Origin of the sequence: Natrarchaeobius versutus (assembly GCF_041205745.1) — an archaeon.
GTDB classification, from domain to species: domain Archaea; phylum Halobacteriota; class Halobacteria; order Halobacteriales; family Natrialbaceae; genus Natrarchaeobius; species Natrarchaeobius versutus.
Genome location: NZ_JBGFCC010000001.1, coordinates 337,989 through 393,133 on the forward strand (window position 1 = coordinate 337,989; position 55,145 = coordinate 393,133).

The window sequence follows — 55,145 nt, forward strand, 5'->3', positions numbered from 1 at the left end:
CTGACAGACTGCCACTTTTGATGTCTCACGACGACTAATACGGGTATCTCATCAATATCTAATAATTTGCTCATCGCAAGCCTGTTGTGAGCAGTGTTATTAAATATTAACTCTCCATTCCTTCCAATATTTATACTAATTGGCCAAGGCTTTGCAAAGACAGGTTCACCATCCTCCTTCTCTTCAAGTTCGTATTGTGTTTGAAAGCCGTGCTCCTGTATATCTGCATATAACGACTTTTTATTATGTATTTGACGTTCGAGGTATTCATCATCTTTTCTACTTATCCCCCTAAGCCTATATTGCCACATATATTCTGTTTCTTCTAACGGGTCACCTTGTTCGTAGTGCTGATATAAACCACTGTACACTCTGTCAAATTTGTATGGCTTTTTATACAAGTCCCAATCTCCAGACAGTATTATACCCGCAAAAATAAATGGGTTAAAGCGTCCTTTTTCCATTTTATGTAAAGGCATCTTTGATGGTGTATAGAACCCGCGAGTATACTCGCTATCTATTAGAAGGTAATTAATATCGTTCGGACTAATATGTGTATATGCATTCGGATTTTTAATTTGGGAGTGTTTTATTTTCACGAAACGTCGGTATATATTTCGGTATAAAAAATCAGTGCGATGGAGCCGTCGATAGAGAAATGGTGGACCCTCCAATAAAAGTGATTTAACACCATCTTCTCTCGCTTTATTGATAGCCTTTGAGGTGAGTCCGGCCATTCGTTGGTGTAAACATATCTTTCGAACATCATATTTGTTTTCAATTCTACCTGTATCGTTTCACATATAGTAGCCACTGCACGTCATTGCACACCCGATCGCCAAACAGTTCGGCGATCAGTGTGTACATCGTTGCAGTTGTTACTATAGTGTCCTCGAAAAGTCTTGGAGTTGCTCCGATACGCCCTTCGTATGGTCAACTCCCCAGACGTCGCTCCGTATGAGCTACGCACTTCGTCCCACTTTCGACGCCTTCTGCTCGAAGCACAGAGATACTCATCCACCAACTGCTCGTCGCCGTTACACCAGCAGTAAAGCTATGAGACAAGAGCCATGTCTGGCTCTGACGGAGACGTGTAGCCTTGTTAGGGCTTGCCACAGTCGAAGCACGGCCTCATCCACATCTCCATACTCGACGTATGCCTCGATAGTCCGACGGGCTTGTGTCGGCGTTACGTCTGGCGGTTCACGGGCATACTCTTGGTCGCTCAGAGGCATCTGTGCGCCCGTAGAGCCGTTGCTGTTGGCTTCGGCAGTACTCTTCTTGCACTACTCGGACGACTGTTGGACGACTCTCGACTGTCTCAAGGCCGTTGAAGACGTCCCCTGTCAGCACGACGTAACGGCTCTCGTATATTGTTTGAGTGGAGTGAAGATGGACTCGCGGGGAATTCCGTCAGCGCTCGAGTGCGTGGTTCCCACACAGTGATCTTTCCTGGTTCATGTCGTCTCCGATTTTCCCGGTCTGTGCCGTCTCCGACTTCGGGCCGATCCCCGATGCGTGTCGTCACTCGGCCTACGCTGGCCACGCCGGAGAATCCACTGATCCGAAAGAAAGTTTTACCGAAGTCGAAGACTTCGTTATCGAGTTAGACAATCTTAATAGGCGAACGCGACAATTGCCGGGTGATGACTCGATCAAACCAGGACTGGTGGCCGAATCGGTTGAGCGTTTCGATGCTCGATCAGAACGTCCGCCCGTCCGACCCGATGGACGAGGACTTCGACTACGCCGAGGAGTTCGAGAAACTCGACCTCGACGAAGTGAAGGCCGACATCGAGGACGTCATGACGACCTCCCAGGACTGGTGGCCGGCCGATTACGGCCACTACGGGCCGCTTTTCATCCGGATGGCGTGGCACAGCGCCGGAACGTATCGAACCAGCGACGGTCGCGGCGGCGCCGCCGGCGGTCGACAGCGCTTTGCGCCGCTGAACAGCTGGCCGGACAACGCGAACCTCGATAAGGCACGCCGGCTCCTGTGGCCCGTCAAGCAAAAGTACGGCCGCAAACTCTCGTGGGCCGATCTGATGGTGCTGTCCGGAAACGTCGCTCTCGAGTCGATGGGGTTCGAGACGTTCGGCTTCGCCGGCGGACGCGAGGACGACTACCAGCCCGACGACGCCGTCGACTGGGGGCCCGAAGACGAGTGGGAAGCGTCCGACCGGTTCGCCGAAGGGGGCGAACTCGAAGGAACCCTCGCCGCCACTGTCATGGGTCTGATCTACGTCAATCCGGAAGGCCCGGACGGCGAGCCGGACCCGGAGAAGTCCGCAGAACGGATCAGAGAGTCGTTCGGCCTGATGGCGATGGAAGACGAGGAGACGGCCGCACTCATCGCCGGCGGCCACACGTTCGGGAAGGTTCACGGTGCTTCCGACCCGGACGACCACGTCGGACCGGAGCCAGAGGCGGCCCCGATCGACAAACAGGGGCTGGGCTGGGAGAGCAGCCACGGCTCCGGGAAGGGGGCCGACACGATCACCAGCGGGATCGAGGGCCCGTGGAACGCCACGCCGATCCAGTGGGACATGGGCTACGTCGACAACCTGCTCGAGTACAAGTGGTGGCCCCAGAAGGGCCCCGGCGGCGCCTGGCAGTGGACCACCCAAAACGGCGAACTCGACGAGGCGGCTCCGGGCGCGGAGGATCCCTCGGAAAAGGAAGACGTGATGATGCTGACGACGGACATCGCGCTCAAGCGCGATCCCGACTACCGGGAGATCCTAGAGCGCTTCCAGGAGAACCCCCGGGAGTTCCAGGAGGCGTTCGCGAAGGCCTGGTACAAGCTGATCCACCGCGATATGGGCCCGTCGGAACGGTTCCTCGGTCCGGAAGTGCCGGACGAAGAGATGCTCTGGCAGGACCCGATCCCCGACGCCGACTACGACCTAATCGGCGATGCCGAGATCGACGAGCTCAAAGCGGAGATCCTCGCCTCGGAGCTATCGATCTCCCAGCTCGTCAAAACCGCCTGGGCGTCGGCGTCGACCTACCGCGATAGCGACAAACGCGGCGGCGCCAACGGCGCGCGAATCCGCCTCGAGCCCCAGAAGAGCTGGGAAGTCAACGAGCCCGACGAACTCGCGACGGTGCTCTCGATCTACGAGGAGATCCAGGAGGAGTTCAACGGCTCGCGATCCGACGACGTGCGCGTCTCGCTCGCCGACCTCATCGTACTCGGCGGCAACGCGGCCGTCGAAGAGGCCGCGGCCGAGGCGGGCTACGATGTCGCGGTTCCGTTCGAGCCGGGCCGCACCGACGCATCCCAGGAACAGACCGACGTCGACTCCTTCGAGGCGCTCAAACCCGAAGCCGACGGCTTCCGTAACTACTACAGCGACGAGGCCGACCGTTCCCAGGAGGAACTGCTCGTCGACAAAGCCGATCTCCTGAACCTGACGGTGCCCGAGATGACGGTTCTGGTCGGCGGAATGCGCGCGCTGAACGCGACCTACCAGGACTCCGAACTCGGCGTCCTCACCGACCGCCCGGAGACGCTGAGCAACGACTTCTTCGTGAACCTCCTCGACATGGACTACGAGTGGGAGACGTCCGAGGAGTCCCAGGACATCATGGGATGGGAAGCGCCCGCCGACTCCGAAAACGGCGAGATCTTCGAACTGCGAAACCGGGAGACCGGCGAACTCGAGTGGACGGCCACCCGTGCGGATCTCATCTTCGGTTCGAACTCCCGGCTTCGAGCCGCGGCGGACGTCTACGCCTCCGACGACGCCGAGGAGAAGTTCGTTCGCAACTTCGTCGACGTCTGGACGGACGTGATGACGCTCGATCGCTTCGACCTCGAGTAATCGGGCGTCGAGCGCACGACGACGTTCACTACTTCGGTTGGTCGTCGACCGACGACCCATCCCGATTCGAACAGTAGCGGCCCTTACTCGCTCCTGAAGACGATCTTGTTCCCGTCGATCGTTTTTATCCGTACGTTTTCGATCGGGTTCGCCGCCGTGTGTCGAGACCGGATGGCGCCTCGTTCATCGTATCTGATTACGCGGGTCGCGGCGGTGCGTAAACCGCTTTTTCTCCGGCTCCGCTTTCACCGGCTCCGACGGCGTCTCCATCGTTAGTCTGACTCGTATTCGGCCCAGATGTATCGCGTCGCGACGCTGCGATACGGTCGCCAGACCTCGGCGATTTCGCGCATCTCCTCGCGGGTCAACTCTTCACCGTCGGCGTACAGTTGCTCGATCCCGCGGCGGACAGCGAGATCACCCAGCGGGAGGATATCAGGGCGCTCGAGGACGAACAACAGGTACATCCGGGCGGTCCACGCGCCGATGCCTTTGATCTCGGTCAGCAGGTCGACCACCTCCTCGTTGGTGTGGTCGGCCAACCCTGCCCGCGAGTAGTCGTACTCCTGAAACGCTCGCGCGGCGTTTCGCGTGTACTCGACCTTCTGTCGCGAGAGACCCGCGTCGCGCAGTACGTCGTCGTCCGCTGTGAGGACACGCTCGGGCGTGATCTCGTGCTCGAGGGCGTCGAAGAACCGCTCGCGGACGGCTGCGGCGCTCGCCGTCGAGAGTTGCTGGTTGATGATCGAAATGCAGAGTCGTTCGAATTCGTCCCAGTTGGGTTCGACGTAAGGCTCGTGTCGCTCGAGGAGTGTCGCCATCACGGGATCGCTCCGGAGCACGGATTCTGCCTCGTCTAGCATCTGGGTGAAGGGAAGGGACTCGAGGGGTCAAAGCCCTCTCGGTCTCGGTCTCAGCCGCAGTTGTCACTCGAGGTGGTGGTAGTGGAGTTCGTATCCTTCCTCGAGTGCCGCTTTAACGGGGGCGCTCGGTTCGTCGACCTCGCGACGGTCGATCGCGAACTGCCCCTCGTCGGCCGATACGAGAAGGGAGACACGCCAGTCCGAACCGGTCTCGGGGTAGTCGGTTCGGTGATGTGCCCCTCTGGATTCGGTTCGGGCCAAGGCCGTTCGAAGCGTCGCTTCGGCGACGGTGAGGCTAAACGAGAGGTCGACGGCGTACTCGAACGATCGCGAGGGAATCCCGCCGTCGACGCGCAGGTCGCGCGTTCGATCGCGGAGCACCTCGAGTTCCTCGAGCCCAGCCCTGAGCCCTGACTCGTCACGAAGAATGCCGGCGTGGTGCCACAGCAACTCGCCGAGCTCCGCGAGTAGCGTCGTCGGCGACACGTCTCCGTCGGCAGCCGCAAGCGACTCGAGTGCCTGAAACTCTCGCTCGGCGAGGGCTCGTTGCTCGTCAGTCACCGACGGGGAGCCGTCCGACGTGCCGACTTCGGTTGCGACGTGGTCACCGACGAGTTTGCCGATTGCGACGGTTTCGGCGAGCGAGTTGCCGCCGAGTCTGTTCGCACCGTGGACGCCAGAAACGGCTTCTCCGACGGCGTAGAGGCCACATACGCCGGTTTCACCGGTGTGGAAATCGATGTCGATGCCACCCATCGTGTAGTGTGCGGTCGGTGCGACCTCGATCGGCTCTTTGGTGATATCGACGCCGAGGGACGTGAAGCGCTCGACCATCCGCGGCAACCGCTCTCGAATGTAGTCGCCGTCGCGATGCGAGATGTCGAGATAGACGCTGCCGTTCTCGGTGCCACGTCCCGCGTCGATCTCCCGGGCGATCGCCCGTGCGACGACGTCTCGCGCGTCGAGTTCCATCTGCTCCGGCGAGTATCGCTCCATGAACCGCTCGTTCTCGGTGTTGTAGAGTCGTCCGCCCTCGCCCCGCACGGCCTCGGTGACGAGTCGTCCGTCCCACTGCTCGCCGTACCGTTCGCCGACCATGCCGGTCGGGTGGAACTGGACGAATTCGAGGTCGAGCAGTCGGGAACCGGTTTCCAGCGCCAGCGCCTGTGCGTCGCCGTTGTTCTCGTCGTCTCGCGAAGAGTGTCGATCGTAGAGCGCGGAGAAGCCGCCGGCTGCGAGAACGACGTGGTTCGAGCGGAAGAGGAGTCCGCGGCCCGACTCCATGTCGAAGCCGGCAGCACCGAAGACGCGCCGACCGTCCGAGAGCAACCGCGTGATCATCACGTTTTCGCGGTGGGGGATCTCGAGTTCGCGTGCTCGATCGATCAGGGTCTCGAGCATCGCCTCACCGGTCCGATCGCCGACGAAGCAGGTCCGACGGTACGACTGCGCGCCGAAGTACCGCTGGTTGATCGCCCCGTCGTCAGCCCGGTCGAACGGCATTCCCCACTCCTCGAGTTCGCGGATCCGATCCGGCATCTCTCTGGCGGTCAGTTCGACCGCTTCGGGGTCGTTCAGATGGTGCCCCTCGTTCAACGTGTCCGCGGCGTGAATCGTCCAGTCGTCTTCCTCGTCGAGGGAGCCGAGTGCGGCGTTGATCCCGCCGGCCGCCCAGGTCGTGTGTGCGTCGCCGTGATCGCGCTTTCCGATCACCAGCGGCTCGAGGCCGGCCTCGGCGAGGCTGATGGCAACGCGAGCACCCGCCGCTCCGGCGCCGATGACGAGTACCGGCGTCGTGACGACGTCGTACTCGAGACCCTCGCCGTCCGACGACGACCGGCGCTCTGGTTCAATTCGGTTTGCGACGCCGGAACCGCCGGCTGCGCCGCCGGAGCTCCCACGCGCAACACCGGTCGGTTCGCGGTCGTCAGCGGGCATTTCTGTCATACATATGATGTTGGGGGCGAGCACACTTACCGACCGTCCCAAACGATGCAATTCGGCGGGTAGCATGCCTTTGACGTGTGTTTGGAGGGCTTTAATCTCCGGGCAACTGTTTACCCGACTCGAGCGCGTAACCACTACCGACGGATGCAACCGGTCGTCCACCTCGTCGTCGGCTACATCTGTTATGCGGCCTACGCGCGCTGGCGTCTCGACGGCCCGCCGGCCGACGCCCCGGCGCTCGCAGCCATCGGCGGCGCGGCACTGCCGGATCTGATCGACCAGTCGCTGGCCGCCGCCGGGATCACCGGGGTAACCCGAACGATCGGCCACTCGCTGCTGTTCGTCGTCCCGCTCGTCGCCGTCGTCTGGCTCTACACCCGCGCTCGAGACCGCGAACTGCTCGGCGTCGCCTTCGCGATCGGAATCCTCTCGCACATCGCGACCGACATGCCGTGGCACGTGCTCGCCGGCGACTACGACGAACTCGGCTTCCTTCTCTGGCCGATCACGCCGATGCCGGAGTACAGTGGCGTGAAGGAACTCGGGACCGTCGCCGGCGTCGAGATCACGACGTTGTGGCTCGAGGCCGTCATCTTCGTCGCCGGCATCGCGCTCTGGTGGCAGGACGGGCGGCCGGGACTCGAGGCGGTGTGGCAATTTGTCCGGGGCTAGCTGGTGTTAGCGGACGAGTGCGGAGTCGTCGGGCGTCTCGGGTTCGACGTTTGCGAGCCGCATCGCGTTACCGGTCACGCCGAGGCTCATCCCCATGTCGCCGATGACGACCGCGTGGATCACCGTGACGATACCGAACGGTGCACCGGCGGCGAGGACAGCCTTCACGGCGAGACTCGCCCAGATGCTCTGGCGGATGACGCCGTTTGCCTTCTCCGAGAGTTCGTAGAGGTAGGGCAGGCGGGTGAGATCGTCGCCCATCAGCGCCACGTCGGCCGTCTCGAGGGCAGTATCCGTTCCTGCCGCCCCCATCGCGATACCGACAGTTGCAGTCGCCAGAGCGGGTGCGTCGTTGATCCCGTCCCCGACCATCGCGACGTTTGCCCCACCCGCCTCACCGAACTCGTCCGGCGTTCGCCGAATCCACTCGAGTTTCTCGTTGGGGAGCAACTCGGCGTGATACTCGTCGATGCCGACTTCGTCCGCGATCGCGCGGGCGGTTCCCTCGTTGTCGCCGGTCAACATGACGACGTGGACGCCCCGTTCTTTCAGGCGCGAAACTGCCCACTTGGCTTCCGGACGGACGCGATCCGCGACGGCGACGACGCCGAGGGGTCCGTCTTCGGTCCCGACGACGACGACCGTTTTCCCCTCGGCCTCGAGATCCGGCACGAGATCCTCGAGGACATCGAGACAGCCCTCACGATCACACCGGGGCTGGGGCGTCGTCTCGTAGCCCATCGTCTTACGGGTCGCTTCGCTCACGGATCGCTCGCGCTCTCCGTTCGCATCGAGGTCTTCGCTCCGCTCAGACCTCGCACCGCTCCCCGCGCGACTGTCCGAGGCGCTTTGCGCCTCGCTCGCCACGCCACCGTCGGTCGTCGCGTGGACGTGCTCGAGATCGGCGAGGCCGTCGAACAGATCCGGCTTCCCGACGTAGTGGGTGTCGCCGTCGACCTCTGCACGGACGCCCTTTCCGGTCAGGGCCTCGAAGTTGGATACGTCGGGCTCGTTCTCGGCCGATGCGACGCCTTCTTCGTCCGCGTAGCCGACGATCGCCTGCCCGATCGGGTGTTCGCTTCGTCGCTCCGCGGCCGCCGCGCGCCGGAGGACGTCAGCCTCGTCTGCCCCCTCGAGCGGAATCACGTCGGTCACCGAGAGATCGCCGGTCGTCAGCGTCCCCGTCTTGTCCACCGCGATGACGTCGCTGTCGCCGACCGCCTCGAGGTGTTTGCCGCCCTTGATCAGGACGCCGTTCCGGGCGGCGCTGGTGATCCCGGAGACGACGCTGACGGGCGTCGAAATGACCAGCGCGCAGGGACAAGAGATCACGAGCAACGTCAGGCCGACGATAAACCAGTAGCTCCAGGACGCGCCGAAGACGAGCGGCGGCAGGACCGCAGCCGCAACCGCGATGACGACGACGATCGGCGTGTAGATGCTGGCGAAGCGGTCGATGAACTGCTCGCGGTCGCTCTTCTCGCGTTCGGCGTCCTCGACCAGTCGGATGATGCGTGCAAGCGTCGAGTCGTTCGCCGGGCTCTCGACGTCGATCTCGAGGTAGCCCGACTCGGCGATCGTCCCCGCGTAGACCTCGTCGCCCGCTGTCTTGTCCTCGGGAACGCTCTCGCCGGTGATCGGCGATTGATCGACCGCGCTCTCGCCCTCGAGGACGGTGCCGTCGGCAGGGATCTTCTCGCCGGGACGGACGACGACGGTGTCGCCGACCGCGAGTTCGTCGGCCGGAACCGTCTCTTCGCTCCCGTCCCCGTGGCGGACGGTCGCAGTCTCCGGGGATAGCTCCATCAACTCCCGCAGCGAGTCCCGGGCGCGGTCCATCGAGAACCGCTCTAGGAGTTCGGCGACCGAGAACAACACGGCGAGCATCGCCCCCTCAAAGGGGTGGTGGGCAACGACGCTCGCGATGATTCCCAGGGTCATCAGGAAGTCGATGTCGAGACTCCGGTTGCGCACGGAGTAGTAGCCGTTCCGCAGAATCGGCGTACCGGCGACGACCACGGCCGCGACGAACAGGAGGTGTGACAGTTCGTACGTCCGATCGACGGGCCCCGTGGCGATCAACGCCAGCGTCGGATCGACAGACGGAAAGACGAACTCGAGGATCATCCCGGCGGCGACGAACGTGGCACCGATCGCCGTCCCGACGGCGCGGCGGCTCTTCCAGACGGCCTGCGTCTCGGAGAGGGGATCACTGTCGTCACCGATCGCAGCCGCCTCGTACCCAGCCGACTCGATCGCCGCGGTGACGTCCTCGAGATCGGCGTCGTCCGTCGTCGAAACCGTTACCCGACCCGATGCCGGGCGCGTCTCGACCATCGCGATGCCGTCGACGCCCTCGAGCGCGTTCTCGACCTTCGACGCACAGGAGGCACAGTCCATGTCGGGAACCGATAGCGTCAGTTCCGTCTCCGTGGACTCGACGGCGTAGCCGGCGGCCCGAACGCGTTCGCGGATCGCTTCGACGCCCGTGACCGTCGTATCGTACTCGACGACGAGCCGACCACTCGTCACTCGCGCGTCGGTATCGTCGATTCCGTCCAGGGTTTCGACGCTGTTAGTCACCTTGCCCGCACAGGAGGGACAATCCATCTCGGGAACCCGCAGTTCGAGCGTCCGGCTCGAGTCCGGCGGCCTCTCGGGGGTGGACTCGTTCATCACCTCCTCGTAAGCGGCGATCCGGGATACGAGTTGTTTGGCGTGCGCCAAACAGAGCGTTGCAGTGGGCCGAGTTAGGGTCGCACAGTCAACTGCTCGAGTGAATCGTCCGCCTCGACGAACGACGTCGCGAGGGCCGACTCGGCACGACGGAGCCGGTAGGAGAGTGTCGAGCGCGGGATACCGAGTTCGTCCGCGAGCTCGGAGAGTTCGACCCCTCGCGGGGTCTGGTAGTAACCGCGTTCGACCGCCGCGTGCAGCGCTTCCCGCTGTTCGTCAGGGAGTCCGTTTTCGTGATCGGTATCGGCGTCGTTGCGCGCCGGATCGAGTTCCGTCAGCCGAAGCATCTCCATTCCCGTACACTCACCGACTTCGTCGCCGAGTGCGCCGAAAAAGTCGTGAATCGGTGCGTCGTTTCCCAGTACGATCCGCCATCGGTACCGCCGTCCCTCGCGGTACGTTTCGAACAGCAATCCGTCGCCCAGGTGCTCGAGGGCGACGTGAGGAACCGACGTACAGACCTCGGTTCGCTCCCAGTAGGTGTAGACCACGAGCGTCTCGTTCGACCGGTCGAGAACCTGAACCTCACAGTCCGCGCCACAGTCGTCTTTGACCAGGCAGTCGGCGAAGTAGTCGGCCGTTTCGTAGGCTCGCTCGAGCGCCTCGAGCGCCTCGTCGGACCCGTTCGCGTGATCGACTCGCCAGAGACTGTCCGCGCTGACGTGACACGACAACGATCGTATCGACGTCGCCGGATACTCGGCGAGTACGTCGGCGACCGGGTTCGTTCCCGACTCGTACTCGAGGGCGAAGACGAACTCTCTCATACTTACAGAGAGGTGCTCGCACGTCATATGAATTGCTCGTCGAGATCGATCCGTTTCGCTCGCTCTCCGAACAGCTTTGTCAGTGCAAAATAACGGGGGAGTATGGCCGACACGGGAACCGTCGAAGGGATCTATACGACACCGGACTCCGGCGAACGAATGCAAGAGATCGATACCGTCGAAGCGATCGCCGGACAGGGGCTTCGCGGCGATCGGTACTTCCGTGAACGAGGGCTCTACGATCGCCGCGACGACCTTCCCGAAGGAACCGACGTGACGCTCATCGAGGCCGAAGCGCTCGAGGCCGCGAGCCGCGACGATGAGACGGAGATACGACCGGAGGATACCAGGCGAAACCTTCTGACTCGAGGCGTTCCGTTGAACCACCTCGTCGACCGCGAGTTCCAGGTCGGGGAGACGACGCTCGTCGGCGTTCGCCTCTGTGAACCGTGCAGTTACATGGAATCGCTCGCACGAACGGAGGGTGCCGTCAGCGCACTGGTTCACCGCGGCGGACTGAACGCCAACGTCGTCGACTCCGGAACGATCTCGACCGGCGATGCGATCGACTACTGAACGGAATCGATAGGAACAACTGCAACGGGTTACACACTGATCGCCGATCACTCTAGCGATCAGGTGTGCAACGACGGACGGTGGCTACTGCAGTGATCAGGTGTGCAACGACGGACGGTGGCTACTGCAGTGATCAGGTGTGCAACGACGGACGGTGGCTACTGCAGTGATCAGGTGTGCAACGACGGACAGTGGCTACTGCAGTGATCAGGTGTGCAACGACGGACAGTGGCTACCGTAATCGACGCACACAACCCGGAATACGGCACGACCCGATCCCAGCACCGACAGCTGTCCCTGGTTCGAACGGGGATCGATTTCGCGTTGACGCCGTCTACTCCGTTACGGTCTCCTCGCCCGAGTTTTCGTCTTCGACGTGTCGTCGTTGAACGTCTTTGCTCATCTCGAGGAGGTCGCGATAGACGGCCCGGACGAGATCCGGATCGACTCCTTCCGACGTGGCATCGTCTGCGACACGGTCTAACACGACCGATTCCTGTTCTGGAACTTCGACAGGAAGTCCCTCCCTGGCTTTGATCCTCCCGATCTCGTCTGCGATCGCCATTCGCTCGTCGATCAACTCGAGTATCTCCTCATCGACGGGAGCCAGTTCGGAGTCCGCGTCCGTCCGTTCCGTCTCCGAAGCACCGACGTCCATACAGCCGGCGATGCTCACCGCGCCCGTAACGAGTAGCGCACGACGGAGTACGCCCCAGCGCTCTTTCGAATTCTCGCCGCTCATTCGCTCCCCTGACCGGCTTCGTCGAGTCGTTCGAAAATCCTGCTGACGTCGTCGACTGCGAGTCCCCGGTCACGCGCCCCGTCACGAACACGCTCGTCTACGGTCGATCGATCCACGCTGGATTGCGATTGTCTCTCCACGCGACGACCGATTGCCTCGACGAGCTGGCGATCGATCGCCTCGAGCTCTTCCCGAAATTCTGAAAGTGGCATCACCGTATTTTTCGAGAAATGTAATATAAGTGCTATGGAATTGCTATAAAACTAGTAATAGTGGGATCTCCACTCGACTCAGATTGGTGCTTATATATTTGGCCCAGAGGTGCCGCTCTAGGTGTCGAACCCACAATATGGGGTCAACCCACGACGTGCGTTCGGTGCAAACTCTGGGTTATCTCATCGATATTATTAAGTACTTACATTGGTGTTGTCAGATATGGTTAATTGGAGATTAACGGACCTGTTTGGAGCGTTAGCGTGGATTCTCGGTTTCGTGGGGCTCGTCCTCGTCGTTCTCGCGTTTCTCGATCAGGCGGACCCTACCGTCGCGGCAAGCCCGTTCCAGGGCGCGTTCGTGATGGGACTCGCCTTCGCCGCGGTCCGGGTTGCCGAAGCGTACGTCGAGAAGACGGCCGCAAACTCGAAGTGACGAACACGCGGTCAAACCCCCGCGGTGATGGACGGTAAACCAGTACAACCCACTGTGAGCCGTCCAGTCGCGACGTCCCGGTACACCCATTTGGAGTCTAGTAACAACTGAAACGGTTTACACACCGGTCGCCAGACGGATCGACGATCGGATGCGCATTGACGTTCAGTAGCTACTAGAGGCTCGAGCGGATGTGTTCGGCAACCGTCAGAACAAGCGCCCACACCGACTGTGTGGGCCTCACGGGCCCATTTGCTTTCGTGCCGCCAAAATCGATCCCTCTCCACAGAGTCCTCGGCGTCGAACCCTCTCCGAATCTTTCGTACGGGGTCGCCTCGAGCGTATGAGCTTCCCTCGAGATGCAAAAGTAAACGGAGTGGACTCGCCGGGCGGGCAACTGAAATCCTCCGTCATGGCCGACCGCGGTACAGCGGAGGTGTCGGCGCGTGAATTGCCGACATTCGTCCAGTGGTCAAACGCTGGACAAAAACTCTGTCGATAACTGCTCGAAAGAGTTCCTCTCTGAGTTCGTCCCCGCTAGTCGTCTGTACAACGTCGACAGCGGGGTCTCCATCGTTCACCCTGCTCATCACGCGACGGACGAGCAAGTTCGCCGTGCGCTCGAGAATCGAGGTGAGTCGGTGTGACCGGTTACTGTGGAACCGGGTCGACTTGCGCGTCTACTCGACACGAGTGTAGAAAAGGGGCGACTGCATTGGTTGGGAGCGGCCCGATTCACCGAAGCGCTTGGAATTGGTTCGACCCACAGGAACATCGCTCAGTTCCAATAGGGCGAATACTGCCGTCCAAGAGTTCTTTCGCTGCATATGCCGAGCCACAGCGATTACACACGCCCACAACGCGGTTGTGGTCGCGCAAGGCAATCACCCCGCCCGGTGTTGTGCATGGAGGCAACTTCAACCCCTGTGAGAACTCACGTGTAAGTCGTCCAAAAAAGACGTTCATTCGAGCGAGAGGATCGCGGGCGCCCGGCACTTCGAGACGACGGATTAGAATTAAAGGGGGTGTCATCCGAGCGCCTTACAACGGGAGCGACCACGAGTGGTCGCAGTTCGTACATTGGAAACTCGCGAACGTCCCATCCTCGCGCACGTACGTCTCGAGCAGTTCCCCCCACCCATCGTCACACTCCGAGCATCGTGCATTCATGCCCAACCGGCCTTACGAGCCTATTCGTTTCAATTCTATTCCCGGATATTTGGGTATTAAGAACAGTCCACGACTCACGTGGATCCAGCGTCGGTCGTCTCACACACGGTCTGTTCCTGAAGACGGTGATTCTCGATGAGCCGTCTCGTCGAGTCCGACGAGTGCGAACGCTGTGACGTGTCGGTTCCGGCGACGCGCCGCCTCTGCCCTGAGTGTGCTCGAGAGGTTCGCCGAGCCCGAGGTGGTCCGCTGTGAGTTCGCGCATCTCGGCCCTCGAGAGTCCGAAGGCGAGCGGCGACGCGCTCGAGGCGCACCTGATTCAGTCGATCGAAGAGATCGAGTACGTCGGTGACCGGACGGCGACTTGGCACGACGCACGGACGACGACGCTTCTCGAGCCGACGACGTCGTTGCCGTTCTACGGGATTGTTCTCGTCGAGCCGGACGTCCCGATCGAGATCAAGGGCTGTCAGATCGAGACGAGCAACGGGAGCAGGTCGACGCGTGGGCGGTTCTACGTCAAGCGCGACGCACACGACCGGTTGCTCGAGGCCGGCGGGATGTACCTGCTCGTCGTCTACTTACCCCGGCCGGGGCTTCCCCAGGTCGCTCGAGCGATCGTGCCGGCGTCGCTGGTCGACGAGTTGCTCACCGATCGGTGGTACGAGGTCGGCGGGAAGCGCTCGGAGAACGAGGTCGCGAAACTCGCCTGGTCGCACGTAATCAATCCGGCGGGTGTCGATCCGGCGGAAACGGTGGGTGGTCAGCATGTCTGAGCGCGATACTGACCGCGTAGAGTGCTGGAACTGCGGTTCGGAACGATTCACATTCGAAGCGTGCCCAGAGTGTGGGAAGTTCGGAGGCGATCGCGATGTCTGAGCGCGCTACTGAGTACTCCGGTCCCCTCTGTGCGTTCCCGTACTACGGTGGGAAGACCGCCTACGCAAGCAAGATTGCCGAGCGGATGCCCGCCCACCGGCGCTACGTCGAAGCGTTCGGCGGCGGTGCGAGTGTGCTGCTGAACAAGCCGCAGTCAGAGATCGAGGTGTTCAACGACGCCGACGAGAACCTCGTACGGTTCTTCCGAGTGCTTCGCCACCGAGAGGACGAACTGCGTGAGTGGCTTGATTCCTGTCCGTACGCCCGTTTGGAGCACGAGAAGTGGGCGACCCAGTTCTACGGAGCAGGAGAGGTTCCCGACAACCTGGACGATGTGACCCGGGCCGGTCGGTGGTTCGTGCTTCGACACACGCAGTACGGCGCGATCACCAAGTCACGAAGCGGCTTCTCGACGCCGTACGAGCGCAACGAGGCACGCTCGCTTCGACAGAACGTCGACCGGCTGGATTTGGTCCGAGAGCGATTCGCCGATGTCATTGTCGAGTGCGATGACTACGCAGCGCTGGTCAACCGCTACGACGGACCGGAGGCGTTCTGGTACTTTGACCCGCCGTACGTCGGGAATGAACACGAATACCCCGGTGAGTTCTCCCACAAGGAGTTCGTCACGACGGTCGCCAAGCTCGAGGGCGACTGGCTGATCTCCTACCGGGAGCTACCCGATGGCCTTCGCGATCTCGCAGAGACTGTCGACGAGTTCAGCGCGACCGACCGGGCCGACGGCGTCAAAAAGGCGACCGAGCGTCTGGTGATGAGCTACGATCCCAACCAGGTCCCGACACTCACAGAGACAGAACAGCGGACTTTATTCGCCGCTACGGTCGGAGGCACCGACTCCACACTACATGCAGGTAGTGACCGCGAGGAGGGCGATTCTCGATGACCGTTCACACGACCTACTTCGGCGGGTTGAACTCGAGTTACGAACCAGCCGAGAAAGACGCCGTGTTCGGTGTGGTCCGCTTCCCGCAGGATTTCGTGGCTCGACTCACGGACCGGAACATCCCGGCTGTCGCGCCACCTGCGGAGCTACTCGAGGCGTACAAGACCGTTGAGGACGCCGCCGAGGAGAACGGTGAGCCGAACCCTGCCGCGATCGCGTGGGATTCGGTCGATTATGAACGTCGGTATCTCGCTCACCTCGAGCAAGCAGGACCGCGGACAGTCGTTGACGAACTGACCGAACGCGCTCGAGAGCGGGACATCTGGCTCGTCTGCTGGGAGAAAGACGCTCGCTGGTGTCACCGACGGTTGCTCGCGAACGCCGTCGTCGCCGAACTCGATGACGTTGAGGTCGTTCACCACCCCGATCCATCGACGATTCCGGTCGACGAGAATGACGACGAAGCCGGGGCAACGCTCGCGGACTTCGCCGCAGGAGGGACATGATGGCGGACTTGACCGCCTTCGGCCTCGAGCCGCAGGACCCGGATAGTGACGACGAGGATACGAATGACGATCCGGATTCGGTCTGGGCCGAGTGCGTCGACTGCGGGTACGTCGGCTACGAGGTGAAGTGCCGCGGTGAGGATGGCATTCCGCTCTGTCCCGACTGCTTCGCCGACTGGGAGGGATTGCGATGACCCAGGTTGCGACGACGCCCCACGAGGTTGAAGGGCGCTGGAAGTGGCCCGACTGGGGCCGCGGTCCGTACGACGCACTCTCCTCGATCATGCTCGGCCCGCCGTTCGAGGGCTACCTTGAGTTGAACGTGGAGGTCGACGGCGAACCGTGGGTCGTGAAGGTCACGTACAGCAAGTCCGGATTCGCTCCCCGTTTATCGGATGGGATCAACGCCGAACGGCTGTACGAGTGGGACCTGGTTGGGCGCGGTCCCGGCGAGAAGAAAGCGTCGTACAACATTTCGCCGCGGTTCCCGAACATGTGCCATTGGGAAACCGGTGAGCCGCTGCAACTGCCTTGGGAGAACCAAGTCGGAGAGGTCGAAGGAGTCGACGTCGAGTTCCACACCAGTAACATCGAGCCCGAGCGTGCTCTCGAGTTGTTGCCGGAGTTCTACGCCGCCGTTTTCGCGGAGGCTAACGAGCGAGTGCATCGCGAGTATTTCCGGACCGAGCCCCATGAGGCGAGCCGAATGTGGGCGTACGAGCGCTACGTCCGGATCACGCGCAACTGGGCTCGGAAACTCTCCTCCGCCGGCGTTCTGCAGAAGGTGACGCACTTCCTCTCCGACCAGGAGGGAGTCAAAGCCGAACTACACATCAACAACAAGGAGGTGACGAATCACCAGAACCGGCTTTTTCTCGATCCAGCGTCAGTCAAGGAACTGTTTCCGAGCCACACCTACGGACGGAAGCTCGAGATCTACCAGCTCAAAGACCCGGATGCAGTCTCGAAGGATCACCCGTCGTATCACCCGAAAGTCGAGGTTCTGGTGAACAAGAAGATGAACGACCGCAAGGCGTGGGCGTGGACCGATCGCCACGCGGTCACCGAGCAAATCGAGGAGACGCTGCTGAACGCGCTTCACTGGGAAGATATCCCCCTCTCACCAGACGGAAACGACGTCTACGTTCCTGACGACCACTTCGACGCCGTTGCGCGTGAGAAGCCGGTCGAACTCTACGAGGATCCGACGCCTCGGCTCGAGGCGAAGACGGATCACCTGCTGATAACGACGCTCCGCGACATGGGCGACACGGCTCGCGACGTCACAGAGACGGTCGCGACCGACGGCGGAGCGACGGTCGACGATCTCGCAAAGGAGCTGGGGAAGCATCCCGCGACGATCTACCGCGCGATCGAGGACCTCGACAAAATTCTCGAGCTGGACCAGGGCGACGTCTCGTTCCGCGTTCGGAAGTACCGTGACGAACTCCGTGCGCTCGTCGAGTCCGCCGAGTACGCCCTCGAGAACTTTGCGGACCGGATTCAGCACGTGATGGGACTCGCCGATCATATCGCTGAGTGCTCACCATTTCAGAAGTGGCTCGCGGAGAACGGCGCAGAGATCGACTTCGGCGAAGACGGCGAACCGAAGCGCGTTCGAATCGATACGATCCTCTCCCAACTGAAGTACAGTAGCTTCGAGAACGTCCAGACGATTGCCGCCGAAGCCCTCGAGAAGTGGCGGAAGTCGGGTAACGACCCGGCGCTACTTCGAGGGGCACACCTGACCTGGAGGACGCCAGGCGGCGGAACCGAGACCGGATACGTCGGCGCTGTCGCCGATCGCTGAACCAGCCTCGGTAGTGGCAACACTATTTCGAACCTTCTTTTCGGCAAGTCAGATTGTACTGTAGCCGTTACTGTTCAACTCTGGTTGTAGTTCGCTCCTTGAGGTGAGGGTCGCCGGGCCGATCGCACCGCAACCGCAACGGGGTCGATTCGCGCTGCGCGCGAACGCCCCCTTGGGGGGTGTCGCCAAGGCGACAGTGCCAAAAATTACAGTTTCCCACTCCTGACTCCGTACACGAACTCCAAGTGATCCACGGGAAACAAGGGTTCTTGCGGATCATTTTCCAGGGGTGAAATATATCACGACACACTTGTTGACTATCTGTATGAACACAGCAGAACATATTAATGGAAATTTGAAGTTTGAGGATGACCCCGATACACAAGAGTTTCTAGATTGCTTCCTACCTGCTCTTGAAGAACAGTATTCATATGAACGTCTCAAGAGTCTTTCAGTGAGTCAGTTAGAATCAGAAATGGATAGCGTCAACAACGATATAGAGGTGTTGCGCTGGCGATGGGAAAAAGACCGAAAAACCTGGAAATCCGTTCTTGGATTTATAGGACAGGAGGTCAATCTTCCTAGAAGTGTCGAGATAGATATCCCTACTATTAATCAGATGCACCAAATCAACTGGACAATTACACGGATTGAACGAAATTTTAATAGATCGATGAGGGAAGCAAAAGATAGAGAGTCAAAAGGATTGTTTTCCAGAATTAAACGAATATCCATCGGCTCTGATCAATATGGTAGTGTTGAAGTGAGTCTTTCAGAGCAAAAGATAACCGTACCACAAACATCGTATGACGAGAAAATTTAGATGAAGAAGTGCCTGATAGACCTGTCTGATGCCCCTAAGGGGGCAGGGTAACTTGCGGTGCGCAGAGCGCGCTGCGCTCGCAATAATCCGGATCGGGCAATAGAAGACGCCATAGCAGCCCTACCTCAACAGTAGAGTGTAGCGGAACCTGGGGAACACAGAAAGAAGACTGGGCCTTGAACCTTGCAGCCGAGATCGCGGGTCAACATGGTCCTACAATTTCAGACGTGATTCACCAGCTCGAGATGGGTGGCCAGCCACGAGGAAGGAGGTTCCGATGAACTTGGTTTAATAGAATAGTCAAGAAAACGCTGATATAGATCCCCCAACATCTTTAGCGCAATGTCAGATAATCGCCGAATGACTACCGACCGCTTTTATGGCGGTGTTCAGGGACGACTTCAGAACCTCCAAGAGATGTTATCACATATCCACAATACGAATCCACCTAAAGATGACCTCGTGACATGGGTCATCGACAATACGGCAGCAGAGAGTGAAGACGCAGTGAAAATGCATCTCAGTTTCATTGAGGCTTTGAATCTGGTTCGTCAGGACCGAGACATCTACCACCTGGATAGCTACGGTCACCAATATCAGGAGAGTTCTGAAGCAGAGGTTCTCTATAACGCACTCACTTCCGGGGTCAAAGGTTTTCAGACTCTTCTGTGTGAACTAGACAAAGGACCAATGACGGATGAGGAAATCATGAATCTCCTCGTTTCTTCTTATGATGAATGCCAGATGACGACGCCGGGACCCGCTTTGCGCCATCGCGAGTGGCTTCAGGCCATTGAGTACGTAGATCGTAAGAACGGTGTCAACCGGATTACTGATAAGGGTCGTTCTGCCCTTGCAAAAGGGACAGATCAGCAGCAAATCGAAGAATTACAGGAGCAGTTACGCAGGTCAGATATGCGTTGTGTTCCACCCGGTGCTCAGCGGCTGTCTGAATGTGTTTATCCTGCTGTTCAATCTGCATATCCTCATCTCTGTAACGACAACTATCGTTGCGAGGAAGCCCATGAAGGGGGGAAAGACGCCCCAGAATGGAAACATGCAGTTCGGAATGTGCAAAAACAGCTAGCCGACGATGATCAGAGTCGAGTTCGACGTCATGATGAACATGGTGTGTGGATGTTCGCTCCCAGGTTTAAGCCAGGCAAGCAGTACCGCCGAACAGCCCTCCATGAGAAATATGATGGGATGGAACAAAGTGGAATTTCACCCTCGAATAAAGTCCCGGTAGTGTTCATATTTACCGGCGATACCGGAGAACTCTATGGATACGAAGACGAGTTCGACGATGACGGCACGTTTTATTATACAGGTGAAGGCCAAGTTGGCGATCAATCGCTCGACCGAGGCAATAAGGCTTTAAGGCAACATCAACAGGATGATCGAGAACTCCATGTCTTCGAGAAGGACAGCGACGGATTGGTGACTTATATCGGCCAATACGTATACGAGAGTCACGAGTGGGAAACACTACCAGATAAGAACGGAGATGACCGGCAGGGGATCAAATTCACTCTTCGGCCGATCGAGGACATCGACACTGCTACAGGAGTTGTCCTCCCAGAAGGTGACCAAAACCCAAAGCGGGTTAAGACTACACGCTCAGCCCCTCAAAGAAACGACAAACTGGTCCGGGATCTAAAACAGATTTACAATCACACTTGCCAACTTTGTGGAGACCGCCGTTTACAGGGAACCGATATTGGATATTCGAACGGTCACCATATCAAACCGCTTGGAAAAGGACACGGTGGCCCTGATGTTCCAGAAAACCTCATTATCTTGTGCCCGAATCACCACGATGATTTCGATAATGGGATGCTCACCGTAAACCCAGAAACTCTAGAAATCACACATGAGTACGAAGAGGAACTTACAGGGGAAACAGTGTTGGAAAAGCAGGACCATAAGTTAGGTTCAGAGTTTTTGGCCTATCACAATCAGACAATAGCCAACGAGTAATTTGATATCCCCCAGGGGTTGGACGTCGATAGAATCCGATCCTCGAATATGCACACGAACTCCAAAAGCCGGTGTGCATATCTCGAGGCGGAAATCCGTTCGAGTCGCCGTTCTTCTCTGACGGATCGATACTTACGGCCGATTTTGGTCCGATAATGGGGGTTCAGTAAGTCGAAAAAACTAGGATTTGGGGGGTCGTGTGTACGAGTATGCGAATTCGAACAGATGGTGACTACGCGTATCGGCGAGACGTGATCGAACGAGCGGCCGACTTCTATGACTGTAATCGGACGACAGCCGTGGTGAGCGCTTGCGACGATGTTCCCCAGTTTGTCGAAGCAGCTCGTAAGGTTCTCGCACGCGACGATCTCACGCTTGAGCAGCGACGGGAGATCGCTGAGACTCTCTCAACGCGAGCCGTGACCTTCGAAGTGGATACCAAGGTCGTCGCCGATACTGATTAGTACCGAACGAGAGCGTCACACCCCATTTTGTGACTATCCGACAAACAGGCAGTAAAGGTAGGCGATGTATCGTAATAGAGTCTGACCCATATATCAAATGGTAAAAGCAGTGTCCAACATCCAGAGGGGTGTATAGCACAGGGTAAGTATGGTACTATAGTAGATTTGATAGTGTTGGAATCAATCAATATGGTTCATGCGTACAATTCCAGAGGAGGTCAGTATTGGAGACTTTCTTTCACAAGAAGAAATCGAAGAAGTGTTTGATACGGGCTTTGGATATCGAATTTCCGGAATCAATCCTCGACGCGACTCTCAAGATCAGAGATACGTGTTGGTATTTGCTAACGAAGATGGACCATACGATGACTCGGTCACACAGGGTCGTTTTGAGTACGTTGGAGAGGGATTAGAGGGAGACCAGAGTGAATCATCACCCGGCAATTCAACCCTCATTGACGCTATTTCTTCTACTATTCCAGTCCATTTCTTCTACCAACAATCAGGGGATGGCGAGTGGGAGTATCAGGGACTCGTTGACATTCTCGACTACAATTTCAAGGAACAAGGTGGGAGAGAGGTCATTGTATTCAAGATGGAACACCGAGACGGTCCTCCAGAAGATGATGACCTATGTTGGCTGGATGCGATGCGATTAGAACTCGAACGGTATCAAGAGCAGAAAGATGAAAACGTCGCTACTCTTGGAGAACTCTATGACTTTTCTGAACACCGTCTTTCGATCCAGTTTCCGGACAACAATCACGTCAGGGCTAAAATTCGACAACAGCTCCAGCGCCTACGTGACCAAGACGAGGTGAATTTCCTAGATGAACAAGGTACGTATCGAATTAATGTGGGTGATGAAGTAAAGCAGGAAAAAGGTGAATTAGAACAGACACTTGACTCAGAACCACAACTAACGGAAGATTCCACAGAGTTCACGGAAAGTCGGAGAAGAGCACGCGATCACGCCTTTGCAGAACTCGTTAAGGACGCCTACGACTACTCATGTGCGATTTGTGGAAGTAGACGTGAGACACCAGCTGGAAATCCAGAAGTCGAAGCCGCTCACATCTATCCAAAACGTGAGGGAGGTTCAGACGACGTAAGAAATGGTCTCACACTATGCAAACTCCATCATTGGGCGTTCGATACGGGCTGGCTGGCCATCTCTGATGAACACGAAATCCTTGTCAAGGATGCTCCGAATCGAGATGCTTACTACGAGTTCAAACAGTTAGAAGGTGATTTAATACGACTACCTGGAAGAGATGATGCAGAGCCCCATCCAATTTTCCTTAGAGAACATCGACAACTGAATGAGTTTTAAACCCCCTCAGGTATTGTCGAGAAAGTGGCGCTGTGACCACGAATCTGTGCGGATATACACTCTGTATTCATCACGATTTCCGAAGAGATACGCTGATTGGTAGGAATTTCTGCAGTCAATAAGTATACTCACATACCGCCAGGTTCGCCGGAGAAGGGGGGCGAAACCAATTTTGAGAATACCCCCCATCCCCCTCACGCATTAAAACGGCCAGAAGCGACCAGAATTCTCACCGCGGCCAACACCTGCAGGCTCGCGCTCCTGGGTTACGAACTGCCCCGTCGCTGCTGATCGATCGACGCCAACAACGGGGTCAGGACGTGGATCCGGCGGCGTGAACCACCCGGTTCGGGCGTCGCGTTCGAATCGCACCGGATCAAGGGGTTCAGGCGCTGGCCGCCGCTCGCGATGACACTCCTCGGCAGCTCGCTCGACGAACTCGTGACCGAACTCTGCGCGGATATCCTCGATCGTCTCCTTTGCACGTCGGATTCGAGCGTTCGAGACGCCTGGATGCTCGCCGGCCAGAATCGCACGGAACACCTCGGAGTCGTGTTCGCCGCTGATCTCCATGCAGAGTTCGATCACCGCGTCTGATGCTCGCTGTCGTTGCTGAACCGGCGCACCGACGGCCCCGGCGACCATCGCTTCGAACGCACCCTCGCGTGCGTGTTCGTCCATCCGTGCGCCGCGTTCGTCGCGACGGGCCTGCTCAGCGATCGAGCGGTGTTCGTCGACGGTGAGCTGTGGATCGTAGTAGGCGATCCAGTCGTCGACACCGGAGCCTTGGAGGACTGCTTTTGCCGACTGCGCGTGAAAGAGCATTCGCCCGTCCCAGTCGCGGCGATCCTCGAGCTGGGCTCGCTCGGCTCGAGTCAACTCCACCTGACCGAACTGGTCGGCGACGTGCGCTCGACTCTCGGCGGCCTCGAGCGCGATCGCGTCGACGACGTCGTCGGGTGCATGGCCCCACACGCGAACCATCTTCGTTCGACGGGTGTCGGAGTCGTCGAGTGCGTCAGGGTACCGGTCTCGAGCCGCATTCGCCGCGTCGAGCGAGTGAAATTCTATTTCGATCGGATCGGGCTCGAAGACGTCGGCCGGGGCGTGTTCGGCGTCGCCGTTCGGCCCGATCGGCTCGAGGACACCGGCTTGCTCCGCCGCCGCGATGTTCTCCTCGAACGGGACTGGTTCAGCCTCGACGGCCGGTTCGGTCCAATCGGGCGTGTCGACGACGGTTGCGTCGCCACCGAATAGGTCTGCCTGCCCCTCGATCATCTCGGCGGTCTCGACGAGCGCTGTTTGTTCGCCGGGATCGATCGTTGCCTCACTGACGTCGACGAACGCTTCGGTGCCAGCGATCTCGCCACCACGTTCAGCTCGTCTCGCTGTTCGTTGGGCGGCGTCGCCGACGTCGAGCGTCGCCTGCTGTGGCCGATCGTCGAACCACCCGCCGTTATTATCCCGTGTCATCGGTAGCGGTGTGTCAAACCCGGTGTGAAAACTGTTGCTCTCGCTCGGGTGGACAAGCGCGACACGGGGGCGGGACCCGTCCGGAAAACGTCCGTTCGCGGGAAGGTCCCGGTCTCACAAACCGATCGACGATTTTCCACCGGTCCTACTCCATGATATATTATTCTGGCTTCCTTTCTTCTTGTAGGTTCCACCCCTTGCTTCCCTTCGCCCTCTTGCGATTTTCCAAAACCTTTTCCGAAATATCGGCCATACTTACAACATCGAACGAGAAGGAATTAGTTCGCCGTCTTGCGATTTGGTCCGTTTTTATTCGTCTCGAATAATCTGACCGACTCGAGAACCGCTCAGATCGATAGCTTCGCCGATGTCACTCTGCGTCAGTTCTGTATTCTCATAGACACCTTTCAGAATCTCGTGTTTCACCGATTTCTCGGCGTCTTCGACCTCTCGCTCGACGATCTGTTCGTGTTCGTCACGCCAGAGCAGGTTCGATTCCTCGAGTCCGTCGTACCGGTCATCCTTGAGGTCCGAGAGATACTGGTAGTCCGGATCGTTGTCGATCGGGTCCCACTCGAGATACTGGAGGATCTTGGGCTGTAGCTGTCTCTGGGTGGCGCTGTCGGGTTGATCGTAGCGGTAGACCTTTGCCTCTCCCTGGTCGGTGACGTGAATCCGCAGGTCGGACATCTCGATCAGTCGGACGTCGAGCGCGGAGATTGACGGAAGCGTTGCCTGTAGGAGGTACTGACGGTACCGACACATCTGGAAGAGTTGGGTGAGTTCGACGTTCGCCGTCGAGTTGCTTCGGCGGTTGTCCGCGATGACACCAACTTCATCCAGGATCGGCGCACTCTGGAACGGTGCCGTCCGAAGTAGATGTATCGCTGTTTTCGCATCCATCGCGGCGTGATTCTCGGCATCGAATGCTGGATAGTGAGCCTTCGCGACCGAGATCGCTCCGCTTGTTTTCCCGAGCCCGACCCCCGCGTTTCGACCGGTCCAGATAATCCGAATGTCCCGCTCGTTTCGCCACCGCTTTTCGATGAAATCGTGCAGGTTGAACGTCGACCGGTACGGCTCGAAGTCCTCGACGGGAAGCTCGCGCACCTCGAGCGTACGCTGTTGCTCGAGCGACGGCGAGGTGGGCGTTACTGGTCCCTCCTCGGCGGGATCGACAGTCGGATCGAACGTCGAGTCGATGCTCATTCGTCGCTCACCCGCGTTTCCGATTCTGGGTCGGTCGTTTGGACTCGACTCTGATCGATCCCGTCGGCGGTGTCCGGTTCAGGGTTGTTCGTTTCGACTTGGCTCTGATCGATACGTTCACGCTCCGGAGCCGCGCCCTGGCCCGGAGAGAACGGCGAATCGCGGAACAACTGATCGAGAACCATGATCGCCCTGGCCGCAATCTCCGGTGGCATGATCCGCGAGACCTCTTCGGTTTTGATCGATTCGCCTTCGACCGCGTCTTCAGATCGGATTTGTTGTGTCTCGACGGAGTAGACCCACGGATCCAGGTTTTTGAGGCCCGTGATCCACTCGCTACTATTATCCTGGTACAGCGGGACCTCGTCCCAGTAGTAAGACGACGTGATCGCCCACGGTCGGAGTGTGACGTAGTAGTGAGTCGTGGCGACGTGAAGCGACGTTTTCGATTGGTCGATCGTGTCGTTATCGTACGAGCCAGCCAGAACCTGATTGACCGTCCGAAGCGCCTGCCGCGCTTCTCGAGAGGCCTGGTGAACGTCCTGTACAACCATCGCGCCGCTATCGGCACTCTGCATGGGGGTTTGCTGTCAAATTCGACGACTTATACCCTTGGGAAAGAATTAAGTCACCGCATTTGACCACACGGCGAGCATGGCTACTGCAAGCCAGACCGCCGGGATCGAGATCCAGGTGGCCCAACCCGAGGCGGAACAGAGTTTCAAAGAACGGCTCGCGGACGTTGCGACGGTCGGGGCGATCTCCGGGCCGACGGAGGCGGCAATCGCGGCGAACCAACACGGCGAGGAATTCGCCGATCAGCACTTCGACAACGTGCTGATCAACGGTATCATGACCGTCCTGATCGGCGGAATTCTTCTCACGTTAGCGGGGGTGATCATCACCGACTTCGTCGAGATCATGCCCGAGGACGGGTTCATGGATCAGTCCGACCTCACTTCGCCGCTCGCGACGGCGCTCGGGCTGGCGGCAATCTCGCTCGTCGTTCCGATCGTCGCTGGCGTCGTCGCACTGCTCATGGGGTCGTTCGGCGGCTTCATGGGCAACGGTGGCGGGCTCGCCAGACGGGGACGCTAACCCACCACTGCTGATTTTTTATGAAGGCTACTGGAACGCTCGCTTCGCTGATACTCATCGCTATCCTGGGAGTGGCGACAACTGTCGCCGCGGCCGGGTTTTACGCAGGTGACGGTGACGCGACCGGCGTCGAGCAAGCGCTGTTCGGTACGCTCGAGACGATCTCGGCTCCGCTGTTCGGGGCACTAATTCTGTTGCTGTTCGTCGTCTTCGTCGTCTCGATCGCACTCGTCGCTCGAGACAGCACGTACGGAGGTGGCGGCCGATGATCTGGCCTGTCTTCCTCTCGCTGTTCTGGGCGGGACTCGGAGCGGCGTACGTCTCGGTCGTTCGTCGTGAAGCCGAGTTGCTGTTCGGCGGGCTCTCGTTTCTGTGCTGGCTGGGCGTCGCGTTCTCCGCGACATCCATCCAGGTCGCGGCCGGCGACTCTCTCGAGACAGTTGGCGAGCCCGGCGTGACGGCGATCGGCCTGTTCGGCGTCGTCGGAATGCTCGTCTGGATCTTGCTCGTCGTCGCCGATCGCGTGCCGACGGACGGCGATCCAACCGACCGCGATCACGAACCTGACAAACATGAGTACGAATACTGACCAAGAAACTGCATCGAACGCGAGGACGAACGGCCGAAGTCCGACAAGTGGCGTCGCTCGCCGCCCTCGAGCGAAGCCGGAGTCGTTGGGCTCGAAAGACAGCGAGTACGTCGATACGATCGTCTCGTCCGACAAGATTCACGAACGTTGGGAGTCCTGGCTCGAGACGGACTTTTCGAAGGACTATCCGCTGGCGAAGTATCCCGCCGGCCACGCCGAAAACGAGGAACTGCTGGTACTGAACCGGATGGATCTCTTTCGGAAATCCCATCCACCGGACGGCTCAGCCATCCAGGGCGAGGTCCGCGAGGACCTTCTCGGCGATCAGAAGAAGCCCGTCGGTGCTGACGATCTGTACCTCTTACAGTCGTACCTCCGGCGGATCGTCTCGCGGATGACGCGGGGCGAAGGCGGCTGGCAACAGGACAAGTTCGACGGCGTTCTGTCCGTCTCGAAAAGCGAGAATTCGAGCGGGAGGTCGCTCAAAGAGAAGATTTTCGGTTAACCATGAACCTGAGAGAGAAGCTTGCACGATGGCACATGAACCGCGCGATGTCGACGATCGGGACCGGCGTCCTGGTCGAAGACGACGACAACCATTACACGCTGTACGGCGGCGAGTACGACCCCGAACTGAACGCCATCACCTGCGAATGGGGTGGTGACAAGCACAAGTTCAAACTCGACGGCGAAGGTGGCGTCGGCTCGTTCTGTGGCGGCGGCCTGGCACTTGCGTATCGCCGCCTCGGCGGTGTCGCGAGCGTCGCGAACGCTCGAGCCTCGAAAGAAGTCCGTCACGCGACCGACGGCGGCACTGTCGAGGATCTCGATCCCGATACCGAGATCGAGGTGCCGGTCGAGTCAGTCGGCGTCAAGCTCGGGAACGTGATGAAGGCCAGTCCCCACAAATACGATCCCGAGGATCTGGTGAAAGCCGAGCAACGAGGCTATCTATTCGCGAAAGATGAGAGTTCGATGCCCAGTTACGCGCTGGTCATCGGCACCCTGTTGCTCGGCCTGCTGATCGGTGCGCTGATCGTCTACTTCAGCATGGGAGGTGACGGCGGCTCGCCGATCTCGCTGATGGTCGGGCCGCTTCTCGGCGGGTGGTTCTGATGGCTCGAGACCGACTTAGTGACGCGCTTCGATCGGGGTATGAGGCCGCCCTCGGTGCTGGCGAGCAGGCTCGAGATCGCGTCGACGACGCGACCGATCGCGCCGAGGACGTCACCGACCGAGCGCGAAGCGGTCTCAGGGACACTGGCGACCGTGTTCGAGGTGGTGTCGAGCGCGTCAGAGAGACACCAGCGACCGTTTCTGAGCGCGTCGGTGACCCCATAGACGATGCTCCTCGGCGAGTTCGTGGAGCGACGCCGGAGATCGACACGTCCGAAGGGTGGGGTGCGCGTGAAACGCTCTCCAGGGCCGTCACACCGGGCGGTCTGGTTGAAGACGATACCCAGATCGGTGTCGTTCCGCACGCGGATGTCGGCCGAGGGCGAGCGGCTGGTGCCGTTCGTCGTGCACCGGGAGCGATCCAACGGGTTCGACAGGCAGACGTTGGACGCGACACGGTGGCTCGTGGTGCGGCGCTCACAGGCGCAATCGGTGGTGCGGCGGCGATCAGTGAAGTCGACCCAACCGAAGCGGATGTCGACGTCCCCGAGGTGGGCGTTCCCGATCGACTCGAGCGACCGGGGGTAGAGATACCGGAAATCGGCGTCGGCGTTAGTCGACCACATCCAAGCGAAATTTCTGCTCCTGAACGTCCGGACCTCTCGCGGGAGGAACTCATACCGTCCGCACCAGGCCTGGACCGTCCCGAAGTTGGCGTTCCTGATCGTGTCTCGGACGGAATCGCTCGTGTGAGCGGTGCAGTAGGCGAAGTTGGTGACATCGGAGATGTAGGCGACGTCACTGATGACCTGATTACGCCACCCCAGCCAGAGATTCCCGACCACACAGACCACGCCGAAGAGGGCCTGTCCCGACCGACCGAGTACGTCGAAGAGTACGAGTGGTTCTGGCGACCAGAAGGCATTCAGCAAGCCCAAGAGCGAGAGGTGACGGTCGAAGGGGCACGCGAGACGATCGAAACGACGGCGCCATTGTTTCTGACGGAAGCCGGCCGCTCGGCGACACGTCCCGAACTATCGTTCGGTCTTGCAATGGCTGAAGACTCGTCGATGACCGGTATCGGTGTCGACGATTCGTATCTCGGACAACCAGAGACAGGTATCGACGTCCAGCCGGACAGCCTCGGCCGTGGTAACGTTGGGATGGGCGAACTTCCCGAGACGGTTCCAGGGCTCGAGTTCGTTACCGAAGAGTCAACGGAGATCGCCCCGCCGCCGGTCTACGAGCCACCGGACGCGCCGGGATACGGTTACGAGATCGGGCCACCACCAACGGATCCACCACCGAGTGACCCTGGTGGGCCGTTCGTGCCGTTCGAGCCGCCATTCCCTGGCGGTGGCTCTGGTGAGGAAGGGTGGTCGTGGGACCCGTTCAGATTCAACGAGTGGCTGAACCCGATGGCCGGCCCAGCCGACCTCATTGGTCAGCACCCAGAGGGAGCGATCGATCCCGATTCAACGGGAGACGAACCAGACACGGATCCAGTCGATCGAGTCTCCGAGTTGTTGGGAGGTCCGCGATGAGCGAGACGGTCGAGTACGCGATCGCCTGGGCGGTGATCATGATCGTGTCCGGATTGCTGTTGATCGGCTTTCTCTGGGTGGTCCTCGACGTCTTCGTTCAGCACGTGGTGGCCGAAGCCGGTGACACGCCCGCGTACTCGGCCGACCGCGTCGACTATACGATGCACTGGCTTCGGCGGTTCTGGTTGTTCATCCCGACGATGGCGCTCGGCTCGCTGATCGCCTGGGGGCTCGTCCGCGCGGTCGCCGCTCGAGGTGGTGCGGTGTGAGCCATCCTGCGCTGGCCTGGATTCTCGTGATGGTCGTTTTCGTCATCCTCTTTTCCGTTACCTGGATGGCTGGCCAGCTCGTCGGTGAGTTGTTCCCCGCGCTCGAGGCGATGGGCAACGACTTCGTGCCGGTGTCGCTCGTCACTGATGCGATCTTGATCTGGATGCCCCTCGGGCTTGGCTTCGGGTTCGTGCTCTGGGCGATCGCGTTCACGTTCCTTCGCGAGGCGGTGGTTCGATGAGTGGGGACCGGCAGGTTCGGGCCTCTATGATGGCTCTATTGTTTGTTCTCTCGCTATTTGTTGCGCCGTTGCCGTCCACTGTGGCCGGCGAATCGGCATCAGAATCAGATGATGGTTTGATCATCACAACCGATAGCGGGAGCGTTAGTGCCTATAATATTGACACATTCGAACACGTGTGGACTGCATCAGTCTCTCCCGATGTGTTTGGTGTTGCCTCTGTTCCCGATTCGGATTTGGTAGCATATGTTGATGAGGGTGACGTCGGGACGATCAACACAACCACGGGTGATGTTGTCCGAACTGATCCCCTGCCAAGCCAGGGATTTTCTGTTCATCCAATTTCGAGTGAGAAGGCCGTCGTTGGAGCGCGAGAGGAGATTCTGGTAATCGACCTCGTTACTGGCGAGATCGATCTTGTTGCTGATGATCTAGATGGACCTATAGAAAGCGTCAAATACGTTGATGGGACGATCTACGCCACTCCCCGTGAGGATGGTGTTATCGCAATCGACAGTCAATCTGGGAATGTTCTTTGGGAAGTCGGCTTATCTGATCAAGTGTACGACACTTCGATAAACAGGGGTTCTGGACATCTTTACGCCGGTGTGTTTGGGGGAGACATCCATGTAATCGATATTGAGTCTGGAACGGAGCTGGATCCAATTGAGACTGGAACGGTAGCCACAGATGCAGTCGTCCGGACAGACGACGAACTCTTTACTCTCTCATGGCCCGATGAGGAGATTTATCGGATCGATCCCTCTGATGGATCTGCAATTTGGGCGTCGAGCCTCGAAGGAGATGCTCGAAGCATGACGTATGACTCGGCTCGCGACCGTATTTATGTAGGCGGTGACGGATATATTGGAATTTACGACTCGGGTGGTGGTGAAGTCGACTCCGTATCAGCCAACTCCGATTTTTATGGAATTACCTATACCGGCGAGTGGGAGAGAAACGAGCCGGTCAGCGGCCAGGTGGTTGATCAACCCACTGACGACGTTGAGCCCGGACCTATCGATCCAGCAAATCGGACGGCAGTCCCGAACGCGACCGTCGAGATCTGGTCCGACGACGGGACGGAACTGATCGACTCGGTAGAGACCGATCAAGAAGGCCAGTGGGAAACTGGCGAGATCATGACCGACGATGCCGTTGCGTTCTACGACACGCGTGTCTACGTCGGCGGAGAACGCCGCTGGGATCAAACATCGGCTTTCCCGCCGGAAGGGGATCACACCTGGATGACCGTCCCGATGTCCGATCCAGAACTCTCGAGCCCCTCCCCGACGGATGATTTCGACGTTCCCGGTGTCTCGGCCGGCACCGATCTCGAGGTGACGGTCACCGATCCAGACTTTCCGAGTTCGCACGTCTACGTCGAATTCTACGACGGCAACGACCAGTTCATTGGCGACGATCTGGTGTTTGTCAACGAGAGTGGTGGCTCGGAGACGGCTTCGACGCCGTGGTTCGATGCGAACGAACAGGGCGTTTACGAGTGGTATGCAGTGGCCTCGGATCCCTATCTCTCGACGAACGATACGCAGACCGATATCAACACGTTCGAGATTCGAGACGACCCGCCGATCATCTACGACTCCAGTGCGTCGCCTGACGGCGAGACCGTCTCGGGAGACGTCGAGTTATCGATCGACGTCGACAACCCGAACTTTCCCGACGACGACGTCACCGTCGAATTCTATCGCTACGATACGGGCGACCCGGAGGTCGACGAACTGATCGGCTCGGATACCCTCGAGAGTAACGGCACCGCCTCGACGAGTTGGCCTGTGACCGACGAGTCCCTCGAGTGGTACGTCGTTGTCGAGAGCGAGCTGGGCCACGTCGTCTACTCACGGATTTTCTCGTTTGGCATCGCTGGCGATCTCGAGATTCGGGACGCACAGAGCGGAGAGTTAGTCGACGATCGAATAGTCAAAGTCGACGTCACGGCACCAGGTCGAAGCTACACGACGAACCTGACTGACGGCGTCTTTGATATCAGCGGCCTCGAGGCCCACGACGAAACCGTTCGCTTCGACATCACGGCGATGGACTACTATCCGCGTGTCGTCGAACTGCGCTCGACCGTCGGCGGCGAGACCGTCTATATGGAACGTGGTCCCGACTGGGAACCGAACCCACCCCCTGATGAAGACGATCCCGAGGACATTCCCGATTACGAGGACGACGAGGACAAGGTCCTCGTCCGGTTCGAACTCACCGACCGGACAGGTGATTTCCCGCCCGAAGACGCGGTCTTGCGGGTGAGCCAGCGCGTCGACAACGAAACGCGCCTGGCTCACAGCGAGACGTTCGGTTCGATCAACCGCGTCGACGTGATCATGAACCGAGACGAGCGGTACCAGCTCGAGGTACAGAGCGATCAAGGTGGCGTCCGCGGACTCGGAGGATTCACGGCCAGCGAGTCGGAGGTCGTTCCGCTCGAGATCGGCGAGTTGTCGTGGCCGATTCCGGTCGAGGATGGATACGAGTTCGACGTCCGATTCGACGAGGAGACGGACGAATTGGATATTCGGTGGGTCGACGACGACGAACTCACACGGCCGCTTCAGATCACCGTTAGAGACTACGAGACCGGACAGACAGTGTTCAGCGACACGGACACCACGTTCCTCGGAGAGTACCGAAATCAGGTCAGGCTCGATCCAGGCCGTACGTACGAGGTCGAGGCGATTGCGACTCGAGGCGGCGAGACGATTCGCCTGACTCGAATCGTCGGACCGACTGACATGGACGTCGAGCCGTTGCTCAGCCCGCGGCTGATGGCGGCGATCTCCGCGCTCGCGATCGTCGTCGTCGCGGGGATCGTCGGCGGACGGCTGTCTTCGATGGGCGCGGTGATCGTCTCCGCGTTCGCCGGTCTGCTGGCTGTGATGGGCTGGCTCCCGATCCCGTGGCCGGCGGTCGTCGTCGCGTTCGTCGTCTCCGTGCTGTTCTACGTAGGTGATCGGACGTGATGAGCACTCGCGCGCTGGCCGTGTTCATCGTTTGTCTGGCGGCCAGTACGGCGTTCGTCTCGGCGATCGGCTTCTCCGACATCATCGGTGAGACTGAGATCGGCGTCGAGGACCGAGTCAACGAAACCGAAGAAGAGTTACGGGACGTCGGCCCGGAACCGGAGGATCGATCCAACGACGGGCTACTGTCGCTGACTTTCGGCGCGATGAGCGTCCTGCGGAACGTCGCGGAAATGGTTTTCTTCCTGCCGCAGGTGCTCCACAACCTGGGGCTTCCGATGGCGGCCGCGGCGTTCGTCTCCGCTCCCGTCTACGTCGTCGTCGGAGTCGCGCTGATCGAGTTCGCCCGAGGTGATCGGCTCCGATGACCGAGTACGACGACGTCCCTGGATCGGAGCCGAGCGACCTGCCCGAGGGCACTGAAGGGCTCGAGGGACTGGTTCAGGGCGAGATTCTCGAGCTGATGCTCTCGCCGTATCTGGATACACTCGGTCCTGCGTTCGCTGTTGTGTTGATCGCCGGCGTCTTCGCGATGCTGTGGATCTGGTCCGGCGACATCTCCCTCCCAGTCGTCGTCTCGATTCTACTCTCAGCGTTGCTGGTGACGGTGCTCCCGTGGCAACTCGTTGGGCTCCTCGAAGACCTGATCATCATCGGGATGGCCGTCGCGCTGTTCTCGGCCTGGTGGATACGCACCGGAGGGTTACGATGATGGGGACGGTCCGGCGGTCGGTGGCAGTCGGTATCGGCTCGCTTCGGTTCGCTTCCGTTGCACTGTTGTTCCCGTGGGTACTCCTCCACGAGCTGGCACACTACGTGGCCGCGCACCCTTGGAGTGACGAGGCATCCCTCACTGTGTATCCGCCTCGAGTGTCTGTTTCGTTCGAGAACTCGAGCCGATACGTGTCCCTACTGGTTGGCCTCGCGCCGACGATCGTCGGCTACACGATCGCGATGATCTGGTTCGTCGGCCTTGGGTGGCGACCCGCACTTTCGAATGCCGTCGATCTGTATCTGCTACTGGGGTGGATCGTTCTCACGACACCGAGTCCGCGCGACGTGAGTACGATCTGGCGAAAATAGGCTACAATCGCGGTGGAGACACGTTTTTGACGTGTGAGTCGATCGACCGAGGTGAGCAGTTCGGACACTCGTCGACGACCCCCTGGTTGTCCCCGAACACTCGGACGAACTGGAGTGAAACGGGCGAACCGCAGGCTGAGCAACGTTTCATAACGGCTGGCCAACGCACGCTACGCTAATTGTCACGAAAACCAAGGTTCAGCAACTTTTATACCAAGGCGGGTTGCCCGCCGAATATGGCACTGAACAAGATACGCCGCCTGGATCGCAATTCGTACGGCGTCACGATCCCGAAAGACGACCTCCGTATCGAAGGTCTACTCGACGGGAACGGCGAACTCGAGGAGGACCACCACGTACACATTCGATACGTCGGTGACGGAGAATGGATGCTCGAGCGCGTCGAGGAGATCGAAACGTAACGACGAGTGCGGCGACTCAGGAGTGTTCGTCGATCCAGCGACACCACTCGTAGAAATCGTCTGCTCCGCACTGTTCGGCGATCGATCGCATGGTGCCGGTGGGGATGCCGTCCTCGGATTTCATCGGGACGGTTACGATCCGTACCTCGTCGGTTTCCGGGTGTTCGTACCGGAGTTTCAGGTGGCTCCCCGTTCGGCCTGTTCGTCGAAACCCGTGGTTCTGTAGGACTTTCGCGATTTCACGGCCGGAAAACGACGTGCGGACCATTCACTTCATGAAGTCAGGAAGCGGTTTGTCGTCCATCTCGTCGGGATCGATCCCCCACTCCCTGAGATCGTCGTCAGTAACCGGCTCGCCGCCACCCTCGTGAAGCGTCAGCACCTCCGCAAGCATCTCGAGCGCTTCGGCTTTCGTCTCACCGAACGATGCAATTCCGGTCTCGAGGTCCCTGGCGGTGATACTGCCGTCATCCTCGTGGATGAACTCGACCCCCTCGGACCGGTCGTCTCGAGCCGTACTTGCCATATGGTGTACAGTAGTGCGATCGTATTGATAAGAGTTCGCACCGAAATCTCGAGAAGGCGATCTCGGAACCTACCCAGAAAGTTACCCCAAGGAAGAGTATTTTATTAACACTGCTGAACGGTTTGTACGGAGATTCGAAGAATGGGGCGTAATCAGACCCGACCGATGACCGACGACGAGATCGCGAAATTCGAGGAGAACATCGAAAAGCTTCGCACAGCGGTCCGACAGAATCTCGCGGAAGACTTCGGCGGGGAGCCCGACAACTATCGTGCCGAAAAGCTGGTTCCCGACGGCAGCGACAACTGACGAAGCTACAGCCAGACCACTTTTTCGCGTTCTCGTTGTTGCACCTCCGGTGAGTACGTCCCGCGATAGTGCTCAAGGAACGTCTCTAAATCGTTCCACCCGCCCCAGTCGATCACGAGCAGTGGATCGACGTCGGCCGCGGCCAGCGCGGTCGCCCAGGTGCGCCGGAGATCGTGGAACCCGAGATAGTGCCAGCCGTCGTCTTCCGTCTCGTCGGCCAGCTCGTCAGCGGCCGCAGTAAGCCAGCGTCGAAGTGAGCGCGTCGTCGAGATCTCGAGCAGCGGCACGCTCTTGGAGGCGTCGCGAACATCGGCCACCGTTCGGATGGTTGTCGCGAGATCACGCAGGACGGGCGTCTCGCGGAACTTGTCACCTTTCCCGTGCCAGACGCGGAGCACGGTCCCCGCGTCGGTGTCGACGACGTCCTCCGGGTGAGACATTGAGAACTTCGTGAGAGCGGAGCCCGCAGCGATCACCGAGCGAGAACGCGAGTCGTTGCTGTGTGTTTTGGGCGGCCTCGAGCAGCTGTTCAACTTCGGACTGGCTCAACCAGACCTTCATGTCGTCGCAGTTTGCGTGCTGTTGGAGATTCATGTCCGGATAGTGAGCAAGGCGGACGGCAACCCGGTGGATAGTCAGTGTTTCGGAGGGGTTTGGCGGGGAGATCGGGGCGGTTTCCGTCCGACTTCTCCGGATTATCGGACGAGCACCGTGACAATTACAGATGGGAACCCAACGTTGTGACTTCGCTCGCCCTTGCTGATATTTGCAGAATCGGATCGAATAGAGGCATACACTCTACAACCCAACAAACGCAAAAATCATTAGTATATTTTAAAATATTAATTCAGATTTCAAATGTAGGTAATAGAGATTAGCTGATTGTCCGAGATAGCCATAGTTAATTAGTTAGTAGAAAAACCACTTAGGACAGAATGGGTCTTCAAATACAAACCTCTATCCCTATTCTGAAATATTTAGGCTTCTTTGTAGTACAATTTACTGCTCTTGTTCTCATCTTATTCGCTTTTGCCACAAGCATAAACAGAGCTTTCGGCGTAGATTGGGAGGTGATTTTCCTTGCATATATTATCATCATTCTTATTGTGTTTGTAGGAATTTGGCGAAAAGGGTTCTTCATATCTCCATGGTCTTTAAGAATAAGAACATCGTATATGAAATACAATAGATTTGGAGCCATATCGCTCCTCAACCTGTTTAAATCACAAAGGCGGCGTCAAATGGAGTTTTTCAAAGGTGTTTTCTACGTTATCGTAGTTCTCGTTGCAGGAATACTCATGGCTTTCCTGCACTCATCAATCCTAGAAGATTTTCCATTCGATATCTCAGCTAACGTACTTGAAACCACATGGCAGGTCCACGCGGTCATTATTGGTTTCAGTTTTGTTGCTCTCACTTTCGTCTGGGAAGAGATCTACAACAACTCACTTAGCGACGAACTCTCGAGATTGTTTGTAGAGGATATCGGCTCAATCTGGACGGTGACTTTTGTCTTCGGTGCTAACCTATTGATCGGGATTATCACCTTCACACATTCCTCAGATCAAACAGCAGGCGTTCTACCTATCTACACCACTGCTATACTATTCACGGCATCAATAGCGACCGTGGCGCGACGGTTTTTAGACGCATTAGATCTATTATTTTACACTGAATTGAATGAGGAAGTTAAAAACTTCGCGAAGGAAGATTTAGAGAAAGAGATTATAACTACCTCATCAACCCCAAACCAAGTACTCGCTGAATCTGTATCTGGGTTTAACCAGGTCTCAGTCCCTCTCGGCAACTTCAACCTAGAACGGACTACAATCTCATCAAGGGATCTCGGCAAAAAAGGGAGCATAACTGACATAAACTTGAGAAGAATGAGAAGGATATCAGAGATAGTTGATCAAGAGGATAGAGCAAGTATTGACCAAAACCCGACGGTAGGCAGAACATTGGCTGAAGATTCAGCCGTGCTTTCTCTAAAGGGCGAGATCTCTGACGAGAGTCGGGAACAGATTGAGAAACAGCTACGTCGAGGGCTTCGGACACAAGGTGGGAACTGATGCCGAACTATGAAGACTATCTTGAACACTTCTTCAAAAATACAGAGACATCTATTCGGGAAGGAAAAGGCCAGGAACTCTCCGATAACCTGACCCACATCTCTGAACTAATCCAAGAGCTCATCGACAAGGAACCTGTTTCCGAGGCCCAATTCAGATCGAACTATAATTTCTGTAAACGTAGATACACCCGACTATACAACCACGCCCTCGACAACGGCGCTGATGAAGACTTGAGAAAGACCATAATAAACTCAATCTCTGCAATCGCTCATTTCGCCTGGCAATCCAATGATCTGGAAGCCTTTGAGGAGTTGCTCAACGCCCTAACCAATTGCTACGTAAGTTCGTACCCTCAACCAGGGTTTGATGACGCAATGGTCGTGTTCTTTGAGAGATACAACACACTTCAATTTGGAGCGATACAGAATTTCAAGAATGTCGACAATGCAAATGAATTAGCCAAGAGTCGCGGAATTGTAGATCTGCTTCTAAGAAACTACCGTGAAATTTGGCGACGCTCTGTAGAATACGAATGTGAAGAATCTATCAAGAGAATTCACAGCAATTTAGAAGACATTAGAGAATTTGAACAAGCGCAATATTCTCCTATTGCTGTTCCAGAAGACGAATACGATCAAGACTTCATAGAGGCAAAGCAAGATCTTGCCAACACGTTTCGGAAACGGATCCAGATTCAAAAATTCGCTGGTTACTGTTGGGCATATAACCTATATGTCAAGGAAGTCTACTCGGATGAATCGTTTATCAAAGGCATATTGGATCAACACGCAGAGAAAAGCTTCTCTTCCATAGAATCTCTATCGGAGACCTACTTCGATATCCAATCCATCCTAGGTGAGGTACCATATTGGGATAACTGGGAAACAAACAGACAGCTGCAAAATTCCCTTGGAACTATTGTGACCTCAATGGGTTCAAATAGCTGGATTCCCTCTTTCTATCTGTGTTTTTCATTATACCTATTTGACGAAGATACACAAGAAAAACTCTCGAATACTACGCCTGAAGAACTACCGATACCTGTGGATAGAGAACTTCGTGCAGAACTCAATAACTTAAAAGAGCAGGTGGAGGGGTTCAAAAACGATTACCCCCTTGATTTCCTGATAAACGAAGAGGCAAACATTGACAAGCGGATAGAAAAACTTTCAGAGGTACTTAACCGAGCACACTCTCACGCGGAGACACAAGCGATAATACGGGTAAGGGAACATGGGATTGATCCGAGGTATATTCAATCTTGGCAACAAAAAATCAACGATCAATTCGATAATTCCTGCATGTTGCGGCAAGCACTCAAGGAGATCAACCTGCTTCAGACGAAACGCTTTCCACCGGACATAGACGGCGTCAAAATAGCAGCAATCTATCCTCATAAACGGAGCTTCGTACCAGAGGAAGGAGTGAGCAAACCGGTAACAAGCAATTTTCAGATTATTTGGAACAAATACAACGAATATGTCCTCAGCCGACTAACTCTAGAGGAATATAGTGTAGAATCTCTCAATGAGTTGATGGATAGATTGGAAGAGCAAGTAAAGAAACAATCCACCTCCGTAATCCTTCTGGGAACTGGTGAATATCGTAGAAGATTATCTGATGATGATAGACTCACACACGGTGGAGATCTCCCCGGCTCCTACTATTCCTTTCTAGACACACCAATTCTTTCCGAACCTACAGATACCTATGCTGCACTTCTGCTTTTTGAGAACGAAAGCCGGGGAGTAGAATATGTTGACGAAGATGGACAAGCGCTGGACATTAGTGCTACCCCTGGAGAGGAAATAGATATGTCTGATTTTCCGACTAAACCATTAGAATCCGTTCCGTACATGCAAGCACCTCATGACCGTGTAGAGCTGGATATTCGTCTTCGAGGATTCATCCAGTCCAATAGTCTCGATGGGGTTCTATACCGTATGCCTTCTCAAAACTTGGATTAGAATGCACCACCTGTACTTAGCGGAGTGAATTATCCGATTTTCCCTCTTCTTGGACGATTAGCATGGCGAATGATGGATAGATGGTGTAGGATTATTTAATCCCGATCCGGGCCTTTATCTGGCGGATTCTCCCACAATTGTTTGACGCCTGACTCAACATAAGATAAATCCACCTCATCGCCATATAGATACGATACCAAATCCTGTGCACGTTCTTTATCATCCCATTCTTCGTTTGATGGGGAATATATGTTCATCAAGTAATTTTTAGCTATTTTACGCATATTGTTTTGCATATATTGGATATTGTCCATTACTTTCTCCAAGTTTTCAGTATAATCTGCTGGAGACCCATCATAGACAATTCGTGTTTCAAGTTTGTTTGAATACATTTCGTGTTCGTCAGTGATTGCAACTGCTCTAGTGACAATTTCACGTTCATCTAAGGCGATAGCAGAACTTGACAAGAAAGATGCGTACCATAAGTTCAATCCCTGTGGCCTCAGGTCTTCTGGTTCCCCATTTATTACTTTGAAACGCACTTCCGTCATCCACTCATTGAATAAAATTGAACGCATTCGTTCAGTCACCGTCGCGTTGTCACGGAAATTCCGCCCCCAAACGTAGTCCGATTCTGGTAACCCGCTGTGGCTTACTCTGGGTCGAACACTAATTGTAGAGATCTTAACCAAAACCGTCTCTCCCTCAAATGTTTCCACCTCCCATTGGTCACCCGAAAATTCACCATTTAAATTCTCTTCAACCTCCGTTTCTGTTGAGAGATGAGAAACCATTCTCCCTATCAACCGGATCGGAAGAGTCCACGGACTAAGCACACATGCCAATTTGTTGTTGAGGTATTGAATTTTACTTACGCTGACACGGCTGAGGGATTTATGAGAGTAAGATTCCTTCTTAGTGTAACGAACAACATGAACGAACGAGAGCTGTATGCTGACGATTGGATGGGCATAAGTTGGTCCGACTGGCTATCTCTCGATCCGAGCGACGACGAGCTGACAGCGATTTCGACCGATCCAGGGCTCTACCGCGTGCGACACCGCGACCGTGACGGCCTCGAGTACATCGGCCAAACTGGTCGGAGTACACGCGGTCGAGTGAGTGCCCTGGCGCGAAACACCTACTCCGAGGAAATGCCGTTTCGAGACCCACATACCGCCGCTCCGTGTCTGTGGGCGGTCCGAAACGAACACGGATCAGCGTTCGAGGTATCGACTGCAACGCCAGCGCTCGCTTCCACGGACCAAGATCGGAAGGGGCTCGAGGAGGCACTCATCGCGATAGCACGCCGTGAAATGGGTGAGAGCCCGACTGCGAACTTCGGGCGAATCATTCCTGGATACTCGCAATCGGGATACCGAAGTGACGGCTACGTCGGCGGGCCGATCGAGGACGGCGAGACAGAACCGAACGCAGAACCCGGCCGCGGACCGGTCCCATGGGAGAACGTCGACGATGTGACCGCGCCCGACTGGATAGGCCTCGAGTGGTCCGGGCCGTACCGGCTCGAGGATCGACTCGAGCCGGATCTTCCCGATGCGGGTGTCTATCGTATCTGGTACGAGGGAGATGTACCGCCGTTAGCGTACATCGGCGAGACGAAAGCGTTCACGGGGCGTCTACGACGACACGAGAGCACGTTCGGCGGTGAAGCGTTGTTTTCCGTTGCTGTCCCGGACGGAATGGATGCGAAGCACAAACGGACGGAGGTGGAAACGGATCTGATCGGTGCCCACTACCTCGTAACTGAGAGATCGCCAACAGTGCAGTTCGGGAACTAAGATCGTCCGACTTTTCCATCAATTAAAAACAAAGATTAGCAGACACTCAATATCCCGGGTGAATCGGAATTAATAGCAACAAGAATGGAATGCGAATGAAGATCGACAGAATTCAATTTCTATTTTGTTCAGTCACACTCTGAGTATGTTGGTCAGTTAGTTGGCTCTCTCTTTTTGTCACACTTTTCTGAACCCTCCAAAACAAAAGAGCCAGCAAAATCAGAAAAGAGCCTGCTGCGCCCATTTCTGCAGTTAATGGAGAATCACTAAAGTGAGTTAATGTACCAGTGACAGTAAAACCAATCCCTGTTAAGAACAAGTCATAGGAAATTATTTCAAAAAATTCCTCAGTAGATGTTCTTATATACGCCATTTCAAACACCGTCACCTAGTTGGGATAATAGGTGTCGCTCATAGATGAGGAATAGAAAACCAATAGTGAACCATATAGGAACGGTCAAAATAAAGTCATTAGGAAAAGGCAGATTGAGCCCGAGAAGGGACGAGAGTGCAATTGCCACACCTATTAGTACAAAACTGACTTGTCCAAGCACAGCTACCCATTGTTGTAGTGCTTGATTGTCTTGATTTTGTGAATTAGAGATTGTCATATCATCATTTGATTCAGCATCTGATTCGTAGTCCTTGGTGTCCTCTGAATCTGGCAACCTCTTTCGTAATGAATTTCTTTCTTTCCGTAATTGATTCACTTCCTCTTGTAAACGCTCAATTTCTTTCGCCTCAGCAAATTCTTCTCTCGTTAGCTCAAATTGAGCGATCATCTCACGTCGCAGTCTCTCAAACTGCTCTGGGTTTTGGTATTGGTATTGACTTCCTAACTTCCCATCTACACGACCACTCTCAAATGGATCCATAAATTCCAAAACTGTCTCTTCTCTATCCATATCAGTTTCATCATTAGACTCGGGAGACGAGTTTTTCATGATTACTCCTCCATTGAGCTATTGATTTTTCTGTATCTTTCCAAATTATCCTCCAGATCCTTTGCAATAGTCCTTAATCTATCTGGGAGGTGTTTTATTCGATCGATATCTTGTTCATGTAGTCTCGGTAGCTGATCAGATTCCTGATCAGACCACCAGTTATTTGTATATTCTAGCCTCGCCACAGAATCTTCAATTAAGACATCAAGAGGTACCGTAGCATCCATAAATGTGTCTACACCGAACGACATTTTTATTGTAGCTAACGTCTCGTTTTCTGGATTATTAATGAAACTCAATGACTTTGAAGTCCAGTATTCTTGATCCTGAGTTGCCATATTGTATGCAATAGCACATTCTGATGCCCATTCTATTGAGTCCCATATCTCAACTGCCTGCTCAACTAACTCACTGTCTACCTCACTTGAAAACCCCTGTAAGTAATCACGGCCATCATTCATAGTGCACATTGACAAAAATATGTATGCATATTGATTAGAATCGAAGAAGGAATTCATGAAGGGTTGTATTTCGTCACCCTTCGCATTATGGTTTCGCATATCTGAAAAGAATTTTAATATGAACTCCTCATTCTCCACCACATCCTCAATAACCTGGGTGAAATAGTCTTGGAAATCATCAGAGGCAAAATCAAACTGCTCTGATTCAGGTCCACCGTCTGAAGTCATATGTAAGCCCTTGTGACTTTCACTACATGAATGTTATGTAGTTTCAATCTCCAGTACGAAATAGTAATTTAATGTTTCAATACTAGGGGTGCATAATTACAACAATGATAGGATCAATCTCCCGGTAGAAATCCCAGAACTCAATTATTAGTGTTTCTCGTCCAAACTACTCTAGGTTGCCACTCTCCAACTGCCCTGAGAGATAAGCCTTACCACGGCCCGTAATTTGATATCGCCCATCTTCGATTTTTTTGACGAGACCGTGATCCGTGAACACCTTCAATCGTTTAGAAACATGAGAACGAGTGAGATCAAGGTTATAGGCTACTATAGCAGGTGATTGGACTTGCAGAATCTCTGGATCAGCTAGTGCTTCGAGAATACGATAATCTTCGCGGGACATCCAACTTGGTCGTTCTCGAATTGACACGGTTAACCGTCGCTACTCCCGTGAGAGATATTATTCCAATCAATTGAACACCATACTGTGTTCTAAAAACACGGTTTCGTGATTAGATTTAAGTTGTCAGGGTGTTTGGGTGGGGGCACCGGAAGCCAGACGGACCCGCCGGTACCCGGTCGGGTCCTCGAGAGAAACGCGGACCCGGTGTTAGGGGCACCGGCCCGCTGGCCTCCGTAACTGAGGTACGGAAGCATGCAATCGCACGATGCAACGGGGGAAAAAGCCCCCGATCGACCGCACAGTATTGACCGCGGCCCAAAGCTCACGGCCGACTCGAGGAGTACCGGAAACAGTATCGGAAATCACCGGCGAGTCCGAGAACAGGTTGGTGGGTCTGTAATTCGCCAGATTCTATTTTATCGGAAAATCGGAAACTACCCGGTAGAAGCTAAGAGGGTCGCCACGAGACGTAACGAACTACCGACGGACGACAACCGCACGCGCCCCATGTTCCAGCAAGCGGCGCGCGCGGTGAGTCCGCGGTCCCAATACACTGAGACCATGCACGAATGGACGCTTCGATACAGTAAGAGTACCGCTTGCAATCAACCCAGTGACAGCCACGAGGTGGGCCGATGAGTTCTGAGCCCGTCCGAATCGGCGGCTGTGATACGCCGACCTGCGACGGCGACGCCGAGACGATCACCCCCGAAGGGTACGTCTGCGAATCCTGCGCGACGAAGATCACCGCCGCGTACGAGCAAACCCGTGAGCACGGTCTCGAGGCCGGAGGTGAGCACGCTTGAACGGACGTGACTCCGTACCGGACGAGTCGGTCGCCTACGTCCGTGAGATGGAGATCGTCGACGACGCGGAGGACGTCAAGCGCGTTCGATTCATCGGCGACACCACGACCGTCGAGGTCGGCATCACCGACGAGGTGATGATCGAATTCGTCGAGATCGCTGAGGAAGTTTTCGACGAAATCCACGCGGACATGGCCGAGATGAGAGAGATTTTCGACCAGACTCGAGGCGACTCGATTCAGGAGGATGATTGGTCGTGAGCCGAGACCTATCACCCCGCGAGGCTCGCGACCGGTTTCTCTCCCGGCGCAAGCAGGAGAACACCGAAAAGACCGTCCGGAGCTACCAGAACCGGCTCACCCGATTCGTACACTGGGCGGAAGAGGAGGGCATCGAGTCGATGTCCGAACTGAACGGGTGGGATCTCGACGAGTACCGGGCGGCGCGCGAGGCCGCCGACCTCGCCCCGACGACGTTGCGTGGGCAACTGATGGCCGTGAAGCAGTTGCTCGATTACTGCGCGTCGATCGACGTCGTCGATCACCAGCTCCCCAAGAAGATCAACATCCCGACGCTCTCGAAAGACGAGGAGTCGAACGACACGAAGCTCGATCCCGACGATGCGAACGCGTTGTTGTCGTTCTATCGTTCATCGAATGAGATGTTCGGCCGCCCGGAACACGTGTTTCTCGAAATCGCCTGGCACACGGGTGCTCGGATGAGTGGCATTCGGGCGCTCGACCTCGGTGACTTCGATCCCGATCGACAGACGCTCGAGTTCCGACACCGCCCGCCAACGCGGTTGAAGAACAAAGATGACGGGGAGCGCGTCGTCGGTATCTCGAAGCCAGTCGTGAAGGCGATTCGAACCTACGTCGCTCGAGAGCGCTTCGACAAGCGCGATGACGAAGGTCGCGAACCGCTGTTTGTCGGTCGACAGGGGAGACCGTCGGATACGACGTTTCGAGCGTGGTCGTACCTCGGTACGCAACCCTGTCGAGTCATTCAGTGTCCGCACGGAGAACGCCGAGAGACGTGCGACTATACTCGACGAAACCACGGGAGCAAGTGTCCATCCTCGCGGAGTCCGCACGCGATCAGAACTGGTTCGATCACCTGGCAGTTGCTTCAGGGGTTGTCGATCGAGATCGTCGCGGCTCGAGTGAACGCGACGGCGAATACGATCCGCCGTCACTACTACCGGGCCACCGAGCGGGACGAGTTCGAAGAACTGCGATCTGAATACACTCTGAAACTTGATATTGAAAACTATGATTAGCTCTAAATCCTGGGGCAATAAATCGCTAGAAGTCTTTTCAGCCTCCAAAACGGCACTAGAGAGCTTCCCTCCGACCCCATACCTCTATCACTCACAAATTCGTGAGCGATAGGTGTGTAATTCGGTGGATTTGAACGAGACCGACGTTCTGCGAACGCAGTGAGCAGGTTCTCGGGCGCTGTTCAAATCCTCCGACCGTGGTTCAGAATCATCGGCCCACTCTGCTCGAAGTCCGCTCTCACGATACCCCAGTCGATTCCGATACCCATCTCTCCGAGAGTAGTGTGCGCGACTCCTCGAGCACGCATCCGGTGCCACCGGTCGTCCCAACATCGCCACCGCCAACTGCTGTATCGTCCCCCGTGTCTCGACCTGACCGACGGTTTCACTTCATGCCGGCGAACGTCCGATAGGCCGTTTTCGCGAGCGACATCTCGAGGCCGGCGGACTCGACGACGTAGTACGGGCGCAACTCGCCGTTGAACTTGCCTTTGTACTCACAGAGGCGTTCGGTGTTCGCGCCGACGAGGTCGTAGCCTATCACCGACTCGAGGGCGGGATCGGTGACCACGTCCTCTAAGATGGCCCGGTGGAGGAGGTTGTTCACGCTGACGTGGTCGTAAGAGGCGGTGACACCGCCCTGCCAGTAGTAGGCGAGTTCCGGCGCGAACAGCGTGATGATGCCGCTCTGGTAGGTGCCGTCGGGCGCTCGAGCGACGTACACCCGCCACTGGTCGTTCTCGAGCGTCGAGAGAAGATCACGCAAGAAAGGACGTGACATCGGCGCGGTGTCGTCGTACTCGGCGTACTGGTCGACGACGTCGTCGTACACTCGCAACGCCGCGTCGATTCCCTCGGTCTGGATCGTGAGATCCACTTCGTCGAGTCGGCGCATCTCGTTTCGCAAGCTCTTGCTGAAGCCAGCCATAGCGTCCTCGACGTCGGTACATCCCTCGAGGTCCACGACGTACGTGAACTTCGGCTCGACGGAGAGATCGTTCCAGGCGAACGGTCGCGGGTCGTCGTAGTAGATCTGACAGGACGAGCGAAAGAGCGTCGATCGGCTGTCGACCTCGAGGTCGTCGACGACCGCGGAGACCAACTCGCCGTTGATCCGCTCGGCCTTGCGGGGTTTCGGACTGTTGGGGTCGAGAATCGGCCCGAGACGAGGGACGCCCAGTGAAACGGGCGGCGAGAACGCCGTCCGTCCGATCGATCGCTCGCCGACGAAGACGGGGAGGAGGCCGACCGACTGTTGTCCCTTGTAGGCGCCGTACAACCGAAGCGTCGCGTCAGTGTGATCGTCGAGAACGCGAAGCGCATCCGGATCGTGGAAGATCTCGTATCCGGTCGACGGGAGGGCCTCGCGCCAGTCCTCGAGATCGATTCGTGTGACGTCCATTCTGAACCCCGATTCGATTGTTAACGACCTTGTTATCCACACAGTAACCGGCCAAAGAGTGTCACGAATATCCGTTTGGCGCGTGCGTACTCGGGTGTCAGTCGAGTCACAACAAAGAGAATACTCGAGCGAACTCAGTGTCGGACGGACGAGTTCGACGGTCGACGACGGACAGGAATGGGGTAGTGGGGTTGCGTCTGCCGGCTCAAACCGCTGGGGAACGGTCTGCCTCACAACGGGCGAGGAGGTACTCGGAGAGCGCGTAGGCCATCCAGGCCTGACACCAGCGCATCAGCGTGACTCGCTTCGTGTGGTGGCGAAACTGCCGGTAGTAGAACTGCCCCTCATCGACCTGCAGGTTCGCGAGGACCCAGCGAAGGATTCTGTCGGCGAGCTCGAGGTCGCCCTCGCGGGTGAACACCAACATCCCTTGCGTGCTCGCGTGGATGTCGCGGGGGTAGGCGTTGGATTCGTCGAAGTTGGGTGCGCCATCGAGTTCGAACAGTTCGGAGCGGTAGAACTCGAGGGCGTCCTCGAGTGTCTCGCTGTACCGATCTTCGTCGACGACGTCGCGATAGCGCTGGAAGGATTCGATGATGAAGCCGTTGTGATGGCTGTCCATCGAGAGGTGGGAGGCGTCGGCCGGAAGCCGATAGGGCCACCCGCCCACGTCGGTCTGGTTGGCGGCGACGTGATCGAAAATCTTCGTCGCGCGGTCGCGAAGCTCCTCGTTGCCGGTCCGATCGTAGAGGTCGACGAACATCCCTGCACCGAGGGCGGCGGCGTTCAGCGTGTAGGAGTCGTCGGGGTGGTTCATGTGGTAGTCGATCTTCGCACCCTCGGAATCCTCCCGGTAGTTCAGGTCTTCGATCACGAACGATGGCGCGGTACGAGCGAGGTCGGCGTACTCGGGGTCGAGAGTGGCGGCGTGAAGGAGCGCTCTGACGGCGTAGGTCGTCGAGACGACGTCCGGATCGCTCGGAACGCCTTTGGTGTGAAAATGTTGCATCTCGTGGCGGTGGCCCCCACAAAAGCCGCTGTACCCCGTGATCCGCTCGTCGACGAGCCAGTTCGCGAGCCTATCGGCCTCGCCGATCGGGTCGAACGCCGGCTCGAGCGGGGCGTCGTACTCGTGGACCAATCGGTGGTAGTTCAGGTTGGCCATCGCGAACAGCGCGGCGCCCTTGTAATTTCTCCGGTGTTCGACGCCCAACAGCGGCCTGACGTCGATCGGCGTCCGTTTGACGACTTCCTGGACGACCAGGTTGAGCATCCGATTTTCGAACGGGAGCGACTGGAGGTGCTGACTGCTCATGCCGTCGCCGTAATCTGGGCCAATATAGTCTCGTCTGCGTGCGTACGCGAGCGTCGAATCGAGGACGGAGGCGTACGACTCGAGCGCTCGAGTCTGCGTTTCCGCCGGTTCCCCCACGCTCGTCTCTGTAACGCCGTGTGACTGCATCTACCGACCACAGGGAACATATCCACATTATTATACGCTCGCTACCCCCCGGCGTGGGGCTCCGTGACGACGACGATAGCATCCAAACCCCGGTTATCCGCGTGCTGTCGTCGTTTCGGTGGGCCGTTCCTGAAGGTATGTCCCAGATAACAATCCACTCTCTCTTCCATTCGTAGAGCAGGATACCGTGGCCTCCAGCATGAGATACCTGTTTTTCACGAACACGCCGGCGCACGTCCACCTGTACAAACACGCGGTACAGCGGCTTCGCGATCAGGGCCACGAAGTGTTGATCCTGGCTCGCGATTACACCTGCACCGTCGACCTCCTCGAGTGGTACGATCTGCCCTACGAGGTGTACGGCAGCTGCGGAACGACGAAGGGATCGCTTCTCAGCCGTCTCCCGGCACACTACGCGCGGGCGATCCGCCTCGCGCTCCGGTTCGATCCCGACCTCGTCTTCGGGATGGGCGGGTACGCGGCCCACACGGGCGCGGTCGTCGGAACGCCGACGGTGTTGTTCATCGACTCCGAACCCGCGTCGTTTGATCACACAATCTCGACGCCGTTCGCACGGACCATCATCACCCCGAATACGTTCCGAAAGAACCTCGGGGAACGACACTACGTCTTCCCGGGGTTCAAGGAGTGTGCCTACCTCCACCCGGAGATCTACGAACCGAATTCGACGATCAGGGATCGACTCGGCGTCGAGGAGGACGAGCCCTACGTTATCCTCCGGCTCAACGCGTTCGGCTCACAACACGACGTCGGAAAGGAGGGGTTCACCGGAAGCGCCCGCCGACACGTCGTCGAACGGCTCGACGAGTACGCGACAGTCCTCGTTTCGGACGAGGGTGACGGAACCGACCTCGAGAAGCTCCCTGCGCGTCCGTTCGACCTTCATCCCGCACTGATGCACGACGCGCTCGCCGAGGCGGAGTTGCTGGTCGCGGATACGCAGACGATGGTCACCGAAGCGGCGTTGCTCGGGACCCCTGCGATCCGCTCGAACTCGTTCGTCGGTGACGACGACATGGGCAACTTCGTCGAACTCGAGAACCAGAGATTGATCCACAACGTCACCTCGGTGGCGGACGTCGTCGACCAGTCGAGGGCGTTGCTCGACTCGGACGACGTCGGCGAGACGTGGCAACGGAGACGTGATGCGTTCCTCGCGGACAAGGCGAACCTGACGAACGTCATCGTCGACGTTGCGACGGCAGACGGCCGCGTCGGCGGGCTCGAGGCGCTTTGTCGGTTCGGGCGCAGTTCGAAACCGACACCCGCCGGATCGGTCGGGGTCGGAAGCGACTGAGACCGATCGATCGGCACGGAACTGACTCCAACTGAATCGATCGGCACGGAACTGACCGAGAGATCGATCGGACGGAATCTCGAGCAGGTTCGGTCGAACGAATCCGTTCGTATCGCCGGCCCAAAACTGGATGTTGTGGATCGACTCGACGGTTACTCTCCTCGTTTCCGACGAGACCACTTCTTCGTGCCGCGTCGCTCGTTTCGTCGTGGATCGTCCAGTGGTGGATCGTCCAGTTGTGACCCCTTCAGTTGTGACCCCTTCAGTTGTGGGTTCGGCGAACGTCGCACGGGCTTTGGGTTTGTCAACCCGACGAGCACCACCACGATTGGTTCTCACCGGATCGAGTTTGAGCGCCCCTATCGGTCCACTCGGCGTCGGCGCGTCCCGAGGAGGAGCGCGAGCAATAATGCAATGGCAACGGCGACGTGGACGACTCCCGGTGAGGAGAGGGCGTCTGACTCCTCGTCGATCGGCTCTGCATCCTGTGTGGGTGCGATCGCGAGGCCATCTATCGAGTCGACGTCCGCGTCGAACTGGTAGTGCTCGCCGTCATCGATTACCGTTGCGTTCGACTCGGCCCACTCGGAACCGTCCGTTGCGTAGAGTGCGATGTCCTCGGGGTGGTAGCCGATCTCCGCGAGGCTATCGGCCGAGACGCTGAACGTCACCGTCGCGGCGACGTCGTCATGGTCGCTCGTTACCGTCAGGTTCGACAGCGACGCGACCTCGTGGGGCGAGTCGGTTCCGGCCGGCTGTTCGTTCTCGAATTCGAACGTCGCGTCGCCCTCGAGGCCGGTGACGTCGACCCGATCGAAGCTGACGTTCTCGTTCGAGTCGTTCGAGGGGCGAAGGGAAACCGGATCGTCGGAGGAGGCATCGGTTACGCTGGCGGTGAATCCATCGTCCGTCCGGTCGTACGTGACCGACGGTTCGTCACACGCACCCGTCCGAATCGTGACCGGCTCGTCGAGTGCGAGTTCGATCCGCTCGGGCGTGTCGGCGTCTCCGGAGAGGAACTCCCAGCGATCGATCTCGCCGTCCTCGTGCCACTCGGGATCGTGCAGGGACTCGTTCCCGTAGAACTCCGATTCTTCGTTGAATCCGGGTTGGACCGTCACGGCGAACTCGTCGTTCAGTCCGCCCTGGATCGCGCCGCCATCCGTTCTGGCGTCTCGCCAGATCCAGGAGGCGTACGCCCAACCGTCGCCGCTGTCCCACTCGACCATGTTCGTTTCGGCGTCGTACTTGTCGTCCTGGACGACCCACTCTGACTCCGCGGGGAGACCGACGACGTCGAACGTGACGATACCGCCGCTCGAGTTGCCGTGGAGTTGGTCGTGGACCATCACGATACTCATCCCGTCGGCACCTTCGTGAAGCATCAGGATACTCGTGTCGTCCTCCTGAAGGTGTGTCGTCCCGTAGGAGCTGTACTGTCTGTCCTCGGGGTCGGTGTCGGGGTGAGTCACGTGGTTTCGATAGTCGTAAAACGAGTCGACCGTCTCGGACGTCTGGAGCGGTTCGATCGGTTCGCAGTACGCTCCCTGTTCGATGACGTACGACTCCACCGATGCGTCCTGAGCGGTGTTTCCGGCCGCAAGCGGGGCGAATCCCGTGATCGCACTGGCCGCCAACAGTCCCGCGACCAGGACGACCATCAGTCGACTCTCTCTCATGGCTCACCTCGAGCTTTTGCGGGTTCGTTCGTCGCCGTCGCTCGCTCGACGTCGTACTCGCCGCCGGGGTGTGTCCCACCCCCAGCGTCGTCCGCCACGGGGCGGTCGCCGTCGGCGGAGGCGGACGTATCTTCACCGTGCCTCGAAGCAACGGACCGACCGCCTCGAGGGTGGTCGAACGCGTCGACCAGTCGAGCGGGCGAGCCGATCCAGGCGCCGAGTTCCTGGGCACGCTCGACGAGCCAGCGATAGAGCCGTGCGTGGCCGGGAAATTCCCGTTCGTTGAAAAACCGAGGGTGCCAGAGGACGGTCATGACGGCGTCGTTCGCCGCCGCCTCGGTCAACAGCCGATCACAGACGCGCCGGGCGGCGTTTGGCCGCGTTCCGGGGTCCGGAAGCGCTTGATCCATAATTGTCAGTGGGAAAATCAAAAACTCGTCGTCGAACGGTCGGATCGGTCGGTATCCCGCGTGGAACCCACACTCCGTCGTCGAACCCAGACTCGCGTCGTACTCGAGACCGATGCGGCGGTGGTGGCGCCAGGTGTCCGGCTGGAGGCGCAGGTGGTGTTGGCGGCCGCCGGTGACTGGTCCGTCGAGGATCGACTCGAGGATGGCCTTCTCCTCCCGGAGTCGGTGCGGGTCGTCGGGGGAGTGATAGGAACCGTGGAGACCGACTTCCCAGCCGCCGTTCTCGAGGTCGCGAATGACGCCAGCGATCTCGTCGCTCGCGACGTCGTATCGGCCGAGGTGTTGGATCCAGTTCGACGTGGACAGCCACTCGCTCATCGGGCGGTTCGCGAGTAGGTGTTGTTCGTTCAGGAAGTAAAACGCCGAACGGACGCCCAGTTCTTCTTCCAGGGCCATCAGGTTCTCGAACTGCCAGTACGGGTTCGAGCCCGAGAGTGCCGTCCGGAGGTGGTAGGCCGGTCGCTCGTTCGCCGCGTAGTAAAGCGACCGAAACCCCTTGTACGGGCGGTCGACGTCGTGGGTGAGACAGAGCGCGAACTCCCCGTCGACGGGAACCGTCTCGACACGGGATGCCTGGGCCCACGTCCCCGCGGAGTCGTGGCTTCGAGTCGTATCGCTCATCACGTCTATACACTCATCGGAATCGACACGATAGTAAATGACGACGTACCCAAAAGACGTCGAATGCAGACGGACGGGCGCTCTGGTAGGTCCGGCCTACCCGAAGATCGGTCTCGATGACCGGCCGCACGTCGACGACCGATTACTTCCGTTCCTCGATCGCCGGATCGGGACGGCTGAGCCTGCCGACCGCCGCCCTGAGTACCCGCCACCCGGCGGCGATACACTCCCTGAGGACCGGAACGCCGTCGGCGAGCCACAGGAGAAACACGAATCCGGCGAGTCCGAGTTGGACCCACATGTACGTCGATAGATCCCCGGCGAGAAGGGCGTCCTGATAGTTCCCGAACAGCCGAGAGAACTCGCCTACGAACCCGACGGGCTCGGCCGGCGATTCGATGGGATCGACCGGCCAGAGCATCACTTCAGTTCGAAGACCCTCACCGTCGAGCGAGTGATAGAGGACGTCCGAGGGCAGGTGGAGGAGATAGCCGAGCCCGAACGCGACCCCGACGCTCGTCCGACCGGCTCGTTTCGCGAGGAGGCTCACGGCGATCGAGAGCGGAATCGCGAAGAAGATCGAGTGTCCCAGCGCGTATCCGGACTCGAAGACGCCGAACTCCCAGGCCAGCGGTTTGTCGATGAGGTCCGGCAACACCGACGCGAACACGACTGCGAACGCCTCGAGTCCGGTCGGCGCTCGTCGGTAGTACGCGCGGCTGAACAGGGAGAATGCGAGATACCCGACGACGGCGTGTTCCCATGGCCACATCGGCGTAACGTGCTGTGCTCGAGGGATTAGTTATGGCGGATCTACGAATGGCCACGGCCGGTTATGCACCGGAAATCGGTCGATCCCAGGGTGTCCGCCGGACGAACCGGCAACGATTACGGCCCTCAGCGTGATTACTTCACACGATGACCGAACGCCACGACGTCCCGGTCGACGACGGTCAGACGATCGCCGCGGTTCACCACGAGGCGCCGTCGGACCGGTGGTTCGTCTGCTGTCACGGCTTTCTCAGCGACAAGTCGGGAAGTTACGAGCGACGATGTACGCGAGCGGTCGGGGAGGGGTACAACGCTGTCAGATTCGACTTCAGAGGGTGTGGCGAGTCCGACGGCGCGTTCGCCGACCAGGGGGTGAGCGAGAAGATCGCAGACCTCGAAGCGGTCGTCGACTACTTCGAGCCGTCGTCGATCGTCCTCTTCGGCTCGAGTTTCGGCGGGAAGGTCGCGTTTCACGCGGCAACCGGTCTCGATCGAGTCGAGGCGATCGTGACTCGGGCGCCGGTGACGGTCAACCGGGCGTTCGAGACGTATCGATCGAGCGTCGCCGCCGATGGCGAGCACCGCTTCGAAACCGGAGACCGGATCGACGAACGGTTCTTCGATGACTTCGATCGATACCCCTTCGAGGACGTGGCGTCGACACTCGAGGTGCCGGTTGCCATCTTCCACGGAACCGCGGACGAATCGGTCGCCGTCGCCGACAGCATCGAGGCAACCGGGCGACTCGAGACGGACGTTCTGCTCCGGACCGTCGCCGGGGAAGGCCACCTATTCTCGGCGGACGCCGAGACGCGACTGCTCGAACTGACGTTCGACTGGCTCTCGACGATTCGGTCGTGAGACGGTCTGATCCGGATGTTTACGGCGTCGCTCCCGGAACGACGACGACCGGACGGTTCGCATCGGCGAGAACCGCTCGAGCGGTCGAGCCGAGATCGGAGGGGTCACCGCGGTCGGGATCGTCGGGACGCCATTCGTGGCTCCCGATCACGATCTCGTCGGCGTCGACCGCCGCAACGGCTTCTCTCAACGCCGTCGCCGTCGTCGTCCCGCCGTCCCCGGTCTCGAGTTCCCGGAGTTCGGTATCGACGGATCCCGCGACGGCGAGTCGAACGGGGGCGACGTTCAGCGCCTCCTGGCGATCGCGACGAGCGGACGGCTCGTCGACGACTGCGAGGACGGCGACCGAATCGGCCGTCGAGATCCGGTCCTCGAGATAATCGCAGATCGATGCTGTCGTATGAACTGATTCGGTGCCGACGAGATACTGCATGCCAGCCCTAACCCGCCCGGGATACTCAGTGTGGCGGGTTCATCGCAGATCAGTGTGGCGAGTTCGTCACAGACGGCGTGATGGATTCCTCACAGACGGCGGATGCGTCGACGGCGACGATGGTCGTGGGTGTGACACGACGGCCCCGTCGGAAACACGTACCGGAAGTGGATTTTCCGACCCAGAGAATCCGCGGGGGTCACTAATAGGAGACAGCCGAAAGGCGTCGATAGGGGATGTAGCGAGTCGCGGTCGAACGCGCCTCGTTGGTCCCCCGCTACCCGACGTGTGGATCGAACGACGACAGCCCTCGTGGACATAGCCCCTGTCCCCGTCAGCCGGTCCCCCGTCGGTTCCGCCGGTTGGGCGTCCGCCCGTACGCCCCCGGCGGGTTTGGCCACACCCATTCCGCATTTGCTTCGGCCCTCCCGTGGTCTTCGGTGAGTTTTCGAGAACGTCCCTCCCCGTTGTTGGCACTCGAGAATCGAATATTGGGCGTCGAAATACGGACGAGCGTCGTCGAATCAGCGTCAGTGGCGTCCGTACAGCGAGTAGGTAATCGCGAGCAAGCCGAGCAGTCGACTCACGTTCTCGAAGAATACCGTGACGAGATGGTCTGCGTTCGTGACCGTATTGATCGCGACGT

60 protein-coding genes and 3 pseudogenes (2 of these 63 cut by a window edge) are annotated in these 55,145 nt (G+C 57.9%); 36 read left to right on the plus strand and 27 right to left on the minus strand.

What is annotated here, in order from left to right:
- Both AB7C87_RS01645 and AB7C87_RS24180 read right to left on the minus strand, forming a co-directional pair.
- Positions 1 to 737 carry the 5' portion of a hypothetical protein gene (locus AB7C87_RS01645; protein WP_369727658.1) on the minus strand. 112 nt of this gene lie to the left of the window's left edge, so the window shows 737 of its 849 coding nt (coding positions 1-737); it begins with the start codon at positions 735 to 737; its stop codon lies beyond the left edge, outside the window.
- An 83-nt stretch (positions 738 to 820) separates the two neighbouring features.
- Positions 821 to 1,033 (minus strand): annotated as a pseudogene (locus AB7C87_RS24180) (hypothetical protein); the annotation flags it as partial.
- A gap of 613 nt (positions 1,034 to 1,646) precedes the next feature.
- On the opposite strand from AB7C87_RS24180, the gene katG reads away from it, so the two are divergent.
- On the plus strand, positions 1,647 to 3,830 hold the full coding sequence (gene katG / locus AB7C87_RS01650; RefSeq protein WP_369727659.1) for a catalase/peroxidase HPI: 2,184 nt from the start codon (positions 1,647 to 1,649) through the stop codon (positions 3,828 to 3,830).
- A gap of 272 nt (positions 3,831 to 4,102) precedes the next feature.
- On the opposite strand, the gene AB7C87_RS01655 is transcribed toward katG, so the two are convergent.
- Both AB7C87_RS01655 and AB7C87_RS01660 read right to left on the minus strand, forming a co-directional pair.
- Positions 4,103 to 4,693, minus strand: a complete 591-nt coding sequence (locus AB7C87_RS01655) for a DNA-3-methyladenine glycosylase family protein (protein ID WP_369727660.1) — start codon at positions 4,691 to 4,693, stop codon at positions 4,103 to 4,105.
- A gap of 63 nt (positions 4,694 to 4,756) precedes the next feature.
- Complete coding sequence (locus tag AB7C87_RS01660; RefSeq protein WP_369727661.1) at positions 4,757 to 6,640, minus strand: L-aspartate oxidase; 1,884 nt, start codon at positions 6,638 to 6,640, stop codon at positions 4,757 to 4,759.
- A 144-nt stretch (positions 6,641 to 6,784) separates the two neighbouring features.
- On the opposite strand from AB7C87_RS01660, the gene AB7C87_RS01665 reads away from it, so the two are divergent.
- Entirely contained in the window at positions 6,785 to 7,312 is a 528-nt protein-coding gene (locus AB7C87_RS01665) for a metal-dependent hydrolase (RefSeq protein ID WP_369727662.1), read from the plus strand.
- A gap of 6 nt (positions 7,313 to 7,318) precedes the next feature.
- Here AB7C87_RS01665 and AB7C87_RS01670 read toward each other — a convergent pair whose 3' ends face one another.
- Positions 7,319 to 9,988: a heavy metal translocating P-type ATPase gene (locus AB7C87_RS01670; RefSeq protein WP_369727663.1), complete on the minus strand. Its 2,670-nt coding sequence runs from the start codon at positions 9,986 to 9,988 to the stop codon at positions 7,319 to 7,321.
- A gap of 74 nt (positions 9,989 to 10,062) precedes the next feature.
- Positions 10,063 to 10,815 (minus strand): helix-turn-helix domain-containing protein, encoded by a 753-nt coding sequence (locus AB7C87_RS01675; protein WP_369727664.1) that lies wholly within the window; start codon positions 10,813 to 10,815, stop codon positions 10,063 to 10,065.
- 102 nt (positions 10,816 to 10,917) lie between these two features.
- Between AB7C87_RS01675 and AB7C87_RS01680 the strand changes: the two genes are divergently transcribed.
- On the plus strand, positions 10,918 to 11,391 hold the full coding sequence (locus AB7C87_RS01680) for an MOSC domain-containing protein (RefSeq protein WP_369727665.1): 474 nt from the start codon (positions 10,918 to 10,920) through the stop codon (positions 11,389 to 11,391).
- A 334-nt stretch (positions 11,392 to 11,725) separates the two neighbouring features.
- On the opposite strand, the gene AB7C87_RS01685 is transcribed toward AB7C87_RS01680, so the two are convergent.
- Together AB7C87_RS01685 and AB7C87_RS01690 are read right to left on the minus strand one after the other, a co-directional pair.
- The gene (locus AB7C87_RS01685; RefSeq protein ID WP_369727666.1) at positions 11,726 to 12,133 is read right to left on the minus strand and encodes a chorismate mutase; all 408 of its coding nucleotides are present in this window, start codon (positions 12,131 to 12,133) and stop codon (positions 11,726 to 11,728) included.
- Positions 12,130 to 12,345 carry a hypothetical protein gene (locus AB7C87_RS01690; RefSeq protein WP_369727667.1) on the minus strand — a complete coding sequence of 72 codons (216 nt, stop codon included), beginning with the start codon at positions 12,343 to 12,345 and terminating at the stop codon, positions 12,130 to 12,132. Before AB7C87_RS01690 ends, AB7C87_RS01685 begins: the two co-directional genes overlap by 4 nt.
- Before the next feature lie 280 nt (positions 12,346 to 12,625).
- Here AB7C87_RS01690 and AB7C87_RS01695 point away from each other — a divergent pair, with 280 nt between their 5' ends.
- From AB7C87_RS01695 to AB7C87_RS01740, 10 genes are all read left to right on the plus strand, one after another.
- A complete protein-coding gene (locus tag AB7C87_RS01695; protein ID WP_369727668.1) occupies positions 12,626 to 12,781 on the plus strand; it encodes a hypothetical protein in 156 nt (51 codons plus the stop codon).
- A gap of 1,421 nt (positions 12,782 to 14,202) precedes the next feature.
- Positions 14,203 to 14,727: a PD-(D/E)XK family putative nuclease gene (locus AB7C87_RS01700; protein ID WP_369727669.1), complete on the plus strand. Its 525-nt coding sequence runs from the start codon at positions 14,203 to 14,205 to the stop codon at positions 14,725 to 14,727.
- Between the two features lie 95 nt (positions 14,728 to 14,822).
- Complete coding sequence (locus AB7C87_RS01705; protein WP_369727670.1) at positions 14,823 to 15,734, plus strand: DNA adenine methylase; 912 nt, start codon at positions 14,823 to 14,825, stop codon at positions 15,732 to 15,734.
- Complete coding sequence (locus tag AB7C87_RS01710; protein ID WP_369727671.1) at positions 15,731 to 16,240, plus strand: DUF488 family protein, N3 subclade; 510 nt, start codon at positions 15,731 to 15,733, stop codon at positions 16,238 to 16,240. Before AB7C87_RS01705 ends, AB7C87_RS01710 begins: the two co-directional genes overlap by 4 nt.
- Entirely contained in the window at positions 16,240 to 16,434 is a 195-nt protein-coding gene (locus AB7C87_RS01715; RefSeq protein ID WP_369727672.1) for a hypothetical protein, read from the plus strand. The genes AB7C87_RS01710 and AB7C87_RS01715 overlap by 1 nt, the downstream gene beginning before the upstream one ends.
- Positions 16,431 to 18,050, plus strand: a complete 1,620-nt coding sequence (locus AB7C87_RS01720) for a DUF7845 domain-containing protein (RefSeq protein ID WP_369727673.1) — start codon at positions 16,431 to 16,433, stop codon at positions 18,048 to 18,050. Before AB7C87_RS01715 ends, AB7C87_RS01720 begins: the two co-directional genes overlap by 4 nt.
- A gap of 325 nt (positions 18,051 to 18,375) precedes the next feature.
- Positions 18,376 to 18,873 (plus strand): hypothetical protein, encoded by a 498-nt coding sequence (locus tag AB7C87_RS01725; protein ID WP_369727674.1) that lies wholly within the window; start codon positions 18,376 to 18,378, stop codon positions 18,871 to 18,873.
- A 360-nt stretch (positions 18,874 to 19,233) separates the two neighbouring features.
- A complete protein-coding gene (locus AB7C87_RS01730) occupies positions 19,234 to 20,853 on the plus strand; it encodes an SRA domain-containing endonuclease (protein WP_369727675.1) in 1,620 nt (539 codons plus the stop codon).
- Between the two features lie 209 nt (positions 20,854 to 21,062).
- Positions 21,063 to 21,317 (plus strand): DUF7692 domain-containing protein, encoded by a 255-nt coding sequence (locus AB7C87_RS01735; RefSeq protein ID WP_369727676.1) that lies wholly within the window; start codon positions 21,063 to 21,065, stop codon positions 21,315 to 21,317.
- Between the two features lie 196 nt (positions 21,318 to 21,513).
- Positions 21,514 to 22,650, plus strand: a complete 1,137-nt coding sequence (locus AB7C87_RS01740) for an HNH endonuclease (RefSeq protein WP_369727677.1) — start codon at positions 21,514 to 21,516, stop codon at positions 22,648 to 22,650.
- A 201-nt stretch (positions 22,651 to 22,851) separates the two neighbouring features.
- Here the strand turns inward: AB7C87_RS01740 and AB7C87_RS01745 are convergent, their stop codons facing one another.
- The 3 genes from AB7C87_RS01745 to AB7C87_RS01755 form a co-directional block, all read right to left on the minus strand.
- Positions 22,852 to 24,123 carry a hypothetical protein gene (locus tag AB7C87_RS01745; RefSeq protein ID WP_369727678.1) on the minus strand — a complete coding sequence of 424 codons (1,272 nt, stop codon included), beginning with the start codon at positions 24,121 to 24,123 and terminating at the stop codon, positions 22,852 to 22,854.
- Positions 24,124 to 24,432: 309 nt separating this feature from the next.
- Entirely contained in the window at positions 24,433 to 25,332 is a 900-nt protein-coding gene (locus tag AB7C87_RS01750; RefSeq protein ID WP_369727679.1) for a hypothetical protein, read from the minus strand.
- On the minus strand, positions 25,329 to 25,910 hold the full coding sequence (locus AB7C87_RS01755) for a hypothetical protein (protein ID WP_369727680.1): 582 nt from the start codon (positions 25,908 to 25,910) through the stop codon (positions 25,329 to 25,331). Before AB7C87_RS01755 ends, AB7C87_RS01750 begins: the two co-directional genes overlap by 4 nt.
- A gap of 76 nt (positions 25,911 to 25,986) precedes the next feature.
- Between AB7C87_RS01755 and AB7C87_RS01760 the strand changes: the two genes are divergently transcribed.
- The 13 genes and pseudogenes from AB7C87_RS01760 (at position 25,987) to AB7C87_RS01820 (ending at position 34,260) form a co-directional block, all read left to right on the plus strand.
- Positions 25,987 to 26,430: a hypothetical protein gene (locus AB7C87_RS01760; protein ID WP_369727681.1), complete on the plus strand. Its 444-nt coding sequence runs from the start codon at positions 25,987 to 25,989 to the stop codon at positions 26,428 to 26,430.
- A gap of 20 nt (positions 26,431 to 26,450) precedes the next feature.
- Entirely contained in the window at positions 26,451 to 26,699 is a 249-nt protein-coding gene (locus AB7C87_RS01765) for a hypothetical protein (RefSeq protein WP_369727682.1), read from the plus strand.
- The gene (locus AB7C87_RS01770) at positions 26,696 to 27,019 is read left to right on the plus strand and encodes a hypothetical protein (protein WP_369727683.1); all 324 of its coding nucleotides are present in this window, start codon (positions 26,696 to 26,698) and stop codon (positions 27,017 to 27,019) included. The genes AB7C87_RS01765 and AB7C87_RS01770 overlap by 4 nt, the downstream gene beginning before the upstream one ends.
- Positions 27,003 to 27,524, plus strand: a complete 522-nt coding sequence (locus AB7C87_RS01775; RefSeq protein ID WP_369727684.1) for a hypothetical protein — start codon at positions 27,003 to 27,005, stop codon at positions 27,522 to 27,524. Before AB7C87_RS01770 ends, AB7C87_RS01775 begins: the two co-directional genes overlap by 17 nt.
- 35 nt (positions 27,525 to 27,559) lie before the next feature.
- Complete coding sequence (locus tag AB7C87_RS01780) at positions 27,560 to 28,135, plus strand: hypothetical protein (protein WP_369727685.1); 576 nt, start codon at positions 27,560 to 27,562, stop codon at positions 28,133 to 28,135.
- Positions 28,135 to 29,679, plus strand: a complete 1,545-nt coding sequence (locus AB7C87_RS01785) for a hypothetical protein (protein ID WP_369727686.1) — start codon at positions 28,135 to 28,137, stop codon at positions 29,677 to 29,679. Before AB7C87_RS01780 ends, AB7C87_RS01785 begins: the two co-directional genes overlap by 1 nt.
- Complete coding sequence (locus tag AB7C87_RS01790; RefSeq protein ID WP_369727687.1) at positions 29,676 to 29,948, plus strand: hypothetical protein; 273 nt, start codon at positions 29,676 to 29,678, stop codon at positions 29,946 to 29,948. Before AB7C87_RS01785 ends, AB7C87_RS01790 begins: the two co-directional genes overlap by 4 nt.
- A complete protein-coding gene (locus tag AB7C87_RS01795) occupies positions 29,945 to 30,190 on the plus strand; it encodes a hypothetical protein (RefSeq protein ID WP_369727688.1) in 246 nt (81 codons plus the stop codon). The genes AB7C87_RS01790 and AB7C87_RS01795 overlap by 4 nt, the downstream gene beginning before the upstream one ends.
- A 29-nt stretch (positions 30,191 to 30,219) precedes the next feature.
- Positions 30,220 to 30,966 (plus strand): annotated as a pseudogene (locus tag AB7C87_RS01800) (outer membrane protein assembly factor BamB family protein); the annotation flags it as partial.
- Between the two features lie 204 nt (positions 30,967 to 31,170).
- Complete coding sequence (locus tag AB7C87_RS01805) at positions 31,171 to 33,177, plus strand: hypothetical protein (RefSeq protein ID WP_369728388.1); 2,007 nt, start codon at positions 31,171 to 31,173, stop codon at positions 33,175 to 33,177.
- Positions 33,177 to 33,545: a hypothetical protein gene (locus AB7C87_RS01810; protein WP_369727689.1), complete on the plus strand. Its 369-nt coding sequence runs from the start codon at positions 33,177 to 33,179 to the stop codon at positions 33,543 to 33,545. Before AB7C87_RS01805 ends, AB7C87_RS01810 begins: the two co-directional genes overlap by 1 nt.
- Positions 33,542 to 33,889 (plus strand): hypothetical protein, encoded by a 348-nt coding sequence (locus AB7C87_RS01815; protein WP_369727690.1) that lies wholly within the window; start codon positions 33,542 to 33,544, stop codon positions 33,887 to 33,889. The genes AB7C87_RS01810 and AB7C87_RS01815 overlap by 4 nt, the downstream gene beginning before the upstream one ends.
- Positions 33,886 to 34,260, plus strand: coding sequence for a hypothetical protein (locus AB7C87_RS01820; RefSeq protein ID WP_369727691.1), 375 nt, complete (start codon positions 33,886 to 33,888; stop codon positions 34,258 to 34,260). The genes AB7C87_RS01815 and AB7C87_RS01820 overlap by 4 nt, the downstream gene beginning before the upstream one ends.
- Position 34,261: 1 nt before the next feature.
- Here AB7C87_RS01820 and AB7C87_RS24185 read toward each other — a convergent pair whose 3' ends face one another.
- Positions 34,262 to 34,411: a DUF7563 family protein gene (locus AB7C87_RS24185; RefSeq protein ID WP_440590503.1), complete on the minus strand. Its 150-nt coding sequence runs from the start codon at positions 34,409 to 34,411 to the stop codon at positions 34,262 to 34,264.
- Positions 34,412 to 34,496: 85 nt separating this feature from the next.
- Here AB7C87_RS24185 and AB7C87_RS01825 point away from each other — a divergent pair, with 85 nt between their 5' ends.
- Entirely contained in the window at positions 34,497 to 34,682 is a 186-nt protein-coding gene (locus AB7C87_RS01825; protein WP_369727693.1) for a DUF8053 family protein, read from the plus strand.
- A gap of 16 nt (positions 34,683 to 34,698) precedes the next feature.
- Here AB7C87_RS01825 and AB7C87_RS01830 read toward each other — a convergent pair whose 3' ends face one another.
- Positions 34,699 to 34,950 (minus strand): type II toxin-antitoxin system HicA family toxin, encoded by a 252-nt coding sequence (locus AB7C87_RS01830; RefSeq protein WP_369727694.1) that lies wholly within the window; start codon positions 34,948 to 34,950, stop codon positions 34,699 to 34,701.
- Positions 34,951 to 35,208, minus strand: coding sequence for a type II toxin-antitoxin system HicB family antitoxin (locus AB7C87_RS01835; RefSeq protein WP_369727695.1), 258 nt, complete (start codon positions 35,206 to 35,208; stop codon positions 34,951 to 34,953). It abuts the gene before it with no gap.
- A gap of 141 nt (positions 35,209 to 35,349) precedes the next feature.
- Between AB7C87_RS01835 and AB7C87_RS01840 the strand changes: the two genes are divergently transcribed.
- Complete coding sequence (locus tag AB7C87_RS01840) at positions 35,350 to 35,517, plus strand: hypothetical protein (protein WP_369727696.1); 168 nt, start codon at positions 35,350 to 35,352, stop codon at positions 35,515 to 35,517.
- Between the two features lie 5 nt (positions 35,518 to 35,522).
- On the opposite strand, the pseudogene AB7C87_RS01845 reads toward AB7C87_RS01840, so the two are convergent.
- A pseudogene (locus tag AB7C87_RS01845) lies at positions 35,523 to 36,111 on the minus strand (tyrosine-type recombinase/integrase).
- 341 nt (positions 36,112 to 36,452) lie between these two features.
- Here AB7C87_RS01845 and AB7C87_RS01850 point away from each other — a divergent pair.
- Positions 36,453 to 37,589, plus strand: a complete 1,137-nt coding sequence (locus AB7C87_RS01850) for a hypothetical protein (protein WP_369727698.1) — start codon at positions 36,453 to 36,455, stop codon at positions 37,587 to 37,589.
- The gene (locus AB7C87_RS01855) at positions 37,589 to 39,559 is read left to right on the plus strand and encodes a hypothetical protein (RefSeq protein WP_369727699.1); all 1,971 of its coding nucleotides are present in this window, start codon (positions 37,589 to 37,591) and stop codon (positions 39,557 to 39,559) included. The genes AB7C87_RS01850 and AB7C87_RS01855 overlap by 1 nt, the downstream gene beginning before the upstream one ends.
- Positions 39,560 to 39,654: 95 nt before the next feature.
- Here AB7C87_RS01855 and AB7C87_RS01860 read toward each other — a convergent pair whose 3' ends face one another.
- Positions 39,655 to 40,353 (minus strand): hypothetical protein, encoded by a 699-nt coding sequence (locus tag AB7C87_RS01860; RefSeq protein ID WP_369727700.1) that lies wholly within the window; start codon positions 40,351 to 40,353, stop codon positions 39,655 to 39,657.
- 138 nt (positions 40,354 to 40,491) lie between these two features.
- On the opposite strand from AB7C87_RS01860, the gene AB7C87_RS01865 reads away from it, so the two are divergent.
- Positions 40,492 to 41,361, plus strand: coding sequence for a GIY-YIG nuclease family protein (locus AB7C87_RS01865; RefSeq protein WP_369727701.1), 870 nt, complete (start codon positions 40,492 to 40,494; stop codon positions 41,359 to 41,361).
- Between the two features lie 112 nt (positions 41,362 to 41,473).
- Here the strand turns inward: AB7C87_RS01865 and AB7C87_RS01870 are convergent, their stop codons facing one another.
- The 4 genes from AB7C87_RS01870 to AB7C87_RS24240 all read right to left on the minus strand — a co-directional run bounded on the left by AB7C87_RS01870 (position 41,474) and on the right by AB7C87_RS24240 (position 43,424).
- On the minus strand, positions 41,474 to 41,749 hold the full coding sequence (locus tag AB7C87_RS01870) for a hypothetical protein (protein ID WP_369727702.1): 276 nt from the start codon (positions 41,747 to 41,749) through the stop codon (positions 41,474 to 41,476).
- Positions 41,736 to 42,305 carry a hypothetical protein gene (locus tag AB7C87_RS01875; RefSeq protein ID WP_369727703.1) on the minus strand — a complete coding sequence of 190 codons (570 nt, stop codon included), beginning with the start codon at positions 42,303 to 42,305 and terminating at the stop codon, positions 41,736 to 41,738. The genes AB7C87_RS01870 and AB7C87_RS01875 overlap by 14 nt, the downstream gene beginning before the upstream one ends.
- Positions 42,306 to 42,307: 2 nt before the next feature.
- Entirely contained in the window at positions 42,308 to 42,994 is a 687-nt protein-coding gene (locus AB7C87_RS01880) for a hypothetical protein (RefSeq protein ID WP_369727705.1), read from the minus strand.
- Positions 42,995 to 43,160: 166 nt separating this feature from the next.
- Positions 43,161 to 43,424 carry a winged helix-turn-helix domain-containing protein gene (locus tag AB7C87_RS24240; protein WP_502259788.1) on the minus strand — a complete coding sequence of 88 codons (264 nt, stop codon included), beginning with the start codon at positions 43,422 to 43,424 and terminating at the stop codon, positions 43,161 to 43,163.
- 608 nt (positions 43,425 to 44,032) lie between these two features.
- On the opposite strand from AB7C87_RS24240, the gene AB7C87_RS01885 reads away from it, so the two are divergent.
- The 3 genes from AB7C87_RS01885 to AB7C87_RS01895 are packed head-to-tail and all read left to right on the plus strand — an operon-like array spanning position 44,033 to position 45,482.
- A complete protein-coding gene (locus AB7C87_RS01885; protein ID WP_369727706.1) occupies positions 44,033 to 44,203 on the plus strand; it encodes a hypothetical protein in 171 nt (56 codons plus the stop codon).
- Positions 44,200 to 44,463, plus strand: a complete 264-nt coding sequence (locus tag AB7C87_RS01890) for a hypothetical protein (protein WP_369727707.1) — start codon at positions 44,200 to 44,202, stop codon at positions 44,461 to 44,463. The genes AB7C87_RS01885 and AB7C87_RS01890 overlap by 4 nt, the downstream gene beginning before the upstream one ends.
- On the plus strand, positions 44,460 to 45,482 hold the full coding sequence (locus tag AB7C87_RS01895) for a tyrosine-type recombinase/integrase (RefSeq protein ID WP_369727708.1): 1,023 nt from the start codon (positions 44,460 to 44,462) through the stop codon (positions 45,480 to 45,482). Before AB7C87_RS01890 ends, AB7C87_RS01895 begins: the two co-directional genes overlap by 4 nt.
- A 385-nt stretch (positions 45,483 to 45,867) precedes the next feature.
- On the opposite strand, the gene AB7C87_RS01900 is transcribed toward AB7C87_RS01895, so the two are convergent.
- Together AB7C87_RS01900 and AB7C87_RS01905 are read right to left on the minus strand one after the other, a co-directional pair.
- Positions 45,868 to 46,884: a GNAT family N-acetyltransferase gene (locus AB7C87_RS01900; protein ID WP_369727709.1), complete on the minus strand. Its 1,017-nt coding sequence runs from the start codon at positions 46,882 to 46,884 to the stop codon at positions 45,868 to 45,870.
- Positions 46,885 to 47,089: 205 nt separating this feature from the next.
- On the minus strand, positions 47,090 to 48,346 hold the full coding sequence (locus tag AB7C87_RS01905) for an antibiotic ABC transporter permease (protein WP_369727710.1): 1,257 nt from the start codon (positions 48,344 to 48,346) through the stop codon (positions 47,090 to 47,092).
- A 199-nt stretch (positions 48,347 to 48,545) separates the two neighbouring features.
- Between AB7C87_RS01905 and AB7C87_RS01910 the strand changes: the two genes are divergently transcribed.
- Positions 48,546 to 49,664 (plus strand): DUF354 domain-containing protein, encoded by a 1,119-nt coding sequence (locus AB7C87_RS01910; RefSeq protein ID WP_369727711.1) that lies wholly within the window; start codon positions 48,546 to 48,548, stop codon positions 49,662 to 49,664.
- Between the two features lie 359 nt (positions 49,665 to 50,023).
- On the opposite strand, the gene AB7C87_RS01915 is transcribed toward AB7C87_RS01910, so the two are convergent.
- From AB7C87_RS01915 to AB7C87_RS01925, 3 genes are all read right to left on the minus strand, one after another.
- Positions 50,024 to 51,343, minus strand: coding sequence for a hypothetical protein (locus AB7C87_RS01915; RefSeq protein WP_369727712.1), 1,320 nt, complete (start codon positions 51,341 to 51,343; stop codon positions 50,024 to 50,026).
- Entirely contained in the window at positions 51,340 to 52,434 is a 1,095-nt protein-coding gene (locus AB7C87_RS01920; RefSeq protein WP_369727713.1) for a polysaccharide deacetylase family protein, read from the minus strand. The genes AB7C87_RS01915 and AB7C87_RS01920 overlap by 4 nt, the downstream gene beginning before the upstream one ends.
- Before the next feature lie 142 nt (positions 52,435 to 52,576).
- Positions 52,577 to 53,206 carry a metal-dependent hydrolase gene (locus tag AB7C87_RS01925; RefSeq protein WP_369727714.1) on the minus strand — a complete coding sequence of 210 codons (630 nt, stop codon included), beginning with the start codon at positions 53,204 to 53,206 and terminating at the stop codon, positions 52,577 to 52,579.
- A 146-nt stretch (positions 53,207 to 53,352) separates the two neighbouring features.
- On the opposite strand from AB7C87_RS01925, the gene AB7C87_RS01930 reads away from it, so the two are divergent.
- Positions 53,353 to 54,066, plus strand: a complete 714-nt coding sequence (locus AB7C87_RS01930; RefSeq protein ID WP_369727715.1) for an alpha/beta hydrolase family protein — start codon at positions 53,353 to 53,355, stop codon at positions 54,064 to 54,066.
- A gap of 19 nt (positions 54,067 to 54,085) precedes the next feature.
- Here AB7C87_RS01930 and AB7C87_RS01935 read toward each other — a convergent pair whose 3' ends face one another.
- Positions 54,086 to 54,499, minus strand: coding sequence for a universal stress protein (locus tag AB7C87_RS01935; RefSeq protein ID WP_369727716.1), 414 nt, complete (start codon positions 54,497 to 54,499; stop codon positions 54,086 to 54,088).
- A gap of 530 nt (positions 54,500 to 55,029) precedes the next feature.
- Positions 55,030 to 55,145, minus strand: partial view of a DUF7521 family protein gene (locus AB7C87_RS01940; protein WP_369727717.1) — the 3' portion only. The gene runs 196 nt beyond the window's last position; 116 of the gene's 312 nt are visible here — the last part of the coding sequence; the start codon falls outside the window, past its right edge — the gene reads right to left on this strand; its stop codon occupies positions 55,030 to 55,032.

Excerpts from the sequence above, each read along its gene's own strand:
- AB7C87_RS01810 (WP_369727689.1), top strand. The coding sequence starts at position 33,177 with ATGAGCACTCGCGCGCTGGCCGTGTTCATCGTTTGTCTGGCGGCCAGT.
- AB7C87_RS01785 (WP_369727686.1), top strand. The coding sequence starts at position 28,135 with ATGGCTCGAGACCGACTTAGTGACGCGCTTCGATCGGGGTATGAGGCC.
- AB7C87_RS01875 (WP_369727703.1), bottom strand. The coding sequence starts at position 42,305 with ATGAAAAACTCGTCTCCCGAGTCTAATGATGAAACTGATATGGATAGA.
- AB7C87_RS24185 (WP_440590503.1), bottom strand. The coding sequence starts at position 34,411 with ATGAAACGTTGCTCAGCCTGCGGTTCGCCCGTTTCACTCCAGTTCGTC.
- AB7C87_RS01760 (WP_369727681.1), top strand. The coding sequence starts at position 25,987 with ATGGCTACTGCAAGCCAGACCGCCGGGATCGAGATCCAGGTGGCCCAA.
- AB7C87_RS01860 (WP_369727700.1), bottom strand. The coding sequence starts at position 40,353 with ATGGTTTCTCATCTCTCAACAGAAACGGAGGTTGAAGAGAATTTAAAT.
- AB7C87_RS01720 (WP_369727673.1), top strand. The coding sequence starts at position 16,431 with ATGACCCAGGTTGCGACGACGCCCCACGAGGTTGAAGGGCGCTGGAAG.
- AB7C87_RS01835 (WP_369727695.1), bottom strand. The coding sequence starts at position 35,208 with ATGGCAAGTACGGCTCGAGACGACCGGTCCGAGGGGGTCGAGTTCATC.
- AB7C87_RS01850 (WP_369727698.1), top strand. The coding sequence starts at position 36,453 with ATGGGTCTTCAAATACAAACCTCTATCCCTATTCTGAAATATTTAGGC.
- AB7C87_RS01930 (WP_369727715.1), top strand. The coding sequence starts at position 53,353 with ATGACCGAACGCCACGACGTCCCGGTCGACGACGGTCAGACGATCGCC.
- AB7C87_RS01915 (WP_369727712.1), bottom strand. The coding sequence starts at position 51,343 with ATGAGAGAGAGTCGACTGATGGTCGTCCTGGTCGCGGGACTGTTGGCG.
- AB7C87_RS01865 (WP_369727701.1), top strand. The coding sequence starts at position 40,492 with ATGAACGAACGAGAGCTGTATGCTGACGATTGGATGGGCATAAGTTGG.
- AB7C87_RS01880 (WP_369727705.1), bottom strand. The coding sequence starts at position 42,994 with ATGACTTCAGACGGTGGACCTGAATCAGAGCAGTTTGATTTTGCCTCT.
- AB7C87_RS01885 (WP_369727706.1), top strand. The coding sequence starts at position 44,033 with ATGAGTTCTGAGCCCGTCCGAATCGGCGGCTGTGATACGCCGACCTGC.
- AB7C87_RS01755 (WP_369727680.1), bottom strand. The coding sequence starts at position 25,910 with ATGCAGAGTGCCGATAGCGGCGCGATGGTTGTACAGGACGTTCACCAG.
- AB7C87_RS01840 (WP_369727696.1), top strand. The coding sequence starts at position 35,350 with ATGGGGCGTAATCAGACCCGACCGATGACCGACGACGAGATCGCGAAA.
- AB7C87_RS01905 (WP_369727710.1), bottom strand. The coding sequence starts at position 48,346 with ATGCAGTCACACGGCGTTACAGAGACGAGCGTGGGGGAACCGGCGGAA.
- AB7C87_RS01655 (WP_369727660.1), bottom strand. The coding sequence starts at position 4,693 with ATGCTAGACGAGGCAGAATCCGTGCTCCGGAGCGATCCCGTGATGGCG.
- AB7C87_RS01685 (WP_369727666.1), bottom strand. The coding sequence starts at position 12,133 with ATGAGCGGCGAGAATTCGAAAGAGCGCTGGGGCGTACTCCGTCGTGCG.
- AB7C87_RS01705 (WP_369727670.1), top strand. The coding sequence starts at position 14,823 with ATGTCTGAGCGCGCTACTGAGTACTCCGGTCCCCTCTGTGCGTTCCCG.
- AB7C87_RS01815 (WP_369727690.1), top strand. The coding sequence starts at position 33,542 with ATGACCGAGTACGACGACGTCCCTGGATCGGAGCCGAGCGACCTGCCC.
- AB7C87_RS01770 (WP_369727683.1), top strand. The coding sequence starts at position 26,696 with ATGATCTGGCCTGTCTTCCTCTCGCTGTTCTGGGCGGGACTCGGAGCG.
- AB7C87_RS01765 (WP_369727682.1), top strand. The coding sequence starts at position 26,451 with ATGAAGGCTACTGGAACGCTCGCTTCGCTGATACTCATCGCTATCCTG.
- AB7C87_RS01920 (WP_369727713.1), bottom strand. The coding sequence starts at position 52,434 with ATGAGCGATACGACTCGAAGCCACGACTCCGCGGGGACGTGGGCCCAG.
- AB7C87_RS01660 (WP_369727661.1), bottom strand. The coding sequence starts at position 6,640 with ATGACAGAAATGCCCGCTGACGACCGCGAACCGACCGGTGTTGCGCGT.
- AB7C87_RS01675 (WP_369727664.1), bottom strand. The coding sequence starts at position 10,815 with ATGAGAGAGTTCGTCTTCGCCCTCGAGTACGAGTCGGGAACGAACCCG.
- AB7C87_RS01735 (WP_369727676.1), top strand. The coding sequence starts at position 21,063 with ATGCGAATTCGAACAGATGGTGACTACGCGTATCGGCGAGACGTGATC.
- AB7C87_RS01680 (WP_369727665.1), top strand. The coding sequence starts at position 10,918 with ATGGCCGACACGGGAACCGTCGAAGGGATCTATACGACACCGGACTCC.
- AB7C87_RS01730 (WP_369727675.1), top strand. The coding sequence starts at position 19,234 with ATGACTACCGACCGCTTTTATGGCGGTGTTCAGGGACGACTTCAGAAC.
- AB7C87_RS01910 (WP_369727711.1), top strand. The coding sequence starts at position 48,546 with ATGAGATACCTGTTTTTCACGAACACGCCGGCGCACGTCCACCTGTAC.
- AB7C87_RS01745 (WP_369727678.1), bottom strand. The coding sequence starts at position 24,123 with ATGACACGGGATAATAACGGCGGGTGGTTCGACGATCGGCCACAGCAG.
- AB7C87_RS01665 (WP_369727662.1), top strand. The coding sequence starts at position 6,785 with ATGCAACCGGTCGTCCACCTCGTCGTCGGCTACATCTGTTATGCGGCC.
- AB7C87_RS01725 (WP_369727674.1), top strand. The coding sequence starts at position 18,376 with ATGAACACAGCAGAACATATTAATGGAAATTTGAAGTTTGAGGATGAC.
- AB7C87_RS01690 (WP_369727667.1), bottom strand. The coding sequence starts at position 12,345 with ATGCCACTTTCAGAATTTCGGGAAGAGCTCGAGGCGATCGATCGCCAG.
- AB7C87_RS01820 (WP_369727691.1), top strand. The coding sequence starts at position 33,886 with ATGATGGGGACGGTCCGGCGGTCGGTGGCAGTCGGTATCGGCTCGCTT.
- katG (WP_369727659.1), top strand. The coding sequence starts at position 1,647 with ATGACTCGATCAAACCAGGACTGGTGGCCGAATCGGTTGAGCGTTTCG.
- AB7C87_RS01900 (WP_369727709.1), bottom strand. The coding sequence starts at position 46,884 with ATGGACGTCACACGAATCGATCTCGAGGACTGGCGCGAGGCCCTCCCG.
- AB7C87_RS01740 (WP_369727677.1), top strand. The coding sequence starts at position 21,514 with ATGCGTACAATTCCAGAGGAGGTCAGTATTGGAGACTTTCTTTCACAA.
- AB7C87_RS01775 (WP_369727684.1), top strand. The coding sequence starts at position 27,003 with ATGAGTACGAATACTGACCAAGAAACTGCATCGAACGCGAGGACGAAC.
- AB7C87_RS01855 (WP_369727699.1), top strand. The coding sequence starts at position 37,589 with ATGCCGAACTATGAAGACTATCTTGAACACTTCTTCAAAAATACAGAG.
- AB7C87_RS01830 (WP_369727694.1), bottom strand. The coding sequence starts at position 34,950 with ATGGTCCGCACGTCGTTTTCCGGCCGTGAAATCGCGAAAGTCCTACAG.
- AB7C87_RS01670 (WP_369727663.1), bottom strand. The coding sequence starts at position 9,988 with ATGAACGAGTCCACCCCCGAGAGGCCGCCGGACTCGAGCCGGACGCTC.
- AB7C87_RS01790 (WP_369727687.1), top strand. The coding sequence starts at position 29,676 with ATGAGCGAGACGGTCGAGTACGCGATCGCCTGGGCGGTGATCATGATC.
- AB7C87_RS01710 (WP_369727671.1), top strand. The coding sequence starts at position 15,731 with ATGACCGTTCACACGACCTACTTCGGCGGGTTGAACTCGAGTTACGAA.
- AB7C87_RS01750 (WP_369727679.1), bottom strand. The coding sequence starts at position 25,332 with ATGAGCATCGACTCGACGTTCGATCCGACTGTCGATCCCGCCGAGGAG.
- AB7C87_RS01935 (WP_369727716.1), bottom strand. The coding sequence starts at position 54,499 with ATGCAGTATCTCGTCGGCACCGAATCAGTTCATACGACAGCATCGATC.
- AB7C87_RS01780 (WP_369727685.1), top strand. The coding sequence starts at position 27,560 with ATGAACCGCGCGATGTCGACGATCGGGACCGGCGTCCTGGTCGAAGAC.
- AB7C87_RS01825 (WP_369727693.1), top strand. The coding sequence starts at position 34,497 with ATGGCACTGAACAAGATACGCCGCCTGGATCGCAATTCGTACGGCGTC.
- AB7C87_RS01715 (WP_369727672.1), top strand. The coding sequence starts at position 16,240 with ATGGCGGACTTGACCGCCTTCGGCCTCGAGCCGCAGGACCCGGATAGT.
- AB7C87_RS01925 (WP_369727714.1), bottom strand. The coding sequence starts at position 53,206 with ATGTGGCCATGGGAACACGCCGTCGTCGGGTATCTCGCATTCTCCCTG.